Origin of the sequence: Pseudomonas sp. R3.Fl (assembly GCF_023516765.1) — a bacterium.
In the GTDB taxonomy this organism is placed as follows: Bacteria; Pseudomonadota; Gammaproteobacteria; order Pseudomonadales; family Pseudomonadaceae; genus Pseudomonas; species Pseudomonas citronellolis.
This window is the reverse complement of the sequence record NZ_JAMGSO010000001.1, coordinates 3,147,290-3,202,137: the sequence shown is the minus strand read 5'-3', so window position 1 is coordinate 3,202,137 and position 54,848 is coordinate 3,147,290. Positions and strand designations below refer to the sequence as shown.

Annotated in this window: 52 protein-coding genes and 1 other RNA gene (2 of these 53 running past the window's edge); 34 read left to right on the top strand and 19 right to left on the bottom strand. The window is 68.7% G+C overall.

Going from position 1 to position 54,848, the window contains the following annotated elements:
• The 7 genes from M8R19_RS14115 to M8R19_RS14085 form a co-directional block, all read left to right on the top strand.
• Positions 1-886, top strand: the 3' portion of a protein-coding gene (locus M8R19_RS14115) for an ABC transporter ATP-binding protein (protein WP_249918102.1). It extends 233 nt beyond the left edge of the window; the window shows 886 of its 1,119 coding nt (coding positions 234-1,119); the start codon falls outside the window, past its left edge; its stop codon occupies positions 884-886.
• Positions 887-901: 15 nt separating this feature from the next.
• Complete coding sequence (locus M8R19_RS14110; RefSeq protein ID WP_249918101.1) at positions 902-1,828, top strand: ABC transporter permease; 927 nt, start codon at positions 902-904, stop codon at positions 1,826-1,828.
• Entirely contained in the window at positions 1,828-2,634 is an 807-nt protein-coding gene (locus M8R19_RS14105; protein WP_249918100.1) for an ABC transporter permease, read from the top strand. Before M8R19_RS14110 ends, M8R19_RS14105 begins: the two co-directional genes overlap by 1 nt.
• A 26-nt stretch (positions 2,635-2,660) precedes the next feature.
• The gene (locus tag M8R19_RS14100; protein WP_249918099.1) at positions 2,661-3,695 is read left to right on the top strand and encodes an ABC transporter substrate-binding protein; all 1,035 of its coding nucleotides are present in this window, start codon (positions 2,661-2,663) and stop codon (positions 3,693-3,695) included.
• A 160-nt stretch (positions 3,696-3,855) separates the two neighbouring features.
• Complete coding sequence (locus M8R19_RS14095; RefSeq protein ID WP_249918098.1) at positions 3,856-5,313, top strand: amidase; 1,458 nt, start codon at positions 3,856-3,858, stop codon at positions 5,311-5,313.
• A 23-nt stretch (positions 5,314-5,336) separates the two neighbouring features.
• Positions 5,337-6,638, top strand: coding sequence for a malonyl-CoA decarboxylase (locus M8R19_RS14090; protein ID WP_249918097.1), 1,302 nt, complete (start codon positions 5,337-5,339; stop codon positions 6,636-6,638).
• An 8-nt stretch (positions 6,639-6,646) separates the two neighbouring features.
• The gene (locus M8R19_RS14085) at positions 6,647-8,170 is read left to right on the top strand and encodes a malonate--CoA ligase (protein ID WP_249918096.1); all 1,524 of its coding nucleotides are present in this window, start codon (positions 6,647-6,649) and stop codon (positions 8,168-8,170) included.
• A 424-nt stretch (positions 8,171-8,594) separates the two neighbouring features.
• Here M8R19_RS14085 and M8R19_RS14080 read toward each other — a convergent pair whose 3' ends face one another.
• Entirely contained in the window at positions 8,595-9,575 is a 981-nt protein-coding gene (locus M8R19_RS14080) for an NADPH:quinone oxidoreductase family protein (RefSeq protein ID WP_249918095.1), read from the bottom strand.
• 157 nt (positions 9,576-9,732) lie between these two features.
• Between M8R19_RS14080 and M8R19_RS14075 the strand changes: the two genes are divergently transcribed.
• From M8R19_RS14075 to M8R19_RS14060, 4 genes are all read left to right on the top strand, one after another.
• Positions 9,733-10,137: a flagellar basal body-associated protein FliL gene (locus M8R19_RS14075; protein ID WP_058072639.1), complete on the top strand. Its 405-nt coding sequence runs from the start codon at positions 9,733-9,735 to the stop codon at positions 10,135-10,137.
• Positions 10,138-10,274: 137 nt separating this feature from the next.
• Complete coding sequence (locus M8R19_RS14070) at positions 10,275-11,348, top strand: HlyD family secretion protein (protein WP_249918094.1); 1,074 nt, start codon at positions 10,275-10,277, stop codon at positions 11,346-11,348.
• On the top strand, positions 11,345-14,089 hold the full coding sequence (rbbA, locus tag M8R19_RS14065) for a ribosome-associated ATPase/putative transporter RbbA (protein ID WP_249918093.1): 2,745 nt from the start codon (positions 11,345-11,347) through the stop codon (positions 14,087-14,089). Before M8R19_RS14070 ends, rbbA begins: the two co-directional genes overlap by 4 nt.
• 3 nt (positions 14,090-14,092) lie before the next feature.
• Positions 14,093-15,217: an ABC transporter permease gene (locus M8R19_RS14060; protein WP_074977977.1), complete on the top strand. Its 1,125-nt coding sequence runs from the start codon at positions 14,093-14,095 to the stop codon at positions 15,215-15,217.
• A gap of 361 nt (positions 15,218-15,578) precedes the next feature.
• Here M8R19_RS14060 and M8R19_RS14055 read toward each other — a convergent pair whose 3' ends face one another.
• Entirely contained in the window at positions 15,579-16,034 is a 456-nt protein-coding gene (locus M8R19_RS14055) for an EVE domain-containing protein (protein WP_058072643.1), read from the bottom strand.
• Between the two features lie 187 nt (positions 16,035-16,221).
• Between M8R19_RS14055 and M8R19_RS33190 the strand changes: the two genes are divergently transcribed.
• Positions 16,222-16,353, top strand: a complete 132-nt coding sequence (locus M8R19_RS33190) for a hypothetical protein (protein ID WP_009615095.1) — start codon at positions 16,222-16,224, stop codon at positions 16,351-16,353.
• A gap of 34 nt (positions 16,354-16,387) precedes the next feature.
• On the opposite strand, the gene M8R19_RS14050 is transcribed toward M8R19_RS33190, so the two are convergent.
• From M8R19_RS14050 to M8R19_RS14035, 4 genes are all read right to left on the bottom strand, one after another.
• Positions 16,388-16,996: a 5-formyltetrahydrofolate cyclo-ligase gene (locus tag M8R19_RS14050; protein ID WP_249918092.1), complete on the bottom strand. Its 609-nt coding sequence runs from the start codon at positions 16,994-16,996 to the stop codon at positions 16,388-16,390.
• Between the two features lie 10 nt (positions 16,997-17,006).
• Positions 17,007-17,185: non-coding RNA, 6S RNA (gene ssrS, locus M8R19_RS14045), on the bottom strand.
• Positions 17,186-17,216: 31 nt separating this feature from the next.
• On the bottom strand, positions 17,217-17,531 hold the full coding sequence (locus tag M8R19_RS14040) for a cell division protein ZapA (RefSeq protein ID WP_009615099.1): 315 nt from the start codon (positions 17,529-17,531) through the stop codon (positions 17,217-17,219).
• Positions 17,528-17,737 (bottom strand): TIGR02449 family protein, encoded by a 210-nt coding sequence (locus tag M8R19_RS14035; protein ID WP_009615100.1) that lies wholly within the window; start codon positions 17,735-17,737, stop codon positions 17,528-17,530. The genes M8R19_RS14040 and M8R19_RS14035 overlap by 4 nt, the downstream gene beginning before the upstream one ends.
• 172 nt (positions 17,738-17,909) lie before the next feature.
• On the opposite strand from M8R19_RS14035, the gene M8R19_RS14030 reads away from it, so the two are divergent.
• From M8R19_RS14030 to gcvP, 10 genes are all read left to right on the top strand, one after another.
• Complete coding sequence (locus tag M8R19_RS14030; RefSeq protein ID WP_109935059.1) at positions 17,910-18,464, top strand: UPF0149 family protein; 555 nt, start codon at positions 17,910-17,912, stop codon at positions 18,462-18,464.
• Between the two features lie 9 nt (positions 18,465-18,473).
• Positions 18,474-19,808, top strand: a complete 1,335-nt coding sequence (gene pepP, locus M8R19_RS14025; RefSeq protein WP_249918091.1) for a Xaa-Pro aminopeptidase — start codon at positions 18,474-18,476, stop codon at positions 19,806-19,808.
• A gap of 1 nt (position 19,809) precedes the next feature.
• Positions 19,810-20,994 (top strand): 2-octaprenyl-6-methoxyphenyl hydroxylase, encoded by a 1,185-nt coding sequence (ubiH, locus tag M8R19_RS14020; protein ID WP_249918090.1) that lies wholly within the window; start codon positions 19,810-19,812, stop codon positions 20,992-20,994.
• 9 nt (positions 20,995-21,003) lie between these two features.
• Positions 21,004-21,486: a DUF4442 domain-containing protein gene (locus tag M8R19_RS14015; protein WP_249918089.1), complete on the top strand. Its 483-nt coding sequence runs from the start codon at positions 21,004-21,006 to the stop codon at positions 21,484-21,486.
• A gap of 22 nt (positions 21,487-21,508) precedes the next feature.
• On the top strand, positions 21,509-22,726 hold the full coding sequence (locus tag M8R19_RS14010; protein ID WP_249918088.1) for a 2-octaprenyl-3-methyl-6-methoxy-1,4-benzoquinol hydroxylase: 1,218 nt from the start codon (positions 21,509-21,511) through the stop codon (positions 22,724-22,726).
• Positions 22,727-22,844: 118 nt separating this feature from the next.
• The gene (locus M8R19_RS14005) at positions 22,845-23,846 is read left to right on the top strand and encodes an extracellular solute-binding protein (protein ID WP_249918087.1); all 1,002 of its coding nucleotides are present in this window, start codon (positions 22,845-22,847) and stop codon (positions 23,844-23,846) included.
• Between the two features lie 181 nt (positions 23,847-24,027).
• A complete protein-coding gene (locus M8R19_RS14000; protein WP_249918086.1) occupies positions 24,028-25,674 on the top strand; it encodes an ABC transporter permease in 1,647 nt (548 codons plus the stop codon).
• 73 nt (positions 25,675-25,747) lie between these two features.
• The gene (gene gcvT / locus M8R19_RS13995) at positions 25,748-26,830 is read left to right on the top strand and encodes a glycine cleavage system aminomethyltransferase GcvT (protein WP_043269594.1); all 1,083 of its coding nucleotides are present in this window, start codon (positions 25,748-25,750) and stop codon (positions 26,828-26,830) included.
• 51 nt (positions 26,831-26,881) lie between these two features.
• A complete protein-coding gene (gcvH, locus tag M8R19_RS13990; protein ID WP_009615120.1) occupies positions 26,882-27,271 on the top strand; it encodes a glycine cleavage system protein GcvH in 390 nt (129 codons plus the stop codon).
• A gap of 100 nt (positions 27,272-27,371) precedes the next feature.
• Positions 27,372-30,248 carry an aminomethyl-transferring glycine dehydrogenase gene (gene gcvP, locus M8R19_RS13985; protein WP_116424723.1) on the top strand — a complete coding sequence of 959 codons (2,877 nt, stop codon included), beginning with the start codon at positions 27,372-27,374 and terminating at the stop codon, positions 30,246-30,248.
• Between the two features lie 995 nt (positions 30,249-31,243).
• On the opposite strand, the gene M8R19_RS13980 is transcribed toward gcvP, so the two are convergent.
• A complete protein-coding gene (locus tag M8R19_RS13980) occupies positions 31,244-31,570 on the bottom strand; it encodes a DUF2388 domain-containing protein (protein WP_074977952.1) in 327 nt (108 codons plus the stop codon).
• Positions 31,571-31,691: 121 nt separating this feature from the next.
• Here M8R19_RS13980 and M8R19_RS13975 point away from each other — a divergent pair, with 121 nt between their 5' ends.
• Together M8R19_RS13975 and M8R19_RS13970 are read left to right on the top strand one after the other, a co-directional pair.
• A complete protein-coding gene (locus M8R19_RS13975) occupies positions 31,692-31,994 on the top strand; it encodes a type II toxin-antitoxin system HigB family toxin (RefSeq protein ID WP_116424725.1) in 303 nt (100 codons plus the stop codon).
• A 6-nt stretch (positions 31,995-32,000) separates the two neighbouring features.
• Complete coding sequence (locus M8R19_RS13970) at positions 32,001-32,366, top strand: helix-turn-helix domain-containing protein (RefSeq protein WP_074977948.1); 366 nt, start codon at positions 32,001-32,003, stop codon at positions 32,364-32,366.
• 69 nt (positions 32,367-32,435) lie between these two features.
• On the opposite strand, the gene M8R19_RS13965 is transcribed toward M8R19_RS13970, so the two are convergent.
• The 5 genes from M8R19_RS13965 to M8R19_RS13945 all read right to left on the bottom strand — a co-directional run bounded on the left by M8R19_RS13965 (position 32,436) and on the right by M8R19_RS13945 (position 38,713).
• The gene (locus M8R19_RS13965) at positions 32,436-32,753 is read right to left on the bottom strand and encodes a DUF2388 domain-containing protein (RefSeq protein ID WP_043314009.1); all 318 of its coding nucleotides are present in this window, start codon (positions 32,751-32,753) and stop codon (positions 32,436-32,438) included.
• A gap of 100 nt (positions 32,754-32,853) precedes the next feature.
• Entirely contained in the window at positions 32,854-35,223 is a 2,370-nt protein-coding gene (locus tag M8R19_RS13960; protein WP_249918085.1) for a tetratricopeptide repeat protein, read from the bottom strand.
• A 120-nt stretch (positions 35,224-35,343) separates the two neighbouring features.
• On the bottom strand, positions 35,344-36,624 hold the full coding sequence (locus tag M8R19_RS13955) for a cytochrome c (RefSeq protein WP_249918084.1): 1,281 nt from the start codon (positions 36,622-36,624) through the stop codon (positions 35,344-35,346).
• A 2-nt stretch (positions 36,625-36,626) separates the two neighbouring features.
• Positions 36,627-38,210, bottom strand: coding sequence for a GMC family oxidoreductase (locus M8R19_RS13950; protein ID WP_249918083.1), 1,584 nt, complete (start codon positions 38,208-38,210; stop codon positions 36,627-36,629).
• Positions 38,211-38,212: 2 nt separating this feature from the next.
• Complete coding sequence (locus M8R19_RS13945) at positions 38,213-38,713, bottom strand: sugar dehydrogenase complex small subunit (protein ID WP_058072653.1); 501 nt, start codon at positions 38,711-38,713, stop codon at positions 38,213-38,215.
• Between the two features lie 230 nt (positions 38,714-38,943).
• Between M8R19_RS13945 and M8R19_RS13940 the strand changes: the two genes are divergently transcribed.
• The 3 genes from M8R19_RS13940 to M8R19_RS13930 all read left to right on the top strand — a co-directional run bounded on the left by M8R19_RS13940 (position 38,944) and on the right by M8R19_RS13930 (position 41,935).
• Positions 38,944-39,738 carry a thymidylate synthase gene (locus M8R19_RS13940; protein WP_249918082.1) on the top strand — a complete coding sequence of 265 codons (795 nt, stop codon included), beginning with the start codon at positions 38,944-38,946 and terminating at the stop codon, positions 39,736-39,738.
• Positions 39,739-40,332: 594 nt separating this feature from the next.
• On the top strand, positions 40,333-41,496 hold the full coding sequence (locus M8R19_RS13935) for an iron-containing alcohol dehydrogenase (RefSeq protein WP_249918081.1): 1,164 nt from the start codon (positions 40,333-40,335) through the stop codon (positions 41,494-41,496).
• Between the two features lie 7 nt (positions 41,497-41,503).
• A complete protein-coding gene (locus tag M8R19_RS13930) occupies positions 41,504-41,935 on the top strand; it encodes an acyl-CoA thioesterase (RefSeq protein WP_074977929.1) in 432 nt (143 codons plus the stop codon).
• A 402-nt stretch (positions 41,936-42,337) separates the two neighbouring features.
• Here the strand turns inward: M8R19_RS13930 and M8R19_RS13925 are convergent, their stop codons facing one another.
• The 5 genes from M8R19_RS13925 to fdhD form a co-directional block, all read right to left on the bottom strand.
• Positions 42,338-42,706, bottom strand: a complete 369-nt coding sequence (locus M8R19_RS13925) for a hypothetical protein (protein ID WP_249918080.1) — start codon at positions 42,704-42,706, stop codon at positions 42,338-42,340.
• A 210-nt stretch (positions 42,707-42,916) separates the two neighbouring features.
• Positions 42,917-43,336 carry a glycine zipper domain-containing protein gene (locus M8R19_RS13920; protein ID WP_249918079.1) on the bottom strand — a complete coding sequence of 140 codons (420 nt, stop codon included), beginning with the start codon at positions 43,334-43,336 and terminating at the stop codon, positions 42,917-42,919.
• A 110-nt stretch (positions 43,337-43,446) separates the two neighbouring features.
• Entirely contained in the window at positions 43,447-43,935 is a 489-nt protein-coding gene (locus M8R19_RS13915; protein WP_249918078.1) for a YMGG-like glycine zipper-containing protein, read from the bottom strand.
• Positions 43,936-44,268: 333 nt separating this feature from the next.
• Positions 44,269-46,590, bottom strand: a complete 2,322-nt coding sequence (locus tag M8R19_RS13910; protein ID WP_249918077.1) for an FdhF/YdeP family oxidoreductase — start codon at positions 46,588-46,590, stop codon at positions 44,269-44,271.
• Positions 46,587-47,429: a formate dehydrogenase accessory sulfurtransferase FdhD gene (gene fdhD / locus M8R19_RS13905; RefSeq protein ID WP_249918076.1), complete on the bottom strand. Its 843-nt coding sequence runs from the start codon at positions 47,427-47,429 to the stop codon at positions 46,587-46,589. Before fdhD ends, M8R19_RS13910 begins: the two co-directional genes overlap by 4 nt.
• A gap of 244 nt (positions 47,430-47,673) precedes the next feature.
• Here fdhD and lysM point away from each other — a divergent pair, with 244 nt between their 5' ends.
• Positions 47,674-48,111 (top strand): peptidoglycan-binding protein LysM, encoded by a 438-nt coding sequence (gene lysM, locus M8R19_RS13900; protein ID WP_249918075.1) that lies wholly within the window; start codon positions 47,674-47,676, stop codon positions 48,109-48,111.
• A 187-nt stretch (positions 48,112-48,298) separates the two neighbouring features.
• Here lysM and yrfG read toward each other — a convergent pair whose 3' ends face one another.
• Positions 48,299-48,961: a GMP/IMP nucleotidase gene (gene yrfG, locus M8R19_RS13895; RefSeq protein WP_249918074.1), complete on the bottom strand. Its 663-nt coding sequence runs from the start codon at positions 48,959-48,961 to the stop codon at positions 48,299-48,301.
• Positions 48,962-49,075: 114 nt separating this feature from the next.
• On the opposite strand from yrfG, the gene nudE reads away from it, so the two are divergent.
• From nudE to M8R19_RS13865, 6 genes are all read left to right on the top strand, one after another.
• On the top strand, positions 49,076-49,642 hold the full coding sequence (nudE, locus tag M8R19_RS13890) for an ADP compounds hydrolase NudE (protein ID WP_009615159.1): 567 nt from the start codon (positions 49,076-49,078) through the stop codon (positions 49,640-49,642).
• Positions 49,642-50,460: a 3'(2'),5'-bisphosphate nucleotidase CysQ gene (gene cysQ / locus M8R19_RS13885; protein ID WP_249918073.1), complete on the top strand. Its 819-nt coding sequence runs from the start codon at positions 49,642-49,644 to the stop codon at positions 50,458-50,460. The genes nudE and cysQ overlap by 1 nt, the downstream gene beginning before the upstream one ends.
• Positions 50,461-50,697: 237 nt before the next feature.
• The gene (mutM, locus tag M8R19_RS13880; RefSeq protein ID WP_043313994.1) at positions 50,698-51,510 is read left to right on the top strand and encodes a bifunctional DNA-formamidopyrimidine glycosylase/DNA-(apurinic or apyrimidinic site) lyase; all 813 of its coding nucleotides are present in this window, start codon (positions 50,698-50,700) and stop codon (positions 51,508-51,510) included.
• 144 nt (positions 51,511-51,654) lie between these two features.
• Positions 51,655-52,233 carry a lysophospholipid acyltransferase family protein gene (locus M8R19_RS13875; RefSeq protein WP_074977916.1) on the top strand — a complete coding sequence of 193 codons (579 nt, stop codon included), beginning with the start codon at positions 51,655-51,657 and terminating at the stop codon, positions 52,231-52,233.
• Positions 52,234-52,317: 84 nt separating this feature from the next.
• Positions 52,318-52,659, top strand: a complete 342-nt coding sequence (locus M8R19_RS13870) for a hypothetical protein (RefSeq protein WP_043269552.1) — start codon at positions 52,318-52,320, stop codon at positions 52,657-52,659.
• A 45-nt stretch (positions 52,660-52,704) separates the two neighbouring features.
• On the top strand, positions 52,705-54,570 hold the full coding sequence (locus tag M8R19_RS13865; protein WP_249918072.1) for a Na/Pi cotransporter family protein: 1,866 nt from the start codon (positions 52,705-52,707) through the stop codon (positions 54,568-54,570).
• Position 54,571: 1 nt separating this feature from the next.
• On the opposite strand, the gene ggt is transcribed toward M8R19_RS13865, so the two are convergent.
• On the bottom strand, positions 54,572-54,848 hold the final stretch of the coding sequence (ggt, locus tag M8R19_RS13860; RefSeq protein WP_249918071.1) for a gamma-glutamyltransferase. The gene runs 1,427 nt beyond the window's last position; the window shows 277 of its 1,704 coding nt (coding positions 1,428-1,704); its start codon lies off the right edge, out of view; it ends in the stop codon at positions 54,572-54,574.

The following is a 54,848-nucleotide window of genomic DNA, read 5'->3' as shown; positions in this document are numbered from 1 at the left end:
CATCGCCGACCGCGCGCCCTACGATCGCCCGGTCAACACCGTGTTCCAGCACTACGCGCTGTTCCCGCACATGACCATCGCCGAAAACCTGGCCTTCGGCCTGGAATCGCACCCCATGGGCCAGCGTCTGGGCAAGGCGGCCGTCGCCGAGCGGGTGCGCGAGATGCTCGCCCTGGTGCAGATGGAGCGCTTCGCCGAGCGCCGCCCGACGCAGCTCTCCGGCGGCCAGCAACAGCGCGTGGCCCTGGCCCGCGCGCTGGCCCCGCACCCCAAGGTGCTGTTGCTCGACGAGCCGCTCTCGGCCCTGGACCTGAAGCTGCGCCAGGCCATGCGCGAGGAACTCAAGACGATCCAGGCCAAGACCGGGATCACCTTCATCTTCGTCACCCACGACCAGGAAGAAGCCCTGACCATGTCCGACCGCATCGCCGTGCTGGCCAATGGCGAAGTGCAGCAGGTCGGCCGGCCGACGGACATCTACGAGCAGCCGCGCAACCGCTTCGTCGCCGACTTCATCGGCGAGACCAACTTCCTCCCGGCGCAGGTCGCCGAGCTGGCCGGCGAGCAGGCGCTGTTCCGCATCCCCGGCGGCCAGACGCTGCGCGCGGCGGGCCGCGAGGGCCTGCGCGAAGGTGCCGAAGTGACCTTGTCGATCCGCCCCGAGCGCCTGCGCCTGGTCGGCGCCGACACCCCGGACGCCACGCCCTGCACCCTGGCCGAACAGGTCTACCTGGGCACCGACCTGCAGTACCAGGTGCAGCTGGCCGATGGCACCCGCCTGCGCGTGCGCACGCCCAACAGCGCCGGGCAGAGCCAGCGCTTCGCCGCCGGCGAACGCCTGGGCCTGCAGTTCGACCGCGACAGCGCCAGCGTGCTGCTGGACTGAGCCGAGGAACTCGCCATGACCATTCTCACCGTACGCCCCGGCAACGCCCTGGAGCGGCGCCGGGCCCTGGCCGGCCTGCTCGGCGTGTCGCCGGCGCTGCTGGCGATCGGCCTGTTCCTGGTGGTGCCGATCCTTATCGTCGGCGCCTACTCGCTGATGCAGGCCAACCCCTATGGCGGCGTCAATCACGTGTTCAGCAGCGACGCCTACGTCTCCCTGCTGTTCGAGCGCCAGTTGGACGACAGCCTGGCCTTCGCCGACTCTTACCTGATCATCGCCCTGCGCTCGCTGGGCATCGCCACGGCCACCACCGTCATCACCCTGCTGGTGGGCTTCCCGGTGGCGGTCTGGCTGGCCATGCAGCCGGCGCGCCGCCGCGGCCTGCTGATCTTCCTGATCACCGTGCCGTTCTGGGCCAACCTGCTGATCCGCACCTACGCCTGGATCCTGCTGCTGCGCGGCACCGGGGTGATCAACAACGGCCTCATGGGCCTGGGCCTGATCCACCAGCCGCTGCCGCTGCTCTACAACGACGGCGCGGTGCTGCTGGGCCTGGTCTACACCTACGCGCCCTTCGTGGTGCTGCCGATCTACTCGACCCTGGAGAAGATGGACATGCGTCTGCTGGAAGCCGCCCAGGACCTCTACGCCGGGCGCCTGCGCACCCTGCGCAAGGTGGTGCTGCCGATCGCCCGGCCGGGCATCCTGGCCGGCGCCATCCTCACCTTCGTGCCCTGCCTGGGCGCGATGATCGCTCCCGAGCTGCTCGGCGGCGGCACCAAGATGATGCTCGGCAACCTGATCTTCCGGCAGTTCGCCGACTCGCGTAACTGGCCCTTCGGCGCCGCCCTGTCGCTGGTGCTGATGGCGGCGGTGATGCTCGCCCTGACCTTCTACGCGATGCGCGCCGAGCGCCTGCGCGTAGCCCGGGGAGGTGTGTGATGCTCGCCCTGTTGCGCAAGCGCCGTCTCGGCGTGCAGGACTTCCCCGGCTTCGGCGGTTTCAGCCTGCTGTTCTACCTCTACCTGTACGCGCCCATCGTGGTGCTGGTGATCTACTCGTTCAACGCCAACCAGTCCGCCACCGTGTGGACCGGCTTCAGCCTCGACTGGTACCGCGCCGCCTTTGCCAACCAGGCGCTGCGCAGCGCCGCCGGCAACAGCCTGCTGATCGCCGTGTGCGCCAGCATGATCGCCACCGCGATCGCCACCCTGGCCGCGCTGGGCACCTCGCGCGGGGCCAAGTTCAAGGGCATGCGCCTGTCCATGGGCGCCATCATGCTGCCGCTGGTGCTGCCGGAGATCGTCGTCGGCGTGGCCACCCTGGCGCTGTTCTCCAGCCTCGGCGTGTCGCTGGGCTATGGCAACCTGATCATCGCCCACACGGTGTTCTGCATTCCCTTCGCCTATCTGCCGATCCGCGCCCGCCTGGAGGACATGGACCTGTCCCTGGAGCAGGCCGCCGCCGACCTCTACGCCGGGCCCTGGCGGACCTTCCGCAAGGTCACCCTGCCGCTGCTGATGCCGGGGATCTTCTCCGGGCTGATGCTGGCCTTCATCGTCTCGCTGGATAACTTCGTGATCTCGATGATGGTCTCCCAGGCCGGCACCACCACCTTGCCGATCTTCATCTTCGGCCTGCTGCGGATGGGCGTCACGCCCGACGTCAACGCGGTGTCGACGCTGATCCTCGGGGTTTCCGTGTTCTTCGTCAGCCTTTCCTTCCTGCTCGGCAAAGCCAAAGCCTGAGCGCCACGCCACAACCGGGAGTCAACATGAGCAAGTCGATCGCAGTCATCGCCGCCACCCTGTCGCTGAGCCTGGCCGGCGCGGCCCACGCCGCCGGACAGGTCAACGTCATCAGCTGGAGCGGCTACTTCTCGCCGCAGATCTTGGAGAAGTTCGAGAAGCAGACCGGCATCAAGGTCACGGTGGATTCCTATGATTCCAACGAGACCCTGCTGGCCAAGCTCAAGCAGGGCGGCAGCGGCTACGACGTGGCCATCCCCTCGCACCAGTTCGTGCCGATCCTGGTCCACGAGAACCTGCTGGAGCGCTTCGACCCGATCAAGCAGCCGTACTACGCGAACATCGAGGACAACCTGCAGAAACCCACCTGGGACCCGGAGGGCGGCTACTCGGTGCCCTTCATCTGGGGCACCACCAGCGTGGTCTACGACACCGCCACCTACAAGGGCCCGGCCGACAGCTATTCGCTGCTGTTCCAGCCGCCGCAGGAGCTGCAGGGCAAGATCAACATGCTCGACTCGGTCAACGAGGTGATGGACACCGCCAGCCTGTACCTGGGCGTGCCGCTGTGCAGCGAGGACCCGAAACAGGTGCAGCAGGTGCTGAACCTGCTCAAGGCGCAGAAGCCCTTCGTCAAGACGTACAGCTCCAAGGCCGGCTCGGTGCGCGAGAACCTCGCTTCCGGCGAGACCTCCATGTCGCTGTTCTGGGGCGGTTCGTCGCTGCGCGCCCGGGAGATGAAGCCTAGCCTGAAGTACCTCTACCCCAAGGAAGGCGTGATGGCCTGGGTGGACAACCTGGTGATCCCCAAGGGCAGCAAGAATCCTGACGCCGCCCGCCAGTTCATCGCCTTCATGAGCCAGCCGGAGAACTCGGCGATCACCCAGAACTTCCTCAAGCACCAGAGCCCGATCAAGGGCACCGACGCCTTCCTCGACCCGAGCCTGAAGGATGCGCCGGAGCTGCACATCCCCGAGGGCACCAAGGTGGTCTTCAGCCAGACCTGCGGCGAAGGCGCCATCCGCCTGGCCGACCGCCTGTGGACCAACCTGATGCGCTGACCGAAGGCGCTGGGCCCCCGCGTTCGCGGGGGTGACGGGGTGGGGCAGGGCGCCGCAAGGCGCCGTGGCTTCGCTCACCCCGTCGAAAGTCGCATCTGCACAAACATCGTTCCGTCATTCCCGCGAACGCGGGAGCCCAGAAAACAAAAGGCCGCGTCACATGAGCCAGAACCCGAATATCAGCCCCCTCGTCCAGCTCCAGGCCCACGAACTGGCGCAGCTCATCCGCCTGCGCCAGGTCTCCTGCCGCGAGGTGATGGGCGACTACCTGGCGCACATCGAGCGCTTCAACCCGGCGGTCAACGCCCTGGTCAGCCTGCAACCGGCCGAGGCGCTGCTGGCCCAGGCCGACGAGCGCGACGCAGAGTTGGCCCGCGGCGAATACCGCGGCTGGATGCACGGCCTGCCCCACGCCATCAAGGACCTGTCGCTGACCAAGGGCATCCGCACCACCCTGGGTTCGCCGCTGTACCGCGACTACGTACCCGAGCGCGACGGCATCATGGTCGAGCGCATCCGCGCCGCCGGCGCCATCCTCATCGGCAAGAGCAACACCCCGGAATTCGGCCTCGGCTCGCAGAGCTACAACCCACTGTTCGGCGCCACCGGCTGCGCCTACGACCCCAGCCGCACCGCCGGCGGCAGCAGCGGCGGCGCGGCGGCGGCCCTGGCCCTGCAACTGGTGCCGGTGGCCGACGGCAGCGACATGATGGGCTCGTTGCGCAACCCGGCGGCGTTCAACAACATCGTCGGCTTCCGCCCGTCCCAGGGCCGAGTGCCCTTCGACGACGCCGCCGACCTGTTCTTCGACCAGCTCGGCTACGAAGGCCCCATGGGCCGCAGCGTGCGCGACGTGGCCCTGCTGCTGTCGGTGCAGGCTGGCAGCGACGCCCGCGCGCCGCTGTCCATCGCCGAATCCGGCAAGGCCTTCGCCGGCCCGCTGGAGCGCGACTTCAAGGGCGCGCGCCTGGGCTGGCTGGGCGACCTCGGCGGCCACCTGGCCATGGAGCGCGGCGTGCTGGAACTGTGCCAGCGCTCGTTCGCCGACTTCCAGGCCATCGGCTGCGCGGTCGAATCCTGCGAGCTGGGCTTCTCCGCCGAACGCCTGTGGGACTGCTGGCGCACCCTGCGCCACTGGTTCGTCGCCGGCTCCCTCGGTGCCGCCTACGCCGACCCGGCCAAGCGCGAACTGCTCAAGCCGGAGGCGCACTGGGAAGTGGAGAACGGCCTGCGCCTGTCGGCCATGGACGTGTACCAGGCCACGGTGGCGCGCAGCGACTGGTACCGCGCCATCCAGCGCCTGTTCGAGCGCTACGACTACCTGCTGCTGCCCAGCGCCCAGGTGTTCCCCTTCGACAAGAACCTGCACTGGCCGAAGGAAGTCGCCGGCCGCGCCATGGACACCTACCACCGCTGGATGGAAGTGGTGATCCCCGCCACCCTGTCCGGCTGCCCTGTCGCCAACGTGCCGGTAGGCTTCAATGAACAGGGCCTGCCCATGGGCCTGCAGATCATCGGCCGGCACCAGGCCGACATGGCCGTGCTGCAACTGGCCCATGCCTACGAGCAGGCCACCCAATGGTACCGGCGCTGCCCGCCGCCGCTGCTGGCGCAGTGAGGCGCGCCGAAGAAGGAGGTTCGATGAACGTCAGCTTCTTCCAGGAACTGCTGCAGAGCATCAGCGAACGCGGCCGCCAGCTGCTGGAATCCCGCGAGCCGGCGCCGATCAGCGCCGCCTCGCTGGTGGAGGCCAGCCGCCGGCTGCTCTCCGGCCACGGCGAGGCTTCCGGCGTGGCCCTGGCGCGCCAGGTGCTGTGCGCCTACCGCGACTGCCCGGCGGAGCAGCAGAAAGCCTTCTTCGACAACCTGCTGAACGACTTCGCGCCGCCCCGCGAGGCCCTGGCCGAAGCCTGCCGGCGCTACCTGGAGAACCCCGGCGCCGAGCAGGTCACCGCGCTGTTCGAAGCCTGCGAGCCGCCGCGCCAGGAGCTGTTCCGCCGCCTCAACCAGGCGCCGGGCGGCACCGCCGAGCTGATCGCCATGCGCCGCCGGCTGCTGCAGGAGCTCAAGGCGCGGCCGCAACTGGCGGCGGTGGACCACGACCTGCAGCACCTGCTGGCCTCCTGGTTCAACCGTGGCTTCCTGGTGCTGCGGCGCATCGACTGGTCGACCCCGGCGGCGATCCTGGAAAAGATCATCCGCTACGAGGCGGTGCACGCCATCAAGGACTGGGACGACCTGCGCAGCCGCCTGCAACCGGCCGACCGCCGCTGCTTCGCGTTCTTCCACCCGGCCTTGCCGGAGGAGCCGCTGATCTTCGTCGAGGTGGCGCTGACCCGCCAGATGCCCGCCGCCATCGCGGAAATCCTCGAACAACCCGGCGAGGCCGCAGAAGCGCCGGACACCGCGGTGTTCTACTCCATCAGCAACTGCCAGGAGGGCCTGCGCGGCATCTCCTTCGGCAACTTCCTGATCAAGCAGGTGGTGGAGGAACTGGCCCGCGAAGTGCCGGGCCTCAAGCAGTACGTCACCCTCTCGCCGGTGCCCGGCTTCCGCCGCTGGCTGGACAGCCGCGCCGAAGAGCCTCAAGTCGCCGAATGCCTGAAGGCGCTCAAGCCCGACGCGCCGCCACCGCCGCGCCTGGAACAGCCGTTGCTGGCGCTGGCCGCCGAGTACTTCCTGCAGGCCAGGAACGCCCAGGGCCAGCCGCTGGACCCGGTGGCGCGCTTCCACCTGGGCAACGGCGCCCGCCTGGAACGCCTGAACTGGCGCGGCGACCTCTCCGCCGGCGGCCTGCGCCAGGCCGCCGGGCTGATGGTCAACTACCGCTACGAATTGCGTCAGATCGAGAAAAACCACGAAGCCTACGCCAACCAGGGCACGGTGATCGCCGCCAACGAGGTCAAGCGACATCTCGCCCCACCGGCCAAGCCACGCCGCTAGGAACCGCCATGAACCAGAGCCTTTTCGCCGCTGTCGGCGAGCACCTGCCCGAAGACCTGAACAAACCCTTCCTCCGCACCCCGGACGGCGGCGGCTACAGCTACGCCGAGATGCTGCGCAGCAGCGCGCAGTTCGCCCACGCCCTGGTGGAACTCGGCGTACAGCCGGGCGACCGCGTCGCCGTGCAGGTGGACAAGAGCCCCGAGGCGGTCATGCTCTACCTCAGCACCCTGCGCGCCGGCGCCGTCTACCTGCCACTGAACAGCGGCTACACCAGCGACGAGCTGAGCTATTTCCTGGGCGACGCCGAGCCTTCGCTGTTCGTCTGCACCCCGGCCTTCGAGGAGCAGGCCGGGGCGCTGGCGCAGCAATGCGGCGTGGCCCGCGTGGCGAGCCTCGGCCAGCGCTGCGAAGGCAGCCTGATGCCCCATGTGGAAGGCAAGCCGGGGCGCTTCCTGGACATCGAACGCAGCGCCGACGACCTCGCCGCCATCCTCTACACCTCCGGCACCACCGGGCGCTCCAAGGGCGCCATGATCAGCCACGGCAACCTGGTCTCCAACGCCCGCGCGCTGGTCGAGGCCTGGGCCATCAGCAGCGAGGACTGGCTGCTGCACGCGCTGCCGATCTTCCACATCCACGGCCTGTTCGTGGCCATCAACAGCCTACTGATGGCCGGCGGTTCGCTGCTCTACGTGGACAAGTTCGACGCCGCGCAGGTGTTGCGTCTGCTGCCGCAGGTGAACCTGCTGATGGGCGTACCGACCTTCTACACCCGTCTGCTCGACCAGGCCGGCCTGACCCGCGAGGCGGTGGCGCATATGCGCCTGTTCGTCTCCGGCTCCGCACCGCTCACCGCCGAGACGCACAAGGCCTTCCGCGAACGCACCGGAGTGGCGATCCTGGAGCGCTACGGCATGACCGAGACCGGCATGAACACCTCCAACCCGCTGAATGGCGAACGCATCGCCGGCACCGTCGGCTTCCCGCTGCCGGGCGTGGAACTGCGCATCACCGATCCGGGCGAGAAGGAAGCCAAGCTGCTGCCGCAAGGCGAGCCGGGGATGATCGAAGTGCGCGGCGCCAACGTGTTCCGCGGCTACTGGCGCATGCCCGAGAAGACTGCCGAGGAACTGCGTAGTGACGGCTTCTTCATGACCGGCGACATCGGCTTCATCGACGACAAGGGCTACGTGCAGATCGTCGGCCGCAGCAAGGACATGATCATCAGCGGCGGCTACAACGTGTACCCGAAGGAGCTGGAGCAACTCATCGACACCCTGCCGGGCGTGGCCGAATCGGCGGTGATAGGCGTACCGCACCGCGACTTCGGCGAAGGCGTGACGGCGGTGGTGGTGGCCAAGCCAGACGCGGTGCCGAGCGAGGCGGACATCCTGGCCGGCCTGGACGGTCATCTGGCGCGCTACAAGCAGCCCAAGCGGGTGGTGTTCGTGGACGCGCTGCCGCGCAATGTGATGGGCAAGGTGCAGAAGAACCAGCTGCGCGAGCGCTTCAAGCAGTTGTACGCCTGAACGTAGGGCGGATAACCGTTCGCGGTTATCCGCCGTTGGCCCCGGCGCGATAACGGCTTTTCGTAGGAGCGAGCTTGCTCGCGAACAGTGCTCGCCGGTGAGCTCGGTGTATTGGATGGACTCCGCAACCCTCTCCCCAGCCCTCTCCCTGAAGGGAGAGGGGGCTAGTCCGTGCCGAGAGAAGTAATGGTTTCAGCCGGAACCTGCCGGGCTAACCGGCTAACTCCAAAACACCCGCCTCTGCCCAACGGCCCCCTCTCCCTTCAGGGAGAGGGGGCTATCCGTGCCGCCGGTGGTTTTCCTGCCATCCGGCAACACCGGCCTGGCCGACGAGCGCCGAAATCACACTTCACACCGAACGGTCCCCTCTCCCTTCAGGGAGAGGGTTAGGGAGAGGGAGCGGACTCCCCCAAACACCATCACATCAGGCGCGCACCTGCACCACCACCTTCCCAACAGCCCTACGCTGCCCGAGATGGTTGATGGCCTCCCCAGCCTTCTCCAACGGATAAGTCTGCGAAACCAGCGGCTTCAACTTGCCCTCCGCGAACCACTGGAACAGCTGCTGGAAGTTCGCCGCATTGTCCTGCGGCTGGCGCTGGGCGAAGGCGCCCCAGAACACGCCCACCAGCGAGGCGCCCTTGAGCAGCGGCAGGTTGGCCGGCAGCGCGGGGATGGTGCCGCTGGCGAAGCCGACCACCAGCAGGCGGCCGTTCCAGGCGATGCTGCGGAAGGCTTCCTCGAACAGCTCGCCGCCCACCGGGTCGTAGATCACGTCCACGCCCTGGCCGCCGGTGATTTCCTTGAGCTTGTCCTTCAGGCTGCCTTCGCTGTAGTTGAGCAGCACGTCGGCGCCGGCGGCCTTGGCCACTTCCAGCTTGGCGTCGCTGCTGGCCGCGGCTATCACTTTCGCGCCCATGGCCTTGCCGATTTCCACCGCCGCCAGGCCGACGCCGCCGGAGGCGCCGAGCACCAGCAGGGTTTCGCCCGGCTGCAGGTTGCCGCGTTGCTTCAGCGCGTGCATCGAGGTGCCGTAGGTCATGCCAAAGGCGGCGGCGGTGGTGAAGTCCATGCCCGCCGGAATTGGCATCACGTTATAGGCGCCCACCGCCACCTGCTCGGCGAAGCTGCCCCAGCCGGTCAGGGCGATGACGCGGTCGCCGGGCTTCACGTGGGAAACCTTCTCGCCCACCGCCGCGACCACGCCGGCGGCCTCGCCGCCCGGGGCGAAGGGGAAGGGCGGCTTGAACTGGTACTTGCCCTCGATGATCAGGGTGTCGGGGAAGTTCACTCCGGCGGCGTGGACGTCCAGCAGTACTTCGTTCTTCTTCGGCTCGGGGCTGGCGACTTCTTCCAGCACCAGGGTTTCGGCGGGGCCGAAGGCTTTGCACAGCAAGGCTTTCATCGGAGGTACTCCTTTCGTGTAATGCCCGGCAGTGTAGGAGTGGCGGGGCGGGGGGCAAATCAGTATGGTCCCGGCTTATGCCCGTGCATAACCGCCGGGCTTGGGCCGCGCGCCCGGTATGGCTATGCTTGCCGGCATCGTGCATGGAGAAGTCGCCTTGAAAGCCCTGATCGCCCTGTCGCTGGCCCTGTTCCTCAGCCCCCTGATGGCTTCCGAGGAGGCCAAGCCGGAAGACGCCAACAAACCGCTGTTCGTCGACCTCACCCCGGCCCTGGTGGGCAACTACGGCAGCGGGCCGAAACTGAAGTACTACAAGGCCGACATCGCCCTGAAGGTCACCGGCAAGGAGGCCGAGGAGAAGGTCGAGCACCACGAGCCGCTGATCCGCAACCAGCTGATCATGCTGTTCGCCCAGCAGACCGACGAAACCCTCGGCAGCGTCGAGGCCAAGGAGAAACTGCGCCAGGAGGCGCTCAAGCAGGTACAGACGGTCCTCAAAGAAGAGGAAGGGAAGCCGCTGGTGGACGATCTGCTGTTCAACAACCTGATCGTGCAGCCCTGACAAGGCACAGGTCTCGCGCGTTTTCGCCCGCTATCCAGGTCTTTTCGGGCGGCTCTGACCTGTATCAAGGCCTTTTCCCCTCCCTTCGCTGAAGATCCCTACAAGATCGCTCAGATGAGCGCTGACCAGGGGGTACGATGAAGGGAAATTCGAAACGCTGGCTGTTCCGTGGCGGCGTGCTCGCGGCCTGTGCCGTGGTCGCCGCGCTGGCCTGGCAGACGCTCAAGCCCAACGGCCTGGGCGAAGGCTTCGCCAGCGGCAACGGGCGCATCGAGGCCACCGAGGTGGACGTGGCCACCAAGCTGCCCGGCCGCGTGGCCGAGATCAAGGTGGACGAGGGCGACTTCGTCAAGACCGGCGAAGTGGTCGCGCGCATGGACACCCAGGTGCTGGAAGCGCAGCTGGCCCAGGCCCAGGCCGAGGTGCGCCGGGCGCAGAATGCCAAGCTCACCGCCGAATCCGTGGTGACCCAGCGCAACAGCGAGAAGAGCACCGCCGAGGCGGTGGTGGCCCAGCGCCAGGCCGAACTCACCGCCGCGCAGAAGCGTTTCACCCGCACCGAGCAGTTGGTCAAGCGCAACGCCCTGCCGCAACAGCAGCTGGACGACGACCGCGCCGTGCTGCAGAGCGCCCAGGCCGCGCTGTCCGCCGCGCGTTCCCAGGTGATCTCGGCCCAGGCCGCCATCGAGGCCGGGCGTTCCCAGGTGATCGAGGCGCAATCGGCCATCGAGGCGGCCACCGCCAGCGTCGCCCGGTTGCAGGCCGACATCGACGACAGCCTGCTGCGCGCTCCCCGCGACGGCCGCGTGCAGTACCGCGTGGCGCAGCCCGGCGAGGTGCTGGCCGCCGGCGGCAAGCTGCTCAACATGGTCGACCTGACCGACGTCTACATGACCTTCTTCCTGCCCTCGGCCCAGGCCGGCCGCGTGGCCCTCGGCCAGGAGGTGCACCTGGTGATAGACGCGGTGCCGCAGTACGTGATCCCGGCCAAGGTCTCCTACGTCGCCAGCGTCGCCCAGTTCACGCCCAAGACCGTGGAAACCGCCAACGAGCGCGAGAAGCTGATGTTCCGGGTCAAGGCGCGCCTGGACCCGGCGCTGCTGGAGAAGTACATCACCTACGTGAAGACCGGCGTGCCCGGCATGGCTTACCTGCGCCTGGACCCTGAAGCGCAATGGCCGGACAACCTGCAGATCAAGGTCCCGCAATGAGCGTCCCGCACGCCGCGGTGGCCAGCCTGGCCGGCGTGTCGCTGCGCTACGGGCAGACCCGCGCGGTGGACGACGTGAGCCTGGACATCCCGGCCAACCGCATGGTCGGCCTGATCGGCCCGGACGGCGTCGGCAAGTCCAGCCTGCTGGCGCTGATCGCCGGCGCGCGCAAGCTGCAGGACGGCCAGGTGCACGTGCTCGGCGGCGACATGCGCGACGCCCGCCACCGCCGCGCGGTCTGCCCGCGCATCGCCTACATGCCCCAGGGCCTGGGCAAGAACCTCTACCCGACGCTCTCGGTGTTCGAGAACGTCGACTTCTTCGGCCGCCTGTTCGGCCACGACAAGGCCGAGCGCGAGCGGCGCATCGCCGACCTGCTGCACAGCACGGGCCTTGCGCCCTTCGCCGAGCGCCCGGCGGGCAAGCTCTCCGGCGGCATGAAGCAGAAGCTCGGGCTGTGCTGCGCGCTGATCCACGACCCCGACCTGCTGATCCTCGACGAGCCCACCACCGGCGTCGACCCGCTGTCGCGCAACCAGTTCTGGGAGCTGATCGGGCGCATCCGCGCCGGCCGCCAGGGCATGAGCGTGCTGGTGGCCACCGCCTACATGGAGGAGGCCGAGCGCTTCGATACCCTGGTGGCGATGGACGAGGGCAAGGTGCTGGCCACCGGCACCCCGGCCGAGCTGCGCGAGCACACCGGCACGCAAAGCCTGGAAGCGGCCTTCGTCGCGCTGTTGCCCGAGCGCAAGCGCGCCGGCCACCATCAACTGGTGATCCCGCCACGCCAGCACAGCGAGGGCGCGCCGCAGATCGCCATCGAGGCCGAGGGGCTGACCTGCCGCTTCGGCGACTTCGTCGCGGTGGACCACGTCAGCTTCCGCATCGAGCGCGGGGAAATCTTCGGCTTCCTCGGCTCCAACGGCTGCGGCAAGTCCACCACCATGAAGATGCTCACCGGCCTGCTGCCGGCCAGCGAGGGCAGCTGCGCGCTGTTCGGCCAGCCGGTGAACGCCAAGGACATGGCCACGCGCCGCCGCGTGGGCTACATGTCCCAGGCCTTCTCGCTGTACGCCGAGCTGACGGTGCTGCAGAACCTGGAACTGCACGCCAAGCTGTTCCACCTGCCGAGCGAGCAGATAGGCCCGCGGGTGGAGGAGATGCTCGCGCGCTTCGACCTCGGCAAGGTCCGCGACGAACTGCCCGACAGCCTGCCGCTGGGCATCCGCCAGCGCCTGTCGCTGGCCGTGGCGGTGATCCACAAGCCGGAAATCCTCATCCTCGACGAGCCCACCTCGGGCGTCGACCCGGTGGCCCGCGACGGCTTCTGGCAGCTGATGGTCGAGCTGTCGCGGCGCGACGGGGTGACCATCTTCATCTCCACCCACTTCATGAACGAGGCCCAGCGCTGCGACCGCATCTCGCTGATGCACGCCGGCAAGGTGCTGGACAGCGACACCCCGCAGGGCCTGATCGACAAGCGCGGCCTGCCGACCCTGGAGGCGACCTTCATCGCCTACCTGGAGGAGGCCGCCGGCAGCGCTGCGCCGCCGCCCGAGCCGCAGGCGCTGGCCAGCACCGTCGACGAACAGGCGCCGCACAAGCCGCAGCGCCAACGTTTCAGCCCGCTGCGCCTGTTCAGCTATGCGCGGCGCGAATCCATGGAACTGCGCCGCGATCCCATCCGCCTGACCCTGGCGCTGCTGGGCACGGCGCTGCTGATGTTCATCATCGGCTACGGCATCAACATGGACGTCGAGGACCTGTCCTACGCCGTGCTCGACCGCGACCAGACCACCACCAGCCAGGCCTACGCGCTGAACATCGCCGGCTCGCGCTACTTCGTCGAGCACCCGGCGATCCGCGACCCCGACGACCTCGACCGGCGCCTGCGCAGCGGTGAGCTGAGCCTGGCGCTGGAGATCCCGCCGCACTTCGGCCGCGACCTCAAGCGCGGCGACGACCCGGCCATCGGCGTGTGGATCGACGGCGCCATGCCCACCCGCGCCAACACCGTGCAGGGCTACGTGCAGGGCCTGCACAGCAGCTACCTGGCCGAGCTGGCCCGGCAGAGCGGCAACGCCGAGGCCAGCGCGGCGGCCAGCACCGAGGTGCGCTACCGCTACAACCCCGACGTGGAGAGCCTCAAGGCCATGGTCCCGGCGGTGATCCCGCTGCTGCTGATCATGATCCCGGCGATGCTCACCGCCCTGGGCGTGGTGCGCGAGAAGGAACTGGGCTCGATCACCAACCTCTACGTCACCCCGGTGACGCGCCTGGAGTTCCTGCTCGGCAAGCAGTTGCCCTATATCGGCATGGGCATGGTCAACTTCGTGCTGATGCTGGCCATGGCGGTGCTGCTGTTCCGCGTGCCGCTCAAGGGCAGCCTGCTGGCGCTGAGCCTCGGCGCGCTGCTGTACGTGATCACCAGCACCGGCCTCGGCCTGCTGCTGTCGACCTTCATGAAGAGCCAGATCGCCGCGGTGTTCGGCACCGCCATCGCCACCATGATCCCGGCCATCCAGTTCGCCGGGCTGATCCACCCGGTGTCCTCGCTTGAGGGCGCGGCGGCGCTGATCGGCAGGCTCTACCCGACCTCGCACTTCCTGATCATCAGCCGCGGCACCTTCTCCAAGGCCCTGGGCCTGAGCGACCTGTGGCTCTACTACCTGCCGCTGCTGGCGGCCATCGGCGTGCTGACGCTGCTCAGCGTGCTCCTGTTGAAGAAGCAGGAGGACTGAGCGATGAAGAAACTGGCGAACATCTTCAACCTGGGCGTCAAGGAATTCCGCAGCCTCGGCCGCGACTACGCGATGCTGATCCTGATCGCCTGGGCCTTCACCCTGGGCGTCTACAGCTCCGCCACCGGCGTGCCGGAAACCCTGCACCACGCCCCCATCGCGGTGGTCGACGAGGACCAGTCGCAGCTCTCCTCGCGCATCATCAACGCCTTCCAGGCACCGTACTTCCGCACGCCGGAAATGATCGGCCACGCGCAGATGGACCGCGGCATGGACACCGGCCTGTACACCTTCACCCTGGACATCCCGCCGGACTTCCAGCGCGACGTGCTGGCCGGCCGCCAACCGGCGGTGCAGGTCAACGTCGACGCCACCCAGACCGCCCAGGCCTTCTCTGGCGCCGGCTACATCCAGAACATCATCGCCACCGAGGTGCGCGAGTTCGTCAGCCGTTACCGCAGCGAGCCGGGCATGCCGGCGGAGCTGGCGGTACGCATGGAGTTCAACCCGAACCTGACCCAGGCCTGGTTCGGCGCGGTGATGGAGGTGATCAACCAGATCACCATGCTGTCGATCATCCTCACCGGCGCGGCGCTGATCCGCGAGCGCGAGCACGGCACCGTCGAGCACCTGCTGGTGATGCCGCTGACCGCCTTCGAGATCATGCTGGCCAAGGTCTGGTCGATGGGCGTGGTGGTGCTGGCGGCGGCCGCGCTGTCGCTGCAGCTGGTGGTGCGCGGCTGGCTGGACGTGCCGATCAGCGGCTCGCTGGCGCTGTTCCTGCTGGGCGCGGCGCTGCACCTGTTCGCCACCACCTCGATGGGCATCTTCCTCGGCACCGTGGCGCGCTCGATGCCGCAGCTGGGGCTGTTGGTGATCCTCACGCTGATGCCGCTGCAGATCCTCTCCGGCGGCACCACGCCGCGCGAGAGCATGCCGGAGCTGGTGCAGAACATCATGCTGTTCGCCCCGACCACGCACTTCGTCAGCCTGGCCCAGGCCATCCTGTTCCGCGGCGCCGGGCTGGCCATCGTCTGGCCGCAGTTGCTGGCGATCATTGGTATTGGCGCGGCGTTCTTCTGTGGGGCGTTGTGGCGGTTCCGCAGGACTATTTCGCAGATGGCTTGATGCTCGTGAACGGGTGTCTGCCGGTTGGTGCGGTGTATTGGATGGACTCCGTAGCCCTCTCCCCAGCCCTCGGCTGCGCGCCCCGCCCTGAAGGGAGAGGGGGCTAGTCCGTGCCGAGAAAGGTGATGGTGTCAGCCGGAAACCGCTGGTGCTGCCGGCTGACTCAGGAATACCCAAGCGCTCCGAACGGTCCCCTCTCCCTTCAGGGAGAGGGTTAGGGAGAGGGCGCTCTTCGGGATGAACACCAAGCGGTCACCGGCAAACACTGTTCGCGAGCAAGAACTAGGCGTCCCCCTCGCTCCTACGAAGAGCATCCCCAGCGAGCCATCATCCCCAATCCACCCGACAACCGGCCTGCGTCCTAGCGTCGCGCCAACCCAAGAATGATCTTCCACTGTTCCTCGCTCACCGGCATCACCGACAAACGGCTGCCGCGCTGCACCAGGGCCAGCTCCTCCAGCCCAGCAGCGGCGCGGATGGCAGCCAGCGGCAGCACTTCCCTGAACGCCTCCACGAAGCTCACGTCCCGCGCGCTCCAGGGGTTCTTCTCGGCGCTGGCCTTGGCGTCGTGGTAGGGGCTCTGCGGGTCCAGCGCCGTGGGATCGGGGTAGGCCTCGCCCTCGATGCGGGCGATGCCGGCCACGCCCGGCTGCGGGCAGCTGGAGTGGTAGAAGAAGAACAGGTCGCCGGGCTGCATGCTGCGCACGAAGTTGCGTGCCTGGTAGTTGCGCACGCCATCCCAGCGCGCCTTGCCCAGGCGCTGCAGGTCATGGATCGACAGTTCGTCGGGTTCGGATTTCATCAGCCAGTGCGGCATGACTCTTGCTCCAGTTTCGCCGTTTTTGTGGGAAGCGACTGACTCCGACGACTGGACCAGGCATGGAATTGCGAGACGCTTTCCATTGTCGGAGAATGCCGCCGTTTTTCAGCTTGGCACGCGCCGGACGGACCAAAAACCACCGCCGGCCATCGTTGACAGTTTGCCTGGAAGGGGGAGGCAATCGATGAAGCGTAAGCCCGATCTGTTGTGGGTGCTGGTGATTCTTTTCGGCCTGGGCGTTGTCACCACCGGTTACACCCAGAGCCTGTGGGATCGCCAGGGCGAGGTCCCGGTCCAGGTGACCAAACAGCCCTGATCCACCCCGCCTGGCGCCGCAGGGAACGCGGCGCCTATGCGAGCGCGCCGTACCAGCCGGCGTCGCTGACGATGCCCTGCAGCGGCACATCCCAGCTGGCCAGGTCCAGCCTGTCCACCTTCTGGCATTCGTGCGCCAGGCCCAAAAGTGTCGGTTTGCGCCAGATTTTGCGCCTGCCCAGGTACGCCAGGGTGCGGTCGTAGAAACCCTTGCCCATCCCCAGGCGCCCACCCCGTTCGTCGAAACCCACCAGCGGCAGCAGCACCAGGTCCAGCGCCCAGGGCTCGCGTTGGCGGCCGCGGTCCGGCAGCGGCTCGGCGATGCCGTAGCGGTTTTTCCGCCAGCGCTCGCCGTTGCCGATGCGCTGGAAGGTCATGTGGGTGTGCGGCCAGCGGCTGAGCACCGGCAGGTAGGTGGCCTTGCCGCGTTTCTGCGCGGCCTTGAGCAGCGGGCGCGGGTCGATCTCGCCGTCGGCGGGCAGGTACAGGGCGATGTGGCGGGCGCGGCGGAACAGCGGGTGTTGCGCCATGCGGCGTTGCAGGTCGCGGGCGGCCTGGCGTTGCTGTTGCGCGCTGAGCTTGCGGCGGGCCTGGCGCAGCAGGCGGCGCAGGGCGGCGCGGGAAAGGTCTTGGGCGTGGATCATGGTAGGAGGAAAGCTCCCCGGACATGCCGCTGTCGGGTTAGCCCTTGAACCCGAAAGTTCAAGGTGGCGGTTGCAGTAGGCTTTAAGGCTTTCCGTCGTGCGGACATGCACACCAGCCCAACTGGCAACCTCCGTTGTTGCGATTATCGGCTCAGGGACATCACCGACTGGCCAACACACCAGGGAGCGTGGCCAGTATACCCCAGGGTTTTCTCCGGGGTCAGTCTTCCCGCCCGGGCTGATCGGTGGTAAGGGCGCGGTCCACGCGCTCGAGCAGTTCGCGCACGCGTTCGCGGGTGCTGCTGTGCTCGTTGTCCATGCGCTCCTGCTTGTGCAGCAGGTCGTGGGTGATGTTCAGCGCGGCCATCACGGCGACGCGGTCGGCGCCGATGACCTTCCCGCTCGAGCGGATCTCGCGCATCTTGCTGTCCAGGTAGCGCGCGGCGCTTTCCAGGTTGACGCGCTCCTCGGCGGGGCACGTGATGCAGTATTCCTTGTCGAGAATCTGCACGTTCAGGGTGTTCGTCTGGCTCATGAGTCCTGCTCCAGGGCTTTCAGGCGCAAAATCATCGCTTCGACCTTGTGGCGCGCCAATTCGTTCTTCTCGATCAGATGAGCGCGCTCTTCGCGCCAGCTCTTCTCGTTGGCCCGCAGCAGCCGGTTCTCCGCCTTGAGCTGTTCCAGGCGCTGGAGCAGGAGGTCGAATTTGGCGATCAGCGTTTGCAGGTCGGCGTCTTCCATGGGCTCTCGCTTGGGCAAGGGGATGACCGGAAACTATACAAGGTGCGGCACCGCACGGCTCTGCCCGACATGCCATCGCATGGTCTGAGCGCGCCCGGCGGTGCTAGGATAGCCACTCTCATTCTATGCATAGCGCCTGGTGGCGCCTAGCGTCGATATTCAGGTCCCGCGCATGTCCACAGTAAATTCCGCCTACACCGCTTTCGCCAACCTGCTCGCCGAGGCGGCTCTGCCGATCTCTCCGGCGGAACTGCACGGCCACCTGCTCGGGCGCGTCTGCGCCGGCGCCGGCTTCGACCAGGGCGAGTGGCTGCAGGCCGCCGCCGAACTGCTCGGCGGCGAACTCAGCGAACGCCTGCAGGCGGCCCTGGGCGGCCTGCTGGGCATGGTCCAGCAGGACCTGAGCGCCGGCGAGATGGCCGTGGTGCTGATGCTGCCCAACGACGACGCCCCGCTGGCCGAGCGCGCCCAGGCCCTGGGCCAGTGGTGCCAGGGCTTCCTCGCCGGCTTCGGCCTGGCGCTGCGCCAGGCCAGCCTGTCCGACGAGGCCGACGAAGTGCTCCAGGACATCGCCGCCATCGCCCAGGTCCAGGGCCAGCTGGAAGAGTCCGAGGACGGCGAGACGGACTACATGGAAGTCCAGGAATACCTGCGGGTCGCCCCGCTGCTGCTGTTCTCCGAATTCGGCAAGGTGCCGGCGCCGGCCGACAAACCCTCCCTGCACTGAGGTAGCTGCATGATCCGTATCGCCAAACCGGAATACGCCCGTCGGCGCAAGGCGCTGATGGCGCAGATGGAGCCCAACAGCATCGCCATCCTGCCCGCGGCGCCGATGTACATCCGCAACCGCGACGTCGAGCACGTCTACCGCCAGGACAGCGACTTCCAGTACCTCACCGGCTTCCCCGAGCCGGAAGCGGTGATGGTGCTGATCCCCGGCCGCGAGCACGGTGAATACGTACTGTTCTGCCGCGAGCGCGACCCCGAGCGCGAACTCTGGGACGGCCTGCGCGCCGGCCAGGACGGCGCGATCAGGGACTTCGGCGCCGACGACGCCTTCCCCATCGGCGACATCGACGACATCCTCCCCGGCCTGATCGAGGGCCGCGACCGCGTCTACTACGCGCTGGGCGCCAACCCCGAGTTCGACCGCCGGCTGATGGACTGGATCAACGTGATCCGCTCCAAGGCCCGCCAGGGTGCGCAGCCGCCGAACGAGTTCGTCGCCCTCGACCACCTGCTGCACGACCTGCGCCTGTACAAGAGCGCCGGCGAAGTGAAGGTGATGCGCTACGCCGCCGAGGTTTCCTGCGGCGCCCACATCCGCGCCATGCAGGCCTGCCGGCCGGGGCTGTACGAATACCACCTGGAGGCGGAGCTGGAATACGCCTTCCGCCTGGGCGGGGCGAAGATGCCGGCCTACGGCTCGATCGTCGCCACCGGGCGCAATGCCTGCATCCTGCACTACCGGGAGAACGACGCGCAGATCAAGGACGGCGACCTGATCCTGATCGACGCCGGCTGCGAGATCGACTGCTACGCCAGCGACATCACCCGCACCTTCCCGGCCAACGGCGTGTTCAGCCCCGAGCAGAAGGCCATCTACGAGCTGGTGCTGGAGGCCAACATGGCCGCCTTCGACTACATCGCCCCCGGCCGCCACTGGAACGAAGCCCACGAGGCCACCGTGCGCGTCATCACCGCCGGCCTGGTGAAGCTCGGCCTGCTCGAGGGCGACGTCGACGAACTGATCGCCAGCGAAGCCTACAAGGCCTTCTACATGCACCGCGCCGGCCACTGGCTGGGCATGGACGTGCACGACGTCGGCGAATACCGCGTCGGCGGCGAATGGCGCGTGCTCGAGCCGGGCATGTCGATGACCGTCGAGCCGGGCATCTACATCGCGCCGGACAACACCGACGTGCCGAAGAAATGGCGTGGCATCGGCGTGCGCATCGAGGACGACGTGGTGGTGACCAGGAACGGCTGCGAAGTGCTGACCAACGGCGTGCCCAAAACCGTCGCCGCCATCGAGGCGCTGATGGCCGAAGCAAAGGCCCAGGCGGCCTGAGATGCAACGTGCGAACCTGGCGATCATCGGCGGCGGCCTGGTCGGCGCCAGCCTGGCGCTGATCCTGCAGGCCGGCGCCCGCGAGCGCGGCTGGCGCATCGTGCTCATCGAGCCGTTCGCCCCCGGCGACGCCTACCAGCCCAGCTATGACGCCCGTTCCTCGGCGCTGTCCTTCGGCAGCCGGCAGATCTACGAACGCCTCCGCCTGTGGCAGCGCATCGCCCAGCGCGGCGAGCCGATCAGCCAGATCCACGTGTCCGACCGCGGGCGCTTCGGTTCCGCGCGCCTGACTGCAATGGAGGAGGGCGTGCCGGCGCTGGGCTACGTGGTGGAGAACGCCTGGCTCGGCCAGTGCCTGTGGCAGGCCCTGGACCACGAGGTGGTGAGCTGGCGCTGCCCGGCCGAGGTGCGCCGCATGCAGGCGCTGGACGACGGCTACCGGCTGACCCTGGACGACGACTCGATCCTGGATTGCGACCTCGCCGTGCTCGCCGACGGCGGCCGTTCCGGCCTGCGCGAGCAGCTGGGTATCGGCGTGCGCGAGACGCCCTACGGGCAGACCGCGCTGATCGCCAACGTCAGCCCCAGCGAGGAACACCGCGGCCAGGCCTTCGAACGCTTCACCGAACACGGGCCCATGGCCCTGCTGCCGCTGCCGGACAACCGCTGCGCACTGGTCTGGACGCGCCCGCCGCGCGATGCCGAGCGCCTGCGCGAGCTGCCCGAGCGGCAGTTCCTCGACGAGTTGCAGGCAGCCTTCGGCTACCGCCTGGGCGGCTTCCTCCAGGTCGGCGCGCGCTATTGCTACCCGCTGACCCTCAGTGAGGCCGAGGAGCAGGTGCGCCCGCACCTGGTGGTGCTCGGCAACGCCGCGCACAGCCTGCATCCCATCGCCGGGCAGGGCTTCAACCTGTCGCTGCGCGATGCCCAGGCCCTGGCCGACCAGTTGCTCGGCGCCGACGCCGCACCCGGCGACTTCGCCGTGCTGCAGCGCTACCTGGAAGGCCAGCGCCTGGACCAGCAGATGACCGTCGGCTTCTCCGACCGCGTCACCCGCCTGTTCTCCAACGCCCAGCCGCTGCTGGCCACCGGGCGCAACCTGGGCCTGCTCGGCCTCGACCTGCTGCCGCCGGCCAAGCGCTGGTTCGCCCGCCAGGCCATGGGCCTGGGCGCGCGGCCGGTCTAGGGAGCGGCGATGTCCTCAGGCAAGATGGCCCGCCGCGCCCGCCTGCTGCGCTTCGGCCTCAACCTCTACCCGCCCTACATCGGCGCCGGGGTACGGGTGCGCCACATCGCCCCGGATTTTCGCGAGGTGCGGGTGAAGATGGTGCTGTCCTGGTTCAACCGCAACTACGTCGGCACCCAGTTCGGCGGCAGCCTGTACAGCATGACCGACCCCTTCTTCATGCTCATGCTGATGGAGAACCTGGGGCGCGACTACATCGTCTGGGACAAGGCCGCCAACATCGAATTCATCACCCCGGGCAAGGGGCCGGTGTACGCCGAGTTCCGCATCGACCAGCAGCTGCTGGACGAAGTCCGGGCGCAGACCGCCGACGGCGGCAAGTCCCTGCCCAAGCTGCACGCCGAGGTGCGCGACGGCGAGGGCACGCTGGTCGCGCGGGTGCAGAAGACCCTCTACATCAGGCTCAAGCCGCGCCTGCGCAAGGCCTGCTGACGACATGGAAAAAGGAATGCAGATGCACGCGGATCTGGTGATTGTCGGGGCGGGGATGGTCGGCAGCGCGCTGGCCCTGGCGTTGCAGGGTAGCGGCCTGGAAATCCTCCTGCTCGACGGCTCGCCGCTGAGCGTGAAGCCCTTCGACCGCGCGGCGCGCTTCGAGCCGCGGGTCAGCGCCCTGTCCGAGGCCAGCCGGCGCATCCTCCAGCGCCTGCATGCCTGGGACGGCATAGTCGCGCGGCGCGCCGAGCCCTACCGCGAGATGCACGTGTGGGACGGCTCCGGCACCGGCCAGGTGCACTTCAGCGCGGCCAGCGTGCACGCCGAGGTGCTCGGCCACATCGTCGAGAACCGCGTGGTGCAGGATGCCCTGCTGGAGCGCCTGCACGACACCACCCTCGGCCTGCTGCCCGGCGCGCGCCTGGAGCAACTGCGCCACTCCGGCGACGACTGGCTGCTGACCCTGGCCGACGGCCGGCAGATCCGCACGCCGCTGGTGGTCGCCGCCGACGGCGCCAACTCCGCCGTGCGCCGCCTGGCCGGCTGCGCCACCCGCGAGTGGGACTACCTGCACCATGCCATCGTCACCAGCGTGCGCTGCGAGAAACCGCACCAGGCCACCGCCTGGCAGCGCTTCACCGACGACGGCCCGCTGGCCTTCCTGCCGCTGTCCCGCGAGGGCGACAGGCACTGGTGCTCGATCGTCTGGTCGACCACCCCGGAACAGGCCGAACGCCTGATGGCGCTGGACGACGACGGCTTCCGCGAAGCCCTCGGCCGGGCCTTCGAGCATTGCCTGGGCGGCATCGAGCAGGTCGACCCGCGCCTGTGCATCCCGCTGCGCCAGCGCCACGCCAAGCGCTACGTGGAGCCGGGGCTGGCGCTGATCGGCGACGCCGCGCACACCATCCACCCGCTGGCCGGGCAGGGCGTCAACCTGGGCTTCCTCGACGCCGCGGTGCTGGCCGAGGTGCTGATGCACGCCCACGCCCGTGGCGAGCGCATCGCCGACGAGCGCGTGCTGAGCCGCTTCGAGCGCCGGCGGATGCCGCACAACCTGGCGATGATGGCGGCGATGGAGGGCTTCCAGCGTCTGTTCCAGGCCGACCCGCTGCCGGTGCGCTGGCTGCGCAACGCCGGCCTGCGCCTGGTCGACCGTCACCACGAGGCCAAGGGGCTGTTCGTCCGCCAGGCGCTGGGGCTCTCCGGCGACCTGCCGACGCTGGCGCGGGTCTGAGGCGCCGCGACCCCGTGTCGCGGCGTGGTGAAACACCCGGTCACAAAGGTCGGCTCCGGGGCTAAATGAGGTTCCTTATCATCTGGAACCTCATTTCGCTGCCCCAGGAGTCGCCAGCATGTCGGTACGCAAAGGCCTTCTCGCTTCCCTCGCCCTCGCCGCACTGGCGGGCACCGCCCAGGCCGCCGACGAGGTGGTGGTCTACTCCTCGCGCATCGACGAGCTGATCAAGCCGGTGTTCGACGCCTACACCCAGAAGACCGGCGTGCAGGTCAAGTTCATCACCGACAAGGAAGCGCCGTTGATGGCGCGGATCAAGGCCGAGGGCGCCAACACCCCGGCCGACCTGCTGCTCACCGTGGACGCCGGCAACCTCTGGCAGGCCGAGAAGATGGGCATCCTGCAGCCGTTCGACTCGCCGACCCTCGACGCCAACATTCCCCCGCAGTACCGCTCCGGCACCGACAGCTGGACCGGCCTGTCGCTGCGCGCGCGGACCATCGCCTACTCCACCCAGCGGGTGAAGCCGGAGGAACTGAGCACCTACGAGGCCCTGGCCGACAAGCAGTGGGAAGGCCGCCTGTGCCTGCGCACGGCGAAGAAGGTCTACAACCAGTCGCTGACCGCCACCCTGATCGAGACCCACGGCGAGCAGAAGACCGAGCAGATCCTCAAGGGCTGGGTGGGCAACCTGGCCACCGACGTGTTCTCCGACGACACCGCGCTGCTCCAGGCCATCGCCGCCGGCCAGTGCGACGTCGGCATCGTCAACACCTACTACTACGGGCGCCTGCACAAGCAGAAGCCGGACCTGCCGGTGAAGCTGTTCTGGCCGAACCAGGGCGACCGTGGCGTGCACGTCAACCTCTCGGGCATCGGCCTGACCAAGAACGCACCGCACCCGGAGCAGGCCAAGGCCCTGGTGGAGTGGATGACCGGCCCCGACGCCCAGGCCCTGTTCGCCTCGCTGAACCAGGAATTCCCGGCCAACCCGAAGGTCGCGCCCTCGGAGGAAGTGGCGGCCTGGGGCAGCTTCAAGGCCGACAGCATCCCGGTGGAAGTCGCCGGCAAGCGCCAGGCCGAAGCCATCAAGCTGATGGACCGGGCCGGTTGGAACTGATGGCGGCGGGCGGCAGGCTACAGGCTGCCGGCCAGAGCGACGGGGCCCCTTGTAGGAGCGAGCTTGCTCGCGAACCCGGGCCGCGTGCCGGGGCGTTCGCGAGCAAGCTCGCTCCTACGAAAAGCCCATCCTCCGCTCTTCGCCTGCAGCCTGCCGCTTGTAGCCTGTAGCCCGAATAACCATGTCCCGCCGCTGGTACCCCATCACCTTCTCCATCGCCGCCCTGGTGGCGTTGCCGCTCGTCGTGCTGGCGCTGAGCTGGGGCGAGATCGACACGGAAATCTGGGCGCACCTGTGGGACACCCAGCTGCCGCGCCTGCTGGGCAACAGCCTGGTGCTGGTGCTCGGCGTCGGCATCGGCGTGACCCTGCTGGGCACCAGCCTGGCCTGGCTCACCGCGCTCTGCGAGTTCCCCGGGCGGCGCTGGCTGGACTGGGCGCTGATGCTGCCCTTCGCCATCCCGGCCTACGTGCTGGCGTTCGTCTTCGTCGGCCTGCTGGACTTCGCCGGGCCCTTGCAGACGCTGCTGCGCGAATGGTTCGGCAGCGGCCTGCGGCTGCCCCGGGTGCGTTCCACCGGCGGGGTGATCCTGGTCCTGGTGCTGGTCTTCTACCCCTACGTCTACCTGCTGGCGCGCGGCGCCTTCCTGGCCCAGGGCCGCGGCCTCACCGAGGCGGCGCGGGTGCTCGGGCTGTCGCCCTGGCAGGCCTTCTGGCGCGTGGCGCTGCCCATGGCGCGGCCGGCCATCGGCGCCGGCCTGGCCCTGGCGATCATGGAGACCCTGGCCGACTTCGGCGCCGTCTCGGTGTTCAACTTCGACACCTTCACCACCGCCATCTACAAGACCTGGTACGGCTTCTACAGCCTGTCCAGCGCCACCCAGCTGGCCAGCCTGCTGCTGCTCGGGGTGTTCCTGGTGGTGCTCGGCGAGCGCCACAGCCGCGGCCGTGTCGTGGCCGGCAGCGAGAAGCCGCGCACCGCGCCGCTGTACCGCCTGCGCGGGTTCAAGGCCTTCGCCGCCAGCGCCTGGTGCGGCCTGGTGTTCGCCTGCGCCTTCGCCATTCCCCTGGCGCAGCTGCTGGCCTGGTGCTGGCAGCGCGGCCGCTTCGACCTCGACGAGCGCTACTGGGGCCTGCTCTGGCACAGCCTCGGCCTGGGCGCCACGGCGGCGGCGCTGTGCGTGGCGGTCGGCCTGCTGCTGGCCTTCGCCCGCCGGCAGACGCCGGCGAAGCCGGTGCGCGCCGCGGTGGGCCTGGCCAACCTCGGCTACGCGGTGCCCGGCTCGGTGCTGGCGGTGGCGATCATGCTGGCCTTCAGCTGGCTGGACAACCACTGGGTGATCCCGCTCTCCAGCGCCTTGGGCGGCGCCGGCAAGCCGTTGCTGCTGGGCAGCCTGGGGGCGCTGTTGCTGGCCTACCTGATCCGCTTCCTGGCGGTGGCCGAGGGGCCGCTGGAAAGCACCCTGATGCGCATCCGCCCGTCCTTCGCCGAGGCTTCGCGCAGCCTCGGCGTGGCGGGGCCGGCGCTGTTCGCCCGCGTCTACCTGCCGCTGCTGGCGCCGGGGCTGATGAGCGCCGCGCTGCTGGTGTTCGTCGACGTATTGAAGGAAATGCCGGCTACCCTGCTGATGCGTCCCTTCGGCTGGGACACCCTGGCCGTGCGCGTCTTCGAGATGACCAGCGAGGGCGAATGGGCCCGCGCCGCGCTGCCGGCGCTGAGCCTGGTGCTGGCCGGGCTGCTGCCGGTGGTGCTGCTGATCCGCCGTTCCGCAGCCAGCGCGGCGGGGCGCGACTCGACCGTCGGCCGAGGTGTCCAGGCACCGGCCTAGCGGCTACAATGCGCCGGTTTCGTGCGGGCCGCCCTCGCGCTCCGCATCCGCCATTCCCGGAAGGAGAACACCCATGGGACAGCGCACCCCGCTCTACGACCTGCATGTCGCCCTCGGCGCGAAAATCGTCGATTTCGGCGGTTGGGACATGCCCCTGCACTATGGTTCGCAGGTCGAAGAGCACCACCAGGTCCGCCGTGACTGCGGCGTGTTCGACGTCTCCCACATGACCGTGGTCGACGTCACCGGCCCGCAGTCCAGGGAATACCTGCAACGCCTGCTCGCCAACGACGTCGAGCGCCTGCAGGTGCCCGGCAAGGCGCTGTACAGCGCCATGCTCAACGAGCGCGGCGGGGTGGTCGACGACCTGATCGTCTACCTGGGCGTGTACGGCTACCGCGTGGTGGTCAACGCCGCCACCCGCGAGAAGGACCTGGCCTGGATGCAGGCCCACACCGAGGGCTTCGAGGTCCAGCTGCAGGCGCGCCCGGACCTGGCCATGCTGGCCGTCCAGGGCCCCAACGCGCGGGACAAGACCGCCGAACTGGTGAGCCCCTCCCGCGCCACCCTGATCCGCGAACTCAAGCCGTTCCAGGGCAAGGCCGACGGCGACTGGTTCATCGCCCGCACCGGCTACACCGGCGAGGACGGCCTGGAGATCATGCTGCCGGCCGCCGAGGCGCCGGGCTTCCTCAACGAACTGGTCGGCGCCGGCATTTCCCCCGCCGGCCTGGGCGCGCGCGATACCCTGCGCCTGGAAGCCGGGATGAACCTCTACGGCCAGGACATGGACGAAGAGATTTCGCCCCTGGCCGCCAACATGGGCTGGACCATCGCCTGGGAACCGGCCGGGCGCGACTTCATCGGCCGCCAGGCCCTGGAAGCCCAGCGTGCCGCCGGCGACCAGCCGAAGCTGGTCGGCCTGGTGCTGGAGGAGCGCGGCGTGCTGCGCGCCCATCAGGTGGTGCGGGTGGCCGGCATCGGCGAGGGCGAGATCACCAGCGGCAGCTTCTCCCCGACCCTCGGCAAGTCCATCGCCCTGGCCCGCCTGCCGGCGGCCACCGGCGACCGCGCCGAGGTGGAAATCCGTGGCAAGTGGTACCCGGTTCGCGTCGTTCAGCCGAATTTCGTGCGTCATGGCAAGGCCCTGATCTAAATTGCATAGGCGACCCGTCGTCGCCGCTGCCCCGTCCCCGAGGAAAACAAGATGAGCAACATTCCCGCCGACCTGCGTTACGCCGCCAGCCACGAGTGGGCGCGCCTGGAAGCCGACGGTACCGTCACCGTGGGCATCTCCGACCATGCCCAGGAAGCCCTGGGCGACGTGGTCTTCGTCGAGCTGCCGGAGCTCGGCAAGCAACTCAACGCTGGCCAGGAAGCCGGCGTGGTGGAATCGGTCAAGGCCGCCTCCGACATCTACGCCCCGGTCGGTGGCGAGGTGATCGCCATCAACGAGGTCCTGGCCGACACCCCCGAGGAAGTCAACAACGACCCCTACGGCTCCTGGTTCTTCAAGCTCAAGCCGAGCAACCCGGCCGAGCTGGACAAGCTGCTCGACGCCGCCGGCTACCAGGCCGCCTGCGACGCGGACGCCTGATCGCGGCGCCGAACCCCCAAGGCCCCGCTCAGTCGGGGCCTTGTTCTTCCTGCCTGGCCTATCCTGTGTGGATCGTGCATTCCCGATCGAGGTCCAGGCCATGTCGAAAAGCCCTTCGCTGTCCCAGCTGAACCAGCCCGATGCCTTCCTGCGCCGCCACCTCGGCCCCGACGAGGCGGAGCGACGGACGATGCTCGAGGCCCTGGGCGTCGCCAGCCTCGACGACCTGATCGTACAGACGGTGCCGCCGGCCATCCGCCTGAACCGCCCGCTGGAGCTGCCGCCGGCGCTGGACGAGCAGGGCGCCCTGGCCAGGCTGCGCGGCTATGCGCAGCAGAACCAGCTGTGGACCAGCCTGATCGGCACCGGCTACTACGGCACCGTCACGCCCACGGTGATCCTCCGTAACGTGCTGGAGAACCCCGGCTGGTACACCGCCTACACCCCCTACCAGCCGGAGATCGCCCAGGGCCGCCTGGAGGCGCTGCTGAACTTCCAGCAACTGACCATCGACCTCACCGGCCTGGACCTGGCCAGCGCCTCGCTGCTCGACGAGGCCACCGCCGCCGCCGAGGCCATGGCCCTGGCCAAGCGCGTGGCCAAAGCCAAGAGCAACCTGTTCTTCGTCGACGTGAACTGCCACCCGCAGACCATTTCCGTGGTGCGTACCCGCGCCGAGGCCTTCGGCTTCGACCTGGTGCTGGACGAACTGGACAACCTGGGCCAGCACGCCGTGTTCGGCGCGCTGCTGCAGTACCCGGACAGCCGCGGCGAGGTCCGCGACCTGCGCCCGCTGATCGATGCCCTGCACGCCCGGCAGGCCATCGCCTGCGTCGCCGCCGACCTGCTCAGCCTGCTGCTGCTGACGCCGCCGGGCGAACTGGGCGCCGACGTGGTGCTCGGCAGCGCCCAGCGCTTCGGCGTGCCCATGGGCTACGGCGGGCCCCACGCAGCCTTCTTCGCCACCCGCGACGAGTTCAAGCGGGCCATGCCCGGGCGGATCATCGGCGTGTCCCGCGATGCCCGCGGCAACACCGCGCTGCGTATGGCGCTACAGACCCGCGAGCAGCACATCCGCCGCGAGAAGGCCAACTCCAACGTCTGCACCTCGCAGGTGCTGCTGGCCAACATCGCCAGCCTCTACGCCGTCTACCACGGCCCCGAGGGCCTCAAGCGCATCGCCCAGCGCGTGCACCGGCTCACCGCCATCCTCGCCGCCGGGCTGTTCGCCAAGGGTCTCAAGCGCGTCAACGCGCACTTCTTCGACACCCTGACCCTGGAGGTGGGCGCGCAGCAGGCGGCCATCCTCGAACGCGCCCGCGCGGCGCGCTACAACCTGCGCATCGTCGGCGAGGACCGCCTGGGCGTCAGCCTGGATGAAACCTGCAGCGCCGAGACCGTCGCCACGCTGTTCGACATCTTCCTCGGCGCCGGCCATGGCCTGAGCATCGCCGTGCTGGACGCCGGCGACCTCTCCGACGGCATCCCCGGCACCCTGCAGCGCCGCTCCGGCTACCTGGGCCACCCGGTGTTCAACCGCCACCACAGCGAGACCGAGATGCTGCGCTACCTGCGCCAGCTGGAAGGCAAGGACCTGGCGCTGAACCAGGCGATGATCCCGCTGGGCTCCTGCACCATGAAGCTCAACGCCACCAGCGAGATGATCCCCATCACCTGGCCGGAGTTCGCCAACCTGCACCCCTTCGTGCCGCGCGAGCAGGCCGAGGGCTACCGGCTGATGATCGACGAGCTGGAGAGCTGGCTGCGCGCCATCACCGGCTTCGATGCTATCTGCATGCAGCCCAACTCCGGGGCCCAGGGCGAGTACGCCGGGCTGCTGGCCATCCGCAAGTACCACGAGAGCCGCGGCGAGGGGCACCGCAACGTCTGTCTGATCCCGTCCTCGGCCCACGGCACCAACCCGGCCTCGGCGATCATGGCGAGCATGCGCGTGGTGATAGTCGAGTGCGACAAGGGCGGCAACGTCGACCTGGAAGACCTCAAGCTCAAGGCCGCCGAGGCCGGCGCCCAACTGGCCTGCCTGATGATCACCTACCCCTCGACCCACGGCGTGTACGAGGAGGGCATCCGCGAAATCTGCGAGGTTATCCACAGCCACGGCGGCCAGGTCTACATGGACGGCGCCAACCTCAACGCCCAGGTCGGCCTGGCGCGGCCGGCGGACATCGGCGCCGACGTGTCGCACATGAACCTGCACAAGACCTTCTGCATCCCCCACGGCGGTGGCGGCCCGGGCATGGGCCCGATCGGCGTGAAGAAACACCTGGCGCCGTTCGTCGCCAACCACCCGGTGATCCGCATCGAAGGCCCCAACCCGTTGAACGACGCGGTCAGCGCCGCGCCCTGGGGCAGCGCCAGCATCCTGCCGATCAGCTGGATGTATATCGCCATGATGGGCCCGCAGCTGGCCGACGCCACCGAGGTGGCCATCCTCAGTGCCAACTACCTGGCCCAGCGCCTGGACGGTGCCTTCCCGGTGCTCTACCGCGGGCGCAACGAGCGCGTGGCCCACGAATGCATCCTCGACCTGCGGCCGCTCAAGGCGCAGACCGGGATCAGCGAGGAGGACGTGGCCAAGCGCCTGATGGACTACGGCTTCCACGCCCCGACCATGTCCTTCCCGGTGCCCGGCACGCTGATGGTGGAGCCCACCGAGAGCGAGTCGCTGCACGAGCTGGACCGCTTCGTCGAGGCGATGCTGAGCATCCGCGCGGAAATCGCCAAGGTGGAAACCGGCGAATGGCCGGCCGAGGACAACCCGCTCAAGCGCGCCCCGCACACCCTGGCCGACGTCACCGGCCCCTGGGAGCGGCCCTACGGCATAGCTGAGGCGGTGACCCCCAGCGAGCACACCCGCGCCTTCAAGTACTGGCCGGCGGTGAACCGGGTGGACAACGTGTTCGGCGACCGCAACCTGTTCTGCGCCTGCGTGCCGGTGGACGAGTACCGGGAGTGAAGGGGCAAGCGTCCCGAGGCTTTTCGTAGGAGCGAGCTTGCTCGCGAACGGACACCGCAGCGGGGCTCGTTCGCGAGCAAGCTCGCTCCTACAAGGTCGTAGCCCATGGGCGCTGGTGTTCCAGCCGGCGGCGGATAACGCTTCGCGTTACTCGCCCTACGGTTCGGGCGGGTTGTAGCTCCGTAGGATGGCGTTGAGCGCAGCGATACCCATCGCCACAACCGCATGGGTTTCGCAAGCTCGACCCATCCTACGGTCTGGATGAGATCCGCTTCTACGAAATGCCGAGCCCCTGTAGGAGCGGGCCCTGCCCGCGATTCGCGCGCAGGGCGCGCTCCTACAAGGGCACGGTGTGGAGGCAAACCGTAGGATGGTGTTGAGCGCAGCGATACCCATCGCCACAACCGCATGGGTTTCGCAAGCTCGACCCATCCTACGGTCTGGATGAGATCCGCTTCTACGAAATGCCGAACCCCCTGTAGGAGCGGGCCCTGCCCGCGATTCGCGCGCAGGGCGCGCTCCTACAAAGGCACGGTGTGGAGGCAACCGTAGGATGGCGTTGAGCGCAGCGATACCCATCGCCACAACCGCATGGGTTTCGCAAGCTCGACCCATCCTACGGTCTGGATGAGATTCGCGCCTACGAAATACCGAGCCCCCTGTAGGAGCGGGCCCTGCCCGCGATTCGCGCGCAGGGCGCGCTCCTACAAAGGCACGGTGTGGAGGCAACCGTAGGATGGCGTTGAGCGCAGCGATACCCATCGCCACAACCGCATGGGTTTCGCAAGCTCGACCCATCCTACGGTCTGGATGAGATTCGCGCCTACGAAATACCGAGCCCCTGTAGGAGCGGGCCCTGCGCGCGATTCGCGCGCAAGGCGCGCTCCTACAAAGGCACGGTGTGGAGGCAAACCGTAGGATGGCGTTGAGCGCAGCGATACCCATCGCCACAGCCGCATGGGTATCGCAAGCTCAACCCATCCTACGAAGCGCCGTCACTGCGCCACGCCGTCCTGGCTCATCAGGATGGCATTGGCCAGCTCCATGTCGCTGCGTTGCTGCAGCTCCGGATGATCGCTGCGCAGGCGCTGCAATGCGGCCTCCAGGTACGGGCCGCGGATGGCGCCGTCGCTGGCCACGTAACTGCCGGCGTCGTCGCGGGCGGCGAGGATCAGCTTGTGGTCGTGCTTGAAGGTCAGGTAGGTCGAGGCGGTGGTGGCCCCGGAGGAGATGATGTCGCGCCAGAAGCTGTCGGCCATGGCCGGGGCCAGGGGAAGCAGGGCGAAGACAGCTAGGATGCCGGTCAATTTGAACATGCGCATGGGAGTTGCTCCTCCGTAGGTCCGCATACCTTTCTGAGCGCTCGGCGCTACCAGGGGTTCCGGTTATCTGGATGACCGGTTCGCGGTTGCGGTAGTCCCGCCTTGGGACTAGCATGTGCCGATGAAAATCATCGCCATCGGCAACCTGCGCGATTTCTGGACGGCCCATCCGGACGCGGAGCAACCGCTCAAGGCCTGGATCGATGAAGCCAAGGCCGCGACCTGGAGCCAGCCGGGCGACATCAAGGCCAGGTATGCCAGCGCGAGCATCCTCAAGAGCCGCCGGGTGGTGTTCAACATCAAGGGCAACGACTATCGACTGATCGTCGCGGTTGCCTACCGGTTCGGCGCGGTCTACATCAAGTTCATCGGCACGCACGCGCAGTACGATGCCGTCGACGCGAATACCGTCGAGATGGAGTGAGAAAGCATGCACATCCGACCTATCCATACGCACGAGGACTACAAGGCCAGCCTCAAGGAACTGTCCGTCTACTTCGATGACGAGCCGGAGCCCGGCACCCCCGAGGGGGATCGTTTCGAAGTGCTGTTGACGCTGGTCGAGGCCTATGAGGCCAAGCACTACCCGGTCGAGGCGCCGCACCCCATCGAGGCCATCAAGTTCCGCATGGAGCAGGGCGGCCTGACCGTCAAGGACCTGGTGCCCTCGATTGGCCAGCCCAACCGCGTCTATGAGGTGCTGTCCGGCAAGCGCAGCCTGACGCTGCCGATGATCCGCAAGCTGCACCGCAACCTGGGGATTCCCGCCGAGAGTCTGATCGCCGAGTACGCCTGAGGCGAGCGCATCGAAAAGCCCGCTGCCCCGTGAGGAGCTGCGGGCTTTTGCGTGTCCGGGGAGTGCCGCTCAGCGTTCGCCGGCCAGCAATGCACTGGCCAGCTCCATGTCGCTGCGTTGCTGCAACTGCGGATAATCGCTGCGCAGCCGCTGCAGCTCGGCCTCCAGCCAGGGGCCGCGGATGGCGCCGGCGCTGGCGACGAAGCTGCCGGCGTCCTCGGCCAGCGGGCCGACCAGTTTGTGGTCGTCGCGGCTGGTGAGGTAGCTGGAGGCGGTGGTGGCGCCGGTGGACAGCACGCCGCGCCAGAAGCCGGCGTCTTCGGCCTGGGCGGCGGCGAAGGGGAGGGTGGACAGGGCGACGGCCAGGGCCGCTCCGGGGATACGCATGGGTGCTCCTTGGGTGACTGCGTTCGCGTCCCCTCAGAGTGCGTGCCCGCCGGCGAGTTCCGGAGCGCCTGGTGGAATCAGGCGCTTCCGAGCGGCGCCGTCATTCTCCCTTCAGCGCCGGGTCGTCGGGGTTCTGCTGTTCCAGCTCGGCCAGTTGCATCTGCACCTTCTCCAACTGGCCGATCTCGCGCAGGTAGGCGATCAGCGCCAGGCGCGCGTCGCGGTTGGCCGGGTGGCGTTGCAGCAGTTGCTCCAGCTGGCGGCAGGCGGCGTCGGCCTGGCCGGTGTCGTGCAGGCCGATGGCCAGGATGTAGCGGAACTGGGCGCTGTCCGGGGCCAGGCGCACCGCTTCCTGCAGCTCCTTGAGCGCCGCGTCGCGCTGGCCCTGGCGGATCAGCGCCAGGCCCAGGGCATGGTGCAGCAGGCCGGACTGCGGGTGGCGCTTGAGCGCGCCGTCCAGCAGCTGGCGGGCTTCGTCGGGGCGCTGGCGGGCTTCCAGCCACTGGTAGAGGCTGACCAGCGCCGGCAAGAAGTCGGGGTCGCGCACCAGGGCCGCGCGCAGCGCCGGTTCCACTTCGGCGTCGCGGCCGGTGACCTGGTAGAGCATGGCGCGGTTGAGGTTGGACTCGGCGCGCTCGGCCAGGCTCAGCTGGACCTCCTCGTATTCCTTCAGGCCCTTGGCCAGCGGCGCCTGCAACCCGGCGCGCACCTCCGGCGGCAGTTGCGCCAGTTGCCAGGTGGCGGAGAGGCGCACGGCGCGCAGCGGGTCGTCCAGCAGCGGGGCCAGCAGCAGCGCCTGGCGCGGCGGGCTGGCCAGGGCGGCGACCGCGCCTATGGCGGCGTTGCGCACCAGCGGGTCGTTGTCCTTCAGGCCTTGGGCGGCCAGTTCCAGGGAGCGCGGGCTGGGATAGGCGGGCAGTTCGGCGAGCAGGGTGGCGCGGCGGATCACCGGCAGGTCGCTGCTGGCCAGCAGCAGGTGCAGTGCCCGCGAGGCGCCGGGCTGGCCGTTGCGGGCCTTCCACTGGGTGTCGTCGTAGCGCGGCACGGCGCCGGCCGGCTTGGCGTCGCTGGCGTACCACAGGCGGAACTGTTCGCTGACCTTGGAAGCGCTGTCGCGGTGGCAGCCCATGCAGGCGTCCGGCGCGCCTATCTTCTGCGCGTGCTGCGGGTCGGGAATGCTGAAGCTGTGGTCATGCCGGTAGTGGTTGACCATGTAGTACTTGCCCGGCATGTGGCAGGACGTGCACTGGGCGCCGGGTGTACCGCTCTGGTGGTGATGGTGTTCGGGCGAGTCGTAGTCCTTCGCCAGCAGGCCCTTGCCGTCGACGCCCGGGCGCACCGGCTTGCCGGCCGGGTTGTGGCACTGCAGGCAGAGGCCGTTGCCGGCGATCTTCACCTGGCCGCTGTGGGGGTTGTGGCAGTCGGTGCACTTCACGCCCTTCTCGAACATCTTGCTCTGGGTGAAGGAGCCCCACTCGAAGACCTCGTCCTTGATCTTGCCGTCGATCTGGTACAGCTCGCGGGTCAGCAGGCTCGGCAGGTAGTCGTCCATGAACCGGTGGCGGTGCTGGAAGCCGTCGCCCAGGGGCGCGCGGCGGGCGTGGCAGCGCGCGCAGTTCTCCACCAGCTCGCTGGCGGCGGTGCTGGCGCCCAGCGGCCTGTCGAAGCCGCGGCTGGCGTCGCCGTCGGGTTTCTGCGCCCATTCCAGGTGGCGCGAGGCCGGGCCGTGGCAGGCCTGGCAGCCGACGCCCAGGCTTTGCCAGTGGCTGGCGAAGGTGTTCTTGTCGGCGTCGAAGTTACGCTTGAACTCGGTGGTGTGGCACTCGATGCACATGAAGTTGGCGTTCTGCGTCGGGCGCGTCCAGTGCAGCTCGTCCTTGAAGTCGACGTGCTGCCCGGGGTTGAGCTCGAACCAGCGCTGCTTCTGGGTATCCCAGGCGACGCCGAGGGCCTGCAGGCGGCCGCCGGGGTATTCCAGCAGGTACTGCTGCAGCGGCGCCACGCCGAAGGTGTAGGCCACCTTGAAGTCCGCCGGCTTGCCGTCGGCGCCCGGGGTGTTCACCCAGAATTCCTCGCCCTTACGGAAGAAGCGGGTGCTTTCGGCCTCGCCCTTGAACCTGGCGTCGGCGAAGTCGCCCAGCACGTTGGCTTCGTTGGCCACCTGCATCGCCTTGTGGTGATGCGAGCCCTGCCAGTCCTGGAACTGGCCCTGGTGGCATCCCTGGCATTGCTGCTCGTCGACGAAGCCGGCCTTCGGCGCCTCGGCCACCACGGGTTTCGCCGGGGGCGCGGGCGGGCTCGCGACGGGCAGCGACGGGGCGCTGTGCTCGACGTACCACCAGGCGCCCGCGCTGGCCAGCAACAGCACGGCCACCAGCGCTGCAGCCAGGCGCCGCGCCAGGCGGGGAGGGGAAGTGGGTCGGGCCGGTGCGGCCCCTTTGCGGTCTTTCTTATGGGCAGGCTTCTGCATGCGACGTCCGTTGTTCGGGCAGCCATGTATCACGGTGGCAGCAGCTTCAGTGACTGCCGGGGGTATGTCAAACCCGGTTCCGCCGCAGTGGCGGCGGCCCCTCGAAAGGATGAGGCGCGTTCAGGGCTGGCGGATGGCGGCGACCCGGGCGCTGTCCACCTTCACCGCCGGGTTGCCGAACTGCGCCGTGAGGTAGTTGACCAGGGTGGCGATCTGCTGGTCGTCGAGCGCGCCGGCGAAGCCTGGCATGAACACTTCCTGCCCGGCGCTTTCACGGTGCACGCCGGTGAGCACGACCTGCACCAGGTTGTCCGGCTGCTGCGCGCCCACCGTGGTGTTGCGGCTGAGCATGGGGTAGTAGGCGTCCTGCGTGCCCTGGCCGTTCCAGCCGTGGCAACTGGCGCAGTTGCCGAGGAACAGCCGGGCGCCGTCGTCGCGGGTCTGGGCATCGAAGTCCTCGCCGCGCAGCGTCACCACGTCGTCGGCGGGGCCGCCCCAGGCGAAGCGCGGCTTGCGTTCGCCGTCTTCGACCGCCCTGACGCTGCGCAGGTAGTTGGCGATGGCCTGCAGGTCGTCGGGCCGCAGGTACTGGAAGCTGTGCTCCACGGCCTCGGCCATGGGCCCGGCGGCCTGGGCCTTGCCGGGCAGGCGGCCGCTGCGCAGGTACTGCGCCAGTTCGGCGTCGCTCCAGCCGCCGATGCCGGCGTGGGTGTCGCTGGTGATGTTGTAGGCGTACCAGCCGCCCAGGGCGGCGCCGGCGAGGTAGCCGCTGCCCTTCTCGTCCAGGGCCTTCTCCTGGAAGGCCAGGCCGCGCGGGGTATGGCAGGTGCCGCAGTGGGCCAGGCCCTGCACCAGGTAGGCGCCGCGGTTCCAGGCCGCGCTCTGTTTCGGGTTGGGCTGGAAGGGCCGGTCGTCGTGGAACAGCGCGTTCCAGACGGCCAGCGGCCAGCGCATGTTCAGCGGCCAGGGGATGTCGCTGTCGCGGTTGGCCTGGGCCACGGCCTCGACGCCGCCGCGCAGGAAATAGGCGTAGAGGGCCTGCATGTCCGCGTCGCCGATCTTGGCGTAGGCGGTGTAGGGCATCGCCGGGTAGAGGTGCAGGCCGCCCCTGGCCACGCCTTCGCGCAGGGCGCGGGCGAAGTCTTCGTAGCTGTAGCTGCCGATGCCGGTGCGCGGATCGGGAGTGATGTTGCTGGAGTAGACCGCGCCCAGCGGAGTGGTCAGCGGCAGGCCGCCGGCGAAGGGCTGGCCGCCGGGCGCGGTGTGGCAGGCGGCGCAGTCGCCGGCGCGGGCCAGGTATTCGCCGCGCTGCAGCAGCTCGGGTGGTGCCGGGTCCAGGGCCGGGGCCGCCTGGGCCAGGCAGGGCAGCAGGAGGAGGGCGGCCAGTAGGCGGGCGAACATGCTCAGGCCTCCCCTTTCAGGCGCTCGGCCAGGCGCAGGGCGAGGGCGGCGAGGCTCAGGGTGCAGTTCACCGAACCCACCGTGGGCATCACTGCGCTGCCGGCGATGAACAGGTTGGGATGGTCGTGGCTGCGGCAATCGTGGTCCACCACCGAGTCGCCGGGATCGTCGCCCATCAGCGTGGTGCCGGCGATGTGGTTGTTGTTGGCGAAGCTGTCCTCGAACTGCACCTCGCTGCCGCCGAGCAGCCTGGCGGCATGGGCGTAGACCTCGCGAGTGTGCGTCGCGCTGCGGCGCACGTAGTCGTCCATGGCGTAGGTGAATTCCGGCTTGGGGATGCCCAGGGCGTCGCGCTCGCTGGCGCTGGGCACGATGCGGTTCTCCGGGCGCGGGAGGATTTCGTGGAAGCTGTCGAAACGCACGAAGCGCGCGGCGCGGTCGCGGATCTGCGCTTCCAGTTCGCGGCCGAGCAGCAGAGGGCCCTGGCGGATCAGTTCGGCAGCCACCTGGTCCACCCGCGAGAGGTTCGACAGGTGGATCTTCTTCGCCGCGTACTGGCTGCGGAAGGCGCCGTCGCGGAAGCCGACCATCGAGGTCATCTCCTGCGGCCCGCGCCCGGGCCAGAGCTTCTCGCTGGCGTAGAAGCGCACCGCGGTGCCGGGGTGGTCCATGAGGTTGCGACCGACCATGCCGGAGGCGTTGCCGACCTCGGAGATCAGCATCAGCTTGGGCGTCTCCACGCCATTGGCGGCGAGCACGAAGACCTTGCCTTCGACTCGCGTCTCCTCGCCCTGCGGGTCCTTGCAGAGGGCGGCGACTATGCGCCCGCCATCGCCCTTCTCCAGCTTGAACACCACGCTGTTGTCCAGCAGCCGGGCGCCGGCGGCCTCGGCCTTCTCGACGTGGACGATGCCGTTGTACATGGCGCCGACCGGGCAGATCGGCATGCAGTTGTTGTTGCCGCAGCAGGTCGGCCGGTCGTCGAAGGGGCGGCTGTTGCGCGCCACCGGCTCGGTGACCACGCGGTAGCCGTTGGCGTTGAGCACGTCCTTCACCCGCTGCTCGTTCCACGACAGCGGCAGCGGCGCCATGGGGTAGGCCTGGCTGCGCGGCGAGCCCAGCTCCTCGTCGGCCGGGCCCCAGACGCCGAGGGCCTCTTCGGCGCGCTGGTACCAGGGCTCCAGCTCCGCATACTCGAACGGCCAGTCGCGGCCGACGCCGTACAGGCTCTGGAGCTTGAAGTCGTTGGGCAGGAAGCGCCAGGCCGAGGCCGCCCAGTGCCAGGTGGTGCCGCCGACCACCCGCAGGTACTGCACGTCGTAGGGGTGTTCGCCCTTCTGCACCAGGTAGTGGTTGTCCGGGTGGTACTGCGGGTGCGGCGCGTGGGCCATGGACGGGTAGGGCGCCTGGTTGTCGGACTTGTCGGCCTGGTTGCGGAAGTGCTCGACGATCTCCCAGCGCGACAGCCGCGGGCCGGCCTCGAGGATCAGCACGTCCTTGCCTGCCAGGGCCAACTGGTGGGCGACCAGGGCGCCGGCGACGCCGGAGCCGACCACCACGTAGTCGGCGCTTTGCGTGTCGGCCATGCTCAGGCTCCCCGCTCGACCGGTTGCGCGGCCCAGAAGCCCGGCTGGTTGCTGCAGTAGCTGCGCGGCAGCAGCACGTCGTCCACCGCGCGGAACATCAGCGCGCTTTCGTAGGCGACCACGCTGGGGTGGTCGTCCTCGCCCACGTAGCCCAGGTACCAGGCGGCGAGCATCTGCCGCGCCAGCCACTGCTGGCGCTCGCTCCAGCGCTGCGGGCCGTCGCCCAGGCGCGCCTGCAGCTCGCCCAGGCTCTGGGCGAGGGCGGTGTCGCGCTGCGCCAGGGCCAGGTACAGGCGCTGGCCGATGCGTGGGTCGAGGTTGCTGCGCCCGGTCAGGCGCTGCGACAGCGTCATGAAGATCGCCAGTTCCGCCTCGGCCTGGGGCGTCAGCGCGGCCCAGGCCATGGCCGCCGGGCCCAGCAGCAGGCCACCGGCCACGGCGCCGCCGCAGGCCATGGCCAGCAGGCGCCGGCGGGACAGGGAAAAGCGTGGCTGGTCTGGCATGCGGACCTCTCGTTCAGCAGGCAGCGGCGGCCCGGGGCCGCGGCGGGATCACGGGGTGATGGGCCGGGTCATGCCCGGCCTTCTGGCTTATCGTCGGCCCGCTCCAACCAAGGGTGGCGGTACGCGGGCCTGCCCCTTAGTATTGCGGCATCTCGCGATTCTGCAGGGCGAATGCGCCCGCGCCGAACCTTCGGCGTGCCTCGCGGACCTCTCTACGACACGGGTTTTCCATGAAACAGTACCTCGACCTGATGCGCCACGTGCGCGAGCACGGCACCTTCAAGAGCGACCGTACCGGCACCGGCACCTACAGCGTATTCGGCCACCAGATGCGCTTCGACCTGGGCGAAGGCTTCCCCCTGGTGACCACCAAGAAGTGCCACCTGAAGTCGATCATTCACGAGCTGCTGTGGTTCCTCAAAGGTTCGACCAACATCGCCTACCTGAAGGAAAACGGCGTCTCCATCTGGGACGAATGGGCCGACGAGAACGGCGACCTGGGCCCGGTCTACGGCTACCAGTGGCGCTCCTGGCCGGCGCCGGACGGCCGCCACATCGACCAGATCGCCAACCTGATGGACATGCTCAAGCGCAATCCGGACTCGCGCCGCCTGATCGTCTCGGCCTGGAACCCCGCGCTGATCGACGAGATGGCCCTGCCGCCGTGCCACGCGCTGTTCCAGTTCTACGTCGCCGACGGCAAGCTCAGCTGCCAGCTGTACCAGCGCTCGGCGGACATCTTCCTCGGCGTGCCCTTCAACATCGCCAGCTACGCCCTGCTGACGCTGATGGTCGCCCAGGTCGCCGGCCTGCAGCCGGGCGACTTCATCTGGACCGGCGGCGACTGCCACCTGTACGCCAACCACCTGGAGCAGGCCGACCTGCAGCTGAGCCGCGAGCCGCTGGCGCTGCCGACCATGAAGCTCAACCCCGAAGTGAAGGACCTGTTCGACTTCCGCTTCGAGGACTTCGAATTGGTCGGCTACGAATCCCATCCGCACATCAAGGCGCCCGTCGCCGTCTGACCGCCCGCCTCTTCGCCCCCGCCCATGTGGCGGGGGCTTTCCTCCCGTTCCGTCCTTCCCCAGGAGCGGACTCCGTCCGCGATTTCGCGCGCAGGGCGCGCTCCTACAGGGGAATGGCGCGGGGGCGTAGCATGGGAACAACTGTCTTACAGCCCGCGCCCGGATGCTCTTCGTAGGAGCGAGCTTGCTCGCGAACCGCCCGTCACTGGGTTATTCCCCTTAAGGATGGTGCCCGACTCCAACTCCACTCCGAACAGCCCCCTCTCCCTTCAGGGCGGGGCGCGCAGCCGAGGGCTGGGGAGAGGGCGCTCTTGAACCCAGCACCTACGCCTCCGGCAAACCCCGTTCGCGAGCAAGCTCGCTCCTACGTTGTTTTCGATCGCGCCAAGGTGCTGTGCTCTTCGTAGATACCGCCTGCTGGTGCGCTATCCATTCGATTGGTAGTGCTTCATTCCGCATAGCGATACAAGGTTCCGCCTGATCGCCACTGCTTGCTATGCTGGCCCGATCGCCCGTCGCTGTCCGGACGGCCCCACTGCGCTTGCGCCGCGCCATGCCCTTCGCGCTGAACAACGATAACGACGGGGAAATGTCATGCAGCCTTTCAGCTTCGCCACCACCGCGCAGATTCTCTGCGAGAGCGGTTCCGCCGTCCGCCTCGGCGCGCTTTGCCAGGAGCGCGGCGCCGCCCGCGTGCTCATCGTCAGCGACCCCGGCATCGCCCGCCTGGGCCTGCTCGACGGGGTGCTGCCGGGCTTCGCCGCCGCCGGGGTGGCGGTGCAGGTGTTCGACCAGGTGCTGGCCGACCCGCCGGAGGCGGTAGTCCTGCAGGCCGCCATGCAGGCGCTGGAGATGGGCGCGCAACTGGTGGTCGGCTTTGGCGGCGGCAGCTCCATGGACGTGGCCAAGCTGGTCGCCCTGCTGGCCCACCCGCAGGCCAGCCAGGCGTTGCCGGAGCTGTTCGGCGTGGGCAATGCCCGCGGCCCGCGGCTGCCACTGATCCAGGTGCCGACCACCGCCGGCACCGGCTCGGAAGTCACCCCCATCGCCATCGTCACCACTGGCGCCACCACCAAGAGCGGCGTGGTCAGCCCGCACCTGCTGCCGGACCTGGCCCTGCTCGACGCCGACCTGACCCTCGGCTTGCCGCCGGCGGTGACCGCGGCCACCGGCATCGACGCCATGGTCCACGCCATCGAGGCCTATACCAGCAAGCTGAAGAAGAACCCGCTGTCCGACCTGCTGGCCCGCGAGGCCCTGCGCCTGCTGGCGCGGAACCTCGATGCGGTGGTGCACGACGGCGCCAACCGCGAGGCGCGCCAGGCCATGCTGCTGGGCGCCTGCCTGGCCGGCCAGGCCTTCGCCAACGCGCCGGTGGCGGCGGTGCACGCCCTGGCCTACCCGCTGGGCGGGCATTTCCACATTCCCCATGGCCTGTCCAACGCGCTGGTGCTGCCGGAGGTGATGCGCTTCAATGCGCCGGCCGCCGCCGCGCTGTACGCGGAGCTGGCGCCGCTGCTGCTCGGGGAGCGCCTGCGCCCCGGCGACCGCGACGGCCTGGTCGGGCAGTTCATCGAAGAACTGGCGGCGCTCAGCCCGCGCTGCGGCCTGCCTTCGCGCCTGCGCGACGCCGGGGTGCCGGAGCACATGCTGGTGCTGCTGGCCAGCGACGCCATGCAGCAGCAGCGCCTGCTGGTCAACAATCCGCGCGAGGTCGGCGAGGCCGACGCCCTGGCGATCTACCGCGCCGCCTACTGAGGACGACATGAGCGAACACCCCAGCCGCGCCGACTACCGGCACTTCCAGCCGATCACCACGCGCTGGCACGACAACGATATCTACGGCCACGTGAACAACGTGACCTACTACGGCTTCTTCGACACCGCGGTGAACACCTACCTGATCGAGCAGGGCGGGCTGGACATCCACGACGGCGAGGTGGTCGGCTTCGTGGTCAGCTCCAGCTGCGACTACTTCGCCCCGGTGGCCTTCCCCGAGCGCATCGAGGTCGGCCTGCGCGTCGGCAAGCTGGGCAACAGCTCGGTGCAGTACGAACTGGCGGTGTTCCGCCAGGGCGAGGACCTGGCCTGCGCTGCCGGGCGCTTCGTGCACGTCTTCGTCGAACGCGCGGGCAACCGCCCGGTGCCGATTCCTGACGGTCTGCGCGAGGCGATGCAGGCGTTGCTGGTAGGTTGAGCTCGGGCTCACCGGGAACATTGTAGGAGCGCGCCCTACGCGCGAAATCGCGGACGGAGTCCGCTCCTACGTTGTTTTCTGGGTTATTCCCCTTCGGGCCAGCGCAAGCGCTGTTCGCGATAGAGCCGCGTCCCGCATTCGCGGGAGTGACGGGGTAAGAATCGTATTTTCCGACGTCATTCCCGCGAACGCGGGAACCCAATAGACAGTTGCTCCTACCGCACCGGCAGGCACGGCTTTTCGTAGGAGCGAGCTTGCTCGCGAATGAGCCCCCGCTGCGGAATCTGTTCGCGAGCAAGCTCGCTCCTACGAAGAGCATTCCGGCGCGGCCTGCAAGGAGCACCCCGTAGGATGGGTTGAGCGAAGCGATACCCATCACCACGATGCCGGTGGGCCGAGGCCCTACCAACCCAGCGGGTAGTGGCGGATGCGGCAGGGTTTGGGGTTGCCGTCGTTCTTGCACGTGCCGTCCAGGTACTGGTAGCGCATGCGGATGCGCTGCCCCGGCTTCGGCCATTGCTTGCGCGGCACCATGCTCTGGTAGTCGGGGCTCTCCGGTTCGAATTCGATCAACTGGCCAGGGGCCGGGCACTCGGCATTGGCCGGCTGCGCCCGGGTCTGCAGCACGCGGGCGCGCAGCCCGGGGTAGGGCTGGGTGCGTATGCCGCTGATTTCCACCTCCAGGCGGCAGACCTGCCAATTGGCCGCCTGGGCGGAGGGCAGAGCCAGCAGGCAGAGGACGGGGCAGAGCAGGGCGGCGATGACTTTCACGGGATGTTCCTTGGCGCCGGTGAGCCAGGAAGCCTATACCAGCCGGGCGCTGTGCAGGGGCTTGTTCGGCATCTCTTCCTGCGGGATGGCGGGAGCGGGGCGGGTTCGCGAGCAAGCTCGCTCCTACGGGCGGGTTCGCTCTGTGCCATGAAAAACGCCGTTTCCTCCAAGGAGGAAACGGCGTTTTGTCTTGCCTGTGCGAGCGAAGGCTCAGTCGCGGTGTTTGTGCCGGCGCTTGTGTTTGTGCTTGTGGTCGCTGTCGTGATGATCCTTGTCATCGGCCAGCGAGCTGCCCACCGCGCCGCCGGCCGCGCCGCCCAGGCCGGCGCCGATGGCTGCGCCGGTGGAGCCGCCGACCTTGTTGCCCAGCACTGAACCGCCGGCCGCGCCCAGGCCGCCGCCGATGGCGGCCTCGGTCTTCTTGCCGTCCTTGGCGCTCATGGCGCCGCCGGCCGCACCGCCGACGCCGGCGCCGATGGCCGCGCCGGTGCTGCCGCCCAGGGCGCCGCCGACGACGTTGCCCAGGGCGCCGCCCAGGCCGCTACCGACCGCTGCGTTGGTGTTGTCGCCGGCCAGGGCGTACTGGCTGGCGACCAGGCCGAGGGCCAGGGCCGAGAGAGTCTTGCGCATGTTCGAACCTTTGGGAGGGGAGAGAGTTGGAAGCATTGTTCCGAACGCAAAACAGCCGGACAAGCGTGTCCGGCTGAGCTGCGGGTTTATCGCGGGGCGCCTGCCCTGGGTCAATCCCAGTGCTTGTAATGGCGATGGTGCTTGTACCAGCCGCGATGACGGCCATTGTCATGCCAGTGACGGCGGTCGTCGTAGCGGGCGCGGCGGTAGCCGCGGTAGTCGTCGTCATCGTCATGGCGGTTGCTGTCGGCATAGTGGTTGCCCAGAGCGCCACCGCCGCCGCCGCCCAGGGCCGCGCCGATCAGGCCGCCGGTGCTGCCGCCGATCTTGTTGCCGATGACCTGGCCGCCGGCCGCGCCGAGGCCGCCGCCGATGGCCGCTTCGGTCTTGTTGCCGTGGCGGGCGCCGACCGCGCCGCCGGCCGCGCCACCGACACCGGCGCCAATGGCTGCGCCGGTGCTGCCGCCGACCGCCTGGCCGACGACGGTACCCAATACCCCGCCCAGGGCGCCACCGACGCCGGCACGGGTGTCGCCGTCCGCGAAGGCGGAACCACCGACCAGCGCAAGAGACAACAGGAGCATCGAGGAGTACTTCATAGAGAGGTTCTCTGTGTGGATGTTGGCGCCGATGCTGCTGTTGTACGAAGGCGCTTACAAGCCTCTGCCGACGAGTGACGCGACTTTCATCAAAAAACGCAAGTATATGATTTAAGAACAGAACTTTTTCTATTTCGGGCTGTCAGAATGACATTCCGAGGGTATGAAATTCGCGTGTTTTTCTCACAAAATGCTGTTGCAATGATGGCATTTCACACGATGAGGAAAAAGGCGAAAGCCGATTCCTTGGACCGGCCTCGGCCCTTTCCCGTTGAATTTTCCGGATGAATGACCCGAGCGTACAACCATTCGAGGTCGTACGCCCGAGCAGCCTCAGAAGATGCGGCCGTCGTCCCGGGCGTTTTCCAGGCGCACCGCGACGAACTTCGAGGTCGGGGTGAAGCTGCCTTCGCCGTGGCTTTCCAGCGGCACCAGCGGGTTGGTCTCCGGGTAGTAGGCGGCCGCCTGGCCCTCCGGGACGTCGAACGCCAGCAGGGTGAAGCCGCTGACCCGCCGTTCCACGCCATCGTCCCACAGGGAAACCATGTCCACCTTCTGCCCGGGCTCGAAGCCCAGCCGGCGGATGTCCGCCTCGTTGGCGAAGACCACCTCGCGCTGGCCGCGCACGCCGCGGTAGCGGTCGTCCAGGCCGTAGATGGTGGTGTTGTACTGGTCGTGGGAACGCAGCGTCTGGAGGATCAGGTGCGGGCGCTCGCCGGTGCGCCGCACCTGTTCCGGCAGCAGGTCCTCGGGCAGCGGCGCGGCGCTGAAGTTGGCCAGGCCGCTGGCGGTGTTCCAGCGTCGCTCCCGGGCCGCGTTGCCCAGGTAGAAGCCGCCCGGGTGCTTGACCCGCTGGTTGAAGCCGGCGAAGCCGGGGATGGTGTCGGCGATCAGCTCGCGGATGCGGTCGTAGTCGGCGATCAGCGCGTCCCAGTCCACCGGGCGGTTGCCCAGGGTGGCCTTGGCGATGCCGGCGATGATCGCCGGTTCCGAGCGCATCTGCGCCGAAAGCGGCTCCAACTGGCCGTAGGAGGCGTGGAGCATGCTGAAGGAGTCTTCCACGGTCACCGCCTGCGGGCCGCCGGCCTGGCGGTCGATGTCGGTGCGGCCGAGGCAGGGCAGGATCAGAGCGTCTTCGCCGCAGGTCAGGTGGCTGCGGTTGAGCTTGGTGCTGATGTGCACGGTCAGCGCGCAGCTCGCCAGGGCGCGGTGGGTGCGCGGGCTGTCCGGGGTGGCCTGGGCGAAGTTGCCGCCCAGGCCGATGAACACCCGCGCCTTGCCTTCGAGCATGGCGTTGATGGCTTCCACGGTGTTGTGGCCGTTGTGCCGCGGCACCTGGAAGGCGAAGCGTTTCTCCAGGGCATCGAGCAGCGCCGCCGGCGGCCGGTCGTTGATGCCCATGGTGCGGTCGCCCTGCACGTTGCTGTGGCCACGCACCGGGCACAGGCCGGCGCCGGGCCGGCCGATGTTGCCGCGCAGCAGCTGCAGGTTGACCACTTCCTGGATGGTCGGCACCGAATGGCGGTGCTGCGTCAGGCCCATGGCCCAGCACATGATCACGCGCTCGGCGCGGCGGTACATGGTCGCCGCCGTCTCGATCTCGGCCAGGCTCAGGCCCGACTGGCGCTCGATGGCGTCCCAGGCGGTGGCGTCCAGCTCGGCCAGGTAGGCCTCGACGCCATGGGTGTGTTCGGCGATGAAGGCGTGGTCGAACACCGCCGGCTCGCCCTTGGCCTGGGCCTCGCGCTCCCACTGCAGGAGGAACTTGGCCATGCCGCGCACGGCGGCCATGTCGCCGCCCAGGGCGGGGCGGAAGAACGCGGTGTTCAGCGGCTCGGAGCCGTTGGTCAGCATCTCCAGGGCGTGCTGCGGGTGCTGGAAGCGCTCCAGGCCGCGCTCCTTGAGCGGGTTGAAGGCCACCACCTGGGCGCCGCGCTTCACCGCCTCGCGCAGCGGTTCGAGCATGCGCGGGTGGTTGGTGCCGGGGTTCTGGCCGAACACGAAGATGGCGTCGGCGTGCTCGAAGTCGTCGAAGGTGACGGTGCCCTTGCCGACCCCGACGCTTTGCCCCAGGGCCACGCCGCTGGCCTCGTGGCACATGTTCGAGCAGTCCGGGAAGTTGTTGGTGCCGAAGGCGCGGACGAACAGCTGGTAGAGGAAGGCCGCCTCGTTGCTGGCCCGGCCGGAGGTGTAGAACTCGGCCTGGTCGGGGCTTTCCAGGCTGTTCAGGTGCTTGGCCACCAGGGCGAAGGCCTCGTCCCAGCTCACCGGCACGTAGCGGTCGCTGGCGCGGTCGTAGCGCATCGGCTCGGTCAGCCGGCCCTGGTACTCCAGCCAGTAGTCGCTCTGCTCGCGCAGCGCGCTGACGCTGTGGCGGGCGAAGAAGGCGGCGTCCACGCGGCGCTTGGTGGCTTCCCAGTTCACCGCCTTGGCGCCGTTCTCGCAGAACTTCACCCGGCCGTCCTCGGGGGAGTCGCCCCAGGCGCAGCCGGGGCAGTCGAAGCCGCCGTTCTGGTTGGTCTTGAGCAGCGCGCGCAGGTTCTTGAACGGCTGCTTGCTGTCCAGCCAGAAGCGCGTGACGCTGATCAGAGCGCCCCAGCCGGCTGCCGGGCCCTTGTAGGGTTGGTAACGGGGGTTGATCGGTTGCAGGCTCATCGGGATGTCGGGTGTCGGTGGGAGGCCGGCGCCGGGCTGTAGACCCGCGGCGCGTTGTGGTGGGGGAGGTGGACCAGGTTCAGCCGGTGCCCGCGCGCCCACTCGACGGTGAGCGCGCTGGGCGCGGACAGGCTGACCAGGGTGGCGACGCCGGCGCGCACGGCCTTTTGGATCAGCTCCAGGCTGCAGCGGCTGGTGACCACCGCGAAGCCCTCGCGGCAGTCCAGGCGTTGCTGCTTGAGCGCGCCTATCAGTTTGTCCAGGGCGTTGTGCCGGCCGATGTCCTCGCGGCACAGGACGATGCTGCCGGTGTCGTCGACATACAGCGCCGCGTGCAGCGCGCCGCTGCGTTGCGCCAGGCTCTGCGCCTGGTCGATGCGCTGGCGCAGGCCCTGCAGGTGGGCCGCCGGCGGCAGCGGCGCCGGCTCCAGTGGGCGCAGTTCGGGCAGCGCCTGTTCCAGCGCCTCCACGCCGCACAGGCCGCAGCCGCTGGTGCCGGCCAGGCGCCGGCGCAGGCGCTTGAGCGCCCAGAAGGCGCGGTTGGTGATCTGCACGTCGACGCTGATGGCGTCGGCGAGGCGCTTCAGGCGGATGTCATAGATGTCGTCGATGGACTCGACCAGGCCGGCGCTCAGGCTGAAGCCGCGGACGAAATCCTCGAGGTCGCCGGGCGAGGCCATCATCACGGCCTGGCTCAGGCCGTTGTAGGCGATGGCCAGGGCCACTTCCTCGGCCAGCGCGGCGTTGCCGGAAACGGGCTCGGCGCCCAGTTCGGCATAGGCGTAGGCACCCTGGACTGCGGCATCCGCGGGCGCCGGGCAATGTGACTGGCAAGGCATGGGCTGAGCCCTGTATTTGGAATAGTGGCCGCCAGCCTAAGGCCGGGGGCCGAGGGTGTCTAATCAGCGCTGCCAATGCCTTGATCGACGGTATCTATCATGAGCCCGGCCGGGGCGTTCCGTCGGTTGTCGGCGGCTTTCGGACGACTCCTATCGTTGTCTCCCCAGGTGGCGTCTAGACTTCCTGGCGGCGCGGCCGGCCCGGAGCTGGCCGCTGGAAACCGTAACCGCAAGGAGAAAGGACATGGGCATTCTGTCATTCGTTAAGGAAGCCGGTGAGAAGCTGCTGGGCGGCCTGCTGGGCGACAAGGCGCAGGCCGCCGAGTCGCTGAAGGAGCACGTGGCCAAGGTCGGCCTGGGCAACCCGAACATCCAGGTCAGCGTCGAGGGCGACAAGGTGGTCGTCAGCGGCGAGGCGGCCAGCCAGGAAGAGAAGGAGAAGATTCTCCTGGCCCTGGGCAACGTCGAGGGCGTGGCCGGCGTCGAGGACAGCATCAGCGTGCCCCAGGCGGCGCCGGCGGCGCGCTTCGTGACGGTGAAGAAGGGCGACACCCTGAGCGCCATCGCCAAGGCCGAGTACGGCAACGCCAACGCCTACATGAAGATTTTCGAGGCCAACAAGCCGATGCTCAGCCACCCGGACAAGATCTACCCGGGGCAGGTGCTGCGGATTCCGGAGTAAGGCTACAGCACCCGTAGGAGCGGATTTATCCGCGATAGCCTCTGGGCTCCTGCGTTCGCGGGAGTGACGGGATCAAGATTCGTATTTTCCGACGTCGTCCCCGCGAACGCGGGGATCCAGAGACTCTGACACCAGGCCTCCCTTGTAGGAGCGCGCCTTGCGCGCGATTCGCGGGCAGGGCCCGCTCCTACAGGTCCTCGATCAGGCTGCGGTAGTCTTCCACCGCCGCGAATTCCGCCGTGTCCTTCGCCCCCTGGCGGCTGTCCGGCTGGCGTACTGCCAGCAGGTGGGCCACGCCGAAGGCGCGGGCGCTGCGCAGGATCGGCAGGCTGTCGTCGATGAACAGGCTGCGCGCCGGCTCGAAGCTGAAGTCGGCGCGCAGGGCCTGCCAGAACTGCTGGTCTTCCTTGGGGAAGCCGTAGTCGTGGGAGCTGATCAGGCGGTCGAACCAGGGCGCCAGCTCCACCCGCTCCAGCTTCAGCGACAGCGAATCGCGGTGCGCGTTGGTGATCAGCGCCACGCGCTTGCCGGCGCGGCGCAGGGCGGCGAGGAAGGTGTCGGCGTCCGGGCGCAGGGCGATCAGGTGCGCCACCTCGCGCTTGAGGTCGCGGACCGGCAGCTTCAGTTCGCGGCTCCAGAAGTCCAGGCAATACCAGTTGAGCTGCCCGGCGTTGTCGCGGAACAGCGGCAGCAGCTCGGCGTCGGCCTGCTCGCGGCTGATGCCGTGGTGTTCGGCATAGCGCTGCGGCAGGTGCTCGAGCCAGAAATGGTTGTCGAAGTGCAGGTCGAGAAGGGTGCCGTCCATGTCCAGCAAGACGCTGTCGATCCCGGCCCAGTCCAGGCGTGGCATGCTCTGCCCTGTCGCGAAGTGCCGCCCTGTCGCCGTCGGGGCGCAAGGTTCGGCACGGATTATCGGAAAAGGCGGGTATCATAGCCCACCCGGACCCGCCCCAGGAGTCGTCCCATGCGTCAGAAACCCGAGGTGCTCGCCCGCGAGATCGTCGCCAAGAGCCGCCTGTTCGCAGTCGAAGAGCTGCAGTTGCGCTTCGCCAACGGCGTCGAGCGGACCTACGAGCGCCTGGTGGGCAAAGGCCAGGGTTATGGCGCGGTGATGGTGGTGGCGCTGCTGGACGCCGAGCACGCCGTGCTGGTGGAGGAATACTGCGCCGGCGTCGACGAATACCAGCTGTCGCTGCCCAAGGGCCTGGTGGAACCGGGCGAGGACGTGCTGGCCGCGGCCAACCGCGAGCTGAAGGAAGAAGCCGGCTACGGCGCCGGGCAGTTGGAGTACATCACCGAGCTGTCGCTGTCGCCGGGCTACATGAGCCAGCGCATCCAGGTGGTGCTGGCCCGCGACCTCTACGCCGAAAGCCTGCCGGGCGACGAACCCGAGCCGCTGCGGGTGGACCGCATCAACCTGCGCGAGCTGTCCAGCCTGGCGCAGAACGCCGCCTTCAGCGAAGGCCGCGCCCTGGCCGCGCTGTACCTGGTGCGCGACATTCTGATCCAGCGTGGGGAGCTGCAGCTCTGATGCAAGACCTGATTCCATCCGTCGTGGCGCTGGCGCAGCGCGCCGGCGAAGTCATCCTGCCGTTCTGGCGCAGCGAACTGAAAGTGGACGAGAAGGCCGACGCCTCGCCGGTGACCGCCGCCGACCTGGCCGCCCACCGCGTGCTGGAAGAAGGCCTGCGGGCGCTGGCGCCGGAGGTGCCGGTGCTGTCCGAGGAGGATTGCGCCATCGCCCTGGCCGAGCGCAGCCAGTGGTCACGCTGGTGGCTGGTCGACCCGCTGGACGGCACCAAGGAGTTCATCGCCGGCAGCGAGGAATTCACCGTCAACGTCGCCCTCATCGAGCACGGCAAGGTGCTGTTCGGCGTGGTCGGCATTCCGGCTACCGGCCGCTGCTACTACGGCGGCGCCGGTCTGGGCGCCTGGCGCCAGGATGCGAGCGGCGCGGTCGAACCGATCAGCGTGCGCACCGCGCCCGCCGAAGCCTTCACCGTGGTGGCCAGCAAGCGCCACTCCAGCCCGGCCCAGGAACGCCTGCTGGCCGGCCTGGGCGAGCGCTTCGGCGACCTGGAGCTGGCCAATATCGGCAGCTCGCTGAAATTCTGCCTGCTGGCCGAAGGCTCGGCCGACTGCTACCCGCGCCTGGCGCCCACCTCGCAGTGGGACACCGCGGCGGCCCAGGGCGTGCTGGAAGGCGCCGGCGGCGAAGTGCTGGACCTGCGCGGCGAAGCCTTCACCTACGAGGCCCGCGAGGATTACCTGAACGGCTCCTTCCTGGCCCTGCCGAAGGCAGCGGCCTGGCGCGACGAACTGATCCAGCTGGCCCGCGCGCTGGATTGATTTCCCGCGCCTGCGCGCGAAATCGCTTCCCGTAGGAGCGGACCTTGTCCGCGATAGCCGGACACACCGGCGTGGTTCGCGGATAAGATCCGCTCCTACGCCACGCCTCCGCGCCATTCCCATGTAGGAGCGCGCCCTGCGCGCGAAATCGCGGGCAGGGCCCGCTCCTACTGGCAAGCGAAGCGGTTCGCGAGCAAGCTTGTGCCTACAGACAGATCATCATCGCCGTGACTTTCCATGCCTGAATTACCCGAAGTCGAAACCACCCGCCGGGGCATCGCGCCCTACCTCGAAGGCCAGCGCGTCAGCCGCGTGGTGGTCCGCGACCGGCGCCTGCGCTGGCCGGTGCCCGAGGACCTGGACGTGCGCCTGTCCGGGCAGCGCATCCTGCAGGTCACGCGGCGCGCCAAGTACCTGCTGCTGGAGGCCGAGGCGGGCACGCTGATCAGCCACCTGGGCATGTCCGGCAGCCTGCGCCTGGTGGAGTGCGGCCTGGCGCCGGCCAAGCACGAGCACGTGGACATCGAGCTGGAGTCGGGCCTGGCGCTGCGCTACACCGACCCGCGGCGCTTCGGCGCGCTGCTCTGGAGCCAGGCGCCGCTGGAGCACGAGCTGCTGCGCCACCTGGGCCCGGAACCGCTCACCGACGCCTTCGAGGGCGAGCGCCTGTACCAGCTGTCCCGCGGGCGCAGCATGGCGGTCAAGCCGTTCATCATGGACAACGCCGTGGTGGTCGGGGTGGGCAACATCTACGCCACCGAGGCGCTGTTCGCCGCCGGCATCGACCCGCGCCGCGAGGCCGGGAGCATTTCGCGGGCGCGCTACCTGAAGCTCGCCGAGGAGATCAAGCGCATCCTGGCCATCGCCATCGAGCGCGGCGGCACCACCCTGCGCGACTTCGTCGGCGGCGATGGCCAGCCCGGCTACTTCCAGCAGGAGCTGTTCGTCTACGGCCGCGGCGGGGAGTTCTGCAAGGTCTGCGGCAGTACCCTGCGCGAGGTGCGCCTGGGCCAGCGCGCCAGCGTCTACTGTCCGCGCTGCCAACGCTGAGCGGGCGCTTTTCCGCTATTGCTATTGGGCGGTTCGCGAGCAAGAACTAGGCGTCCCCCTCGCTCCTACGAAGAGCGGCCGCCTGTAGGAGCGAGCTTGCTCGCGAACCCTGCCCTGCCCCCATAACAACAAGAAGGTCCATCGATGTCCGGCAACTACCTGCCCCGCAATCCTTTCGCCGAATGGCTCGGCCACAGCATGCTCAAGGCCGCCGGCTGGCGCATCGAAGGCGCGCTGCCGCCCCTCGACAAGTTCGTGGTGATAGGCGCGCATCACACCTCCAACTGGGATTTCATGCTGTTCCTGGCGGCCAAGTTCGTGCTGCGCCTGAACGCCCGCTGGTTCGCCAAGCACACCCTGTTCCGCCGGCCGTTCGGCGGCCTGCTGCGGCGCTGGGGCGGCATCCCGATCCAGCGCCACCTCAAGCTGAACACCGTGGAGCAGGCGGTGCAGGCCTTCCGCGACAGCCGCGAGATGATCCTGATCATCTCCCCCGAAGGCACGCGCAAGAAGGTCGAGCGCTGGAAGATGGGCTTCTACCACATCGCCCGCGGCGCCGATGTTCCGGTGGTACTGGCGGCGCTGGACTACGGCAACCGCCGCATCGTCATCGGCGAGCCGTTCCGGCCGAGCGGCGACGAGGCCGCCGACCTGCAGCGGATGCTGGCCTTCTACCGCCCCTTCGTGCCGAGGAAGCCGGAGTACGCCTTCCTCGGCGGTTGATGGCCATCACGCTGACAAGCCCTGTCGCGCTGATATAGTTAATGGCAGTCTGCCTGCCAACCCAGCATAAAAAGGATTTACGCCATGAACCTGTTCCGCGCCCTGGCCGTCGTTCTGGCCCTGACCTTCGGTCTGTCGGCCGTTACCGCCCAGGCCTCCGACGCGATCAGCAACACCTCCAGCGGGGACCCGATCTACAGCACCGATTCGCCGCCGTTCTACAAGATGCTCGGCGACCTGATCATCGCCCGCCCGCTGCTGCTGGGCGCCACCGTGATCGGCACCGCGGCCTTCATCGTCAGCCTGCCGTTCACCGCCCTGGGCGGCAACGTCAAGGAAGCCGGCCAGGCGCTGGTGGTGGACCCGGGCAAGGCCACCTTCGTGCGCTGCCTGGGCTGCACCGAAAGCGGCTACAAGCAGGACTGATCCTCTGTCGCGCCGGTACGCCGGCGCGCCCTTCCCGAGGGGGCCATGGCCCGTAGCGAACTGAAGAAGCACCTGCGCCCGCTGCTCCTGCTGCTGGCGGCGGGCGGGCTCGGCTACGCCTTCTGGTCCAGCGCCGGGCTGCTGCAGCTGGGCGCGGGCCTGGCGCTGTTCCTGTTCGGCATGCAGTGCCTGGAGGAGGGCCTGCGCGACCTGGCCGGCAGCCAACTGGAGCTGTGGCTCGAACGCAGCACCTCGACGCCGTCCAAGAGCCTGCTGTTCGGCCTGTGCGGCACCTTCGTGCTGCAGTCCAGCACCCTGGTCTCGCTGCTCACCATCGCCTTCATCAGCACCGGGCTGATCCAGCTGGCCAGCGGCATCGCCATCCTCTTCGGCGCCAACCTCGGTGCCACCAGCGGCATCTGGCTGCTGGCCCTGGCCGGGCAGAACCTCAGCCTGAGCCCGCTGGCCCTGCCGCTGCTGGTGTTCGGCGTGCTGGCCAGCTTCAACGGGCCCAAGAGCAAGGCCGCCGGGCGCATCCTCATGGGCATCGCCTTCATCTTCCTCGGCATCGACCAGATCAAGGAAGGTTTCTCCAGCTTCGGCGACGCCATGGACATGACCGGCCTGCAGGCCGAAGGCGTGCTGGGCGCCCTGCTGTTCGTCGGCATCGGCACCCTGGTCACCGTGGTGCTGCAGTCCAGCCACGCCACCCTGATGCTGACCCTCGCCGCGCTGGCCGGCGGCCAACTGGAGCTGGGCCAGAGCCTGGCCATCGCCATCGGTTCCAACGTCGGCAGCAGCGTGACCACCGCCTTCGTCGGCTCCCTGGGCGGCAACCGCAACGGCCAGCGCCTGGCCCTGGCCCACGTGCTGTTCAACCTGGTCAGCGGGGTGATCGCCTTCATCCTGCTGGCGCCGCTGACCTGGCTGGTGCGCTGGCTGACCGCCCAGGTCGGCCTGGGCGACAACCTGCTGATCCAGCTGGCGGCTTTCCACACCCTGTTCAACGGCATGGGCGTGCTGCTGTTCTGGCCGTTGCAGACGCGCCTGGCGCAGTGGCTGATCCGCTGGCTGCCGGACGTCGAGGAGCCTTCGGTGCTGATCACCGACCTGGCCCCGGAGACGGCGGTGCAACTGCCGGAGCGCACCCATGCGCGCTACCTCAGCGAGCGCGCCCTGGATTCGGCGGACGCCGCCGCCAGCGCGGTGACCCAGGAGCTGCAGCACCTCGGGCGCCTGAGCATCGAGGTGATCTGCCACGCGCTCTACCTGCCGGTGGACCTGCTCAACCAGCCGAAGGTGGACGAGGCCGCCCTGCACGCCGGGCCGGAGCGCTTCGCCATGGACGCCCAGGCGCTCTACCAGCAGCATATCAAGGGCGTGTACGGCGACCTGCTGAGCTTCATGGGGCGCCTGGAAACGCCGCTGGACGAGGCGCACCAGCATTTCTGGATGGCCTGCCAGGTGGCGGCGCTGCAACTGGTGGACGCGGTGAAGGACGCCAAGCACCTGCAGAAGAACCTGGGGAGGGCGCTGCAGGGCGAGCCTTCGGTGGCGCGGGAATGCTATCTGGAGCTGCGTCGCCACCTGCTGGGCGCGTTGCGCGAGGTGCGCGCCATCGGCGCCCTCGACCCCCGCCAGCTGCCGGAAGGCGCCTGGGCCGCGCGCCTGGCGCTGTTCGACGAGCAGGCCGCGGAGTTCGACGGCGCCTTCCGCAACCGCCTGTTCGCCGCGGTGCGCCGCCACGAGCTGGACGGCGCCCAGACCAGCTCGCTGATGAATGACCTGGGCTACGCCAGCCGTATCGTGCAGAGCCTGCGCAACGTGCTGCAGCTGCGCGCCGAGCAGGGCCTGGACGGCGCCCTGCCCGAGCGCGACGCCGACGGGGCGCCCTCGCTGCTGGTGCCCTGACTCAGTAGTGCACCGTGGTCCCGGCGGCCAGGCCGATGCCGCGCGGGTCGCTGGCGGCATCCACGTTCCCGGTCTTCTTGCGCCACAGCAGCACCTGCTGGTTGCCGTAGGACGGGGCGACTTCCTTGAGACTGTAGCCACGGCCATTCAGCTCGGCTTTCTGCGCCTCGGTGAAGGTGCGCGGCTCGTGCTCCAGCACGTCGGGCAGGTACTGGTTGTGGTAGCGCGGCGCGCCCACCCAGCTCTGCACCGAGCGGCCGTCCAGGTATTGCAGCATG

What these genes read in the sequence shown, in the direction of transcription:
- M8R19_RS14110 (WP_249918101.1), top strand. Translation starts at nt 902, where the DNA reads ATGACCATTCTCACCGTACGCCCCGGCAACGCCCTGGAGCGGCGCCGG.
- M8R19_RS14070 (WP_249918094.1), top strand. Translation starts at nt 10,275, where the DNA reads ATGAAGGGAAATTCGAAACGCTGGCTGTTCCGTGGCGGCGTGCTCGCG.
- M8R19_RS13960 (WP_249918085.1), bottom strand. Translation starts at nt 35,223, where the DNA reads ATGCAGAAGCCTGCCCATAAGAAAGACCGCAAAGGGGCCGCACCGGCC.
- ubiH (WP_249918090.1), top strand. Translation starts at nt 19,810, where the DNA reads ATGCAACGTGCGAACCTGGCGATCATCGGCGGCGGCCTGGTCGGCGCC.
- M8R19_RS13940 (WP_249918082.1), top strand. Translation starts at nt 38,944, where the DNA reads ATGAAACAGTACCTCGACCTGATGCGCCACGTGCGCGAGCACGGCACC.
- M8R19_RS13975 (WP_116424725.1), top strand. Translation starts at nt 31,692, where the DNA reads ATGAAAATCATCGCCATCGGCAACCTGCGCGATTTCTGGACGGCCCAT.
- M8R19_RS14015 (WP_249918089.1), top strand. Translation starts at nt 21,004, where the DNA reads ATGTCCTCAGGCAAGATGGCCCGCCGCGCCCGCCTGCTGCGCTTCGGC.
- M8R19_RS14050 (WP_249918092.1), bottom strand. Translation starts at nt 16,996, where the DNA reads ATGATCCACGCCCAAGACCTTTCCCGCGCCGCCCTGCGCCGCCTGCTG.
- rbbA (WP_249918093.1), top strand. Translation starts at nt 11,345, where the DNA reads ATGAGCGTCCCGCACGCCGCGGTGGCCAGCCTGGCCGGCGTGTCGCTG.
- gcvT (WP_043269594.1), top strand. Translation starts at nt 25,748, where the DNA reads ATGGGACAGCGCACCCCGCTCTACGACCTGCATGTCGCCCTCGGCGCG.
- mutM (WP_043313994.1), top strand. Translation starts at nt 50,698, where the DNA reads ATGCCTGAATTACCCGAAGTCGAAACCACCCGCCGGGGCATCGCGCCC.
- M8R19_RS14100 (WP_249918099.1), top strand. Translation starts at nt 2,661, where the DNA reads ATGAGCAAGTCGATCGCAGTCATCGCCGCCACCCTGTCGCTGAGCCTG.
- M8R19_RS14040 (WP_009615099.1), bottom strand. Translation starts at nt 17,531, where the DNA reads ATGAGCCAGACGAACACCCTGAACGTGCAGATTCTCGACAAGGAATAC.
- M8R19_RS14035 (WP_009615100.1), bottom strand. Translation starts at nt 17,737, where the DNA reads ATGGAAGACGCCGACCTGCAAACGCTGATCGCCAAATTCGACCTCCTG.
- M8R19_RS13950 (WP_249918083.1), bottom strand. Translation starts at nt 38,210, where the DNA reads ATGGCCGACACGCAAAGCGCCGACTACGTGGTGGTCGGCTCCGGCGTC.
- M8R19_RS14090 (WP_249918097.1), top strand. Translation starts at nt 5,337, where the DNA reads ATGAACGTCAGCTTCTTCCAGGAACTGCTGCAGAGCATCAGCGAACGC.
- M8R19_RS33190 (WP_009615095.1), top strand. Translation starts at nt 16,222, where the DNA reads ATGAAGCGTAAGCCCGATCTGTTGTGGGTGCTGGTGATTCTTTTCGGC.
- M8R19_RS13910 (WP_249918077.1), bottom strand. Translation starts at nt 46,590, where the DNA reads ATGAGCCTGCAACCGATCAACCCCCGTTACCAACCCTACAAGGGCCCG.
- M8R19_RS14010 (WP_249918088.1), top strand. Translation starts at nt 21,509, where the DNA reads ATGCACGCGGATCTGGTGATTGTCGGGGCGGGGATGGTCGGCAGCGCG.
- M8R19_RS13870 (WP_043269552.1), top strand. Translation starts at nt 52,318, where the DNA reads ATGAACCTGTTCCGCGCCCTGGCCGTCGTTCTGGCCCTGACCTTCGGT.
- M8R19_RS14055 (WP_058072643.1), bottom strand. Translation starts at nt 16,034, where the DNA reads ATGCCGCACTGGCTGATGAAATCCGAACCCGACGAACTGTCGATCCAT.
- M8R19_RS13935 (WP_249918081.1), top strand. Translation starts at nt 40,333, where the DNA reads ATGCAGCCTTTCAGCTTCGCCACCACCGCGCAGATTCTCTGCGAGAGC.
- fdhD (WP_249918076.1), bottom strand. Translation starts at nt 47,429, where the DNA reads ATGCCTTGCCAGTCACATTGCCCGGCGCCCGCGGATGCCGCAGTCCAG.
- yrfG (WP_249918074.1), bottom strand. Translation starts at nt 48,961, where the DNA reads ATGCCACGCCTGGACTGGGCCGGGATCGACAGCGTCTTGCTGGACATG.
- M8R19_RS13875 (WP_074977916.1), top strand. Translation starts at nt 51,655, where the DNA reads ATGTCCGGCAACTACCTGCCCCGCAATCCTTTCGCCGAATGGCTCGGC.
- M8R19_RS14080 (WP_249918095.1), bottom strand. Translation starts at nt 9,575, where the DNA reads ATGAAAGCCTTGCTGTGCAAAGCCTTCGGCCCCGCCGAAACCCTGGTG.
- M8R19_RS14095 (WP_249918098.1), top strand. Translation starts at nt 3,856, where the DNA reads ATGAGCCAGAACCCGAATATCAGCCCCCTCGTCCAGCTCCAGGCCCAC.
- M8R19_RS13865 (WP_249918072.1), top strand. Translation starts at nt 52,705, where the DNA reads ATGGCCCGTAGCGAACTGAAGAAGCACCTGCGCCCGCTGCTCCTGCTG.
- M8R19_RS13920 (WP_249918079.1), bottom strand. Translation starts at nt 43,336, where the DNA reads ATGCGCAAGACTCTCTCGGCCCTGGCCCTCGGCCTGGTCGCCAGCCAG.
- M8R19_RS13970 (WP_074977948.1), top strand. Translation starts at nt 32,001, where the DNA reads ATGCACATCCGACCTATCCATACGCACGAGGACTACAAGGCCAGCCTC.
- M8R19_RS13945 (WP_058072653.1), bottom strand. Translation starts at nt 38,713, where the DNA reads ATGCCAGACCAGCCACGCTTTTCCCTGTCCCGCCGGCGCCTGCTGGCC.
- M8R19_RS13915 (WP_249918078.1), bottom strand. Translation starts at nt 43,935, where the DNA reads ATGAAGTACTCCTCGATGCTCCTGTTGTCTCTTGCGCTGGTCGGTGGT.
- M8R19_RS13955 (WP_249918084.1), bottom strand. Translation starts at nt 36,624, where the DNA reads ATGTTCGCCCGCCTACTGGCCGCCCTCCTCCTGCTGCCCTGCCTGGCC.
- M8R19_RS14005 (WP_249918087.1), top strand. Translation starts at nt 22,845, where the DNA reads ATGTCGGTACGCAAAGGCCTTCTCGCTTCCCTCGCCCTCGCCGCACTG.
- M8R19_RS14105 (WP_249918100.1), top strand. Translation starts at nt 1,828, where the DNA reads ATGCTCGCCCTGTTGCGCAAGCGCCGTCTCGGCGTGCAGGACTTCCCC.
- M8R19_RS14000 (WP_249918086.1), top strand. Translation starts at nt 24,028, where the DNA reads ATGTCCCGCCGCTGGTACCCCATCACCTTCTCCATCGCCGCCCTGGTG.
- M8R19_RS14085 (WP_249918096.1), top strand. Translation starts at nt 6,647, where the DNA reads ATGAACCAGAGCCTTTTCGCCGCTGTCGGCGAGCACCTGCCCGAAGAC.
- gcvP (WP_116424723.1), top strand. Translation starts at nt 27,372, where the DNA reads ATGTCGAAAAGCCCTTCGCTGTCCCAGCTGAACCAGCCCGATGCCTTC.
- pepP (WP_249918091.1), top strand. Translation starts at nt 18,474, where the DNA reads ATGATCCGTATCGCCAAACCGGAATACGCCCGTCGGCGCAAGGCGCTG.
- M8R19_RS14030 (WP_109935059.1), top strand. Translation starts at nt 17,910, where the DNA reads ATGTCCACAGTAAATTCCGCCTACACCGCTTTCGCCAACCTGCTCGCC.
- M8R19_RS13980 (WP_074977952.1), bottom strand. Translation starts at nt 31,570, where the DNA reads ATGCGCATGTTCAAATTGACCGGCATCCTAGCTGTCTTCGCCCTGCTT.
- nudE (WP_009615159.1), top strand. Translation starts at nt 49,076, where the DNA reads ATGCGTCAGAAACCCGAGGTGCTCGCCCGCGAGATCGTCGCCAAGAGC.
- M8R19_RS13930 (WP_074977929.1), top strand. Translation starts at nt 41,504, where the DNA reads ATGAGCGAACACCCCAGCCGCGCCGACTACCGGCACTTCCAGCCGATC.
- M8R19_RS14060 (WP_074977977.1), top strand. Translation starts at nt 14,093, where the DNA reads ATGAAGAAACTGGCGAACATCTTCAACCTGGGCGTCAAGGAATTCCGC.
- cysQ (WP_249918073.1), top strand. Translation starts at nt 49,642, where the DNA reads ATGCAAGACCTGATTCCATCCGTCGTGGCGCTGGCGCAGCGCGCCGGC.
- M8R19_RS13965 (WP_043314009.1), bottom strand. Translation starts at nt 32,753, where the DNA reads ATGCGTATCCCCGGAGCGGCCCTGGCCGTCGCCCTGTCCACCCTCCCC.
- gcvH (WP_009615120.1), top strand. Translation starts at nt 26,882, where the DNA reads ATGAGCAACATTCCCGCCGACCTGCGTTACGCCGCCAGCCACGAGTGG.
- lysM (WP_249918075.1), top strand. Translation starts at nt 47,674, where the DNA reads ATGGGCATTCTGTCATTCGTTAAGGAAGCCGGTGAGAAGCTGCTGGGC.